Genomic DNA, 50366 nt, shown 5'->3' with positions numbered 1-50366 from the left:
GTATATCTTGATAAAACTTCATCTACATCTAAGTTTTGTAAGCTCAGCACGCTATAAAGCGTTACAAGGCAGCAAAAAGTCCAATACTTGACAGAGATAGTAAATAACTAGCTGTTCTGTGGTCTTTTGTCTTTTTTTATTTAGTAAATTTCTTAATATTTATAGTTGGTTGCAATTTGTGAACAGACATTTGTTTTTACAACAAGTGGTGTCATTTCAGTACTATAGGGTGTCATGCAAGTAGCCGACTGGGATCTGGTTCGTTTTTCAGTCCTGTACAGGCTTTTTAATTACTTTAGCTATATATATTAAGAAATTTACTAAATAAAAAAAGACAAAAAGACCCCATACTAGTGCGTAAAGTTTGCTGTCTAATGTTAAAAGCCATAGGCGCCTTTTGTTTTTTTTATGATGTATTGACGCTTAAGCCTATAAAAAGCTTAAGCTAACTGTAAGCGTAGTTTAGAATGCTGGAGATAATAGCCCTCCTGTAAAGAAAGATTCAGGAAAAGTGCAGAGATGTATGTGCACCTACACGCCCTTTGTTGAAATAGATAGACCTTTTACTGAATTTAGTTATTTAATGAAAAGTCTGCAGACAAAAGTAAATTTTTGAGCTCTAAAAATACCTTCAACTATAATTATAATCAAGTTTAAAAAAAATGGAAGTAATTTTTTCTATAAATTAGAAAAAAAGTTTGCCTATTTTTATTAGGGTCTAGTTTGAAAATTCTTTAACTTAGTATCTTATACCAATTCCCATTACATAGGACAATAACGAAAAAAAGGCCCATGCCCAAGCAAGTAGCATAGCGTGGTAAAGTGGCATCATTGTTTATTTGCTCCCCGTGTAATGGGAATTGGTATTAGCATTGAGTAGTTTGTGTATACCAAAAGAGTATCCATCATTCATTTTAGAAGTTACTATAGTAAAGACTATGTTCCAGTGGCAGCTACTTGGATAATATTAGCAAGTTCAGAATTTGCTATTGATTTTTCACTTAAGTAATTAAAATTTTACTTTAAGATAACTCTATATACATGCTAGTCAAAATAGGTACCAGAGGAAGCAACCTTGCAGTTGCTCAAGCTTTAGAAGCGAAACAAAAATTGCTAGACTCTTTTCCTCACTTGTCTGTTGAAATTGTAAAAATAAAAACTTCCGGTGATAAATATGCTAATGCAAACCTAGCCGAAATGGGAGGCAAAGGACTGTTCCTTAAAGAAATTGAAACTGAACTGCTCGAGAATAATATAGATATGGCAGTTCATTCGCTAAAGGATGTGCCTGCATTTTTCTCGAAAGGTTTAGCAATTCCTTGTGTGTTAGATAGGCTAAGTCCATACGATGCGTTTCTTTCTCATAAGTATGAAAGTCTTGAATCTTTACCACAGCGGGCTACAATCGCAACTTCTTCAATAAGAAGAAAAGTTCAGCTACTAAGTTTGAGGCCAGATCTGAATATAGTACCACTGCGTGGAAATGTAACAACTAGACTACAGAATCAAAACTTTGACGGAATAATTCTAGCTGAAGCAGGATTAATAAGGTTAAAAAAATGTCATTTAATTACAGAGGTATTGTCACCAAAAATCATGTTAAGCGCAGTAGGGCAGGGGACAATTTGCATTCAATGTAGAAAAAATGATGTGAAAATTATCGGTCTTTTAGAGAAAATTAATAATAATAAGTCTTTTATAAGGATAAAATCAGAACGCAGCTTTATGAAAACAGTAAATGGCTCGTGCTTTACACCGCTTGCAGCTTTAGCAGAATATGTGAGTGAAAACATGCTGCATCTTTGTTGTATGTTAGCAGATGAGAAAGATATATACTTTACTGAGCGCATTTCGTTTATAGAAGATGCGGAAAAAATGGGTATGGATGCGGGGTTAGAGTTGAGATCAAAATGCTTATAAGCTTACCTAAAGTACGTGGAATCTATCGCTGTGATGTTTTGATGTCAAAAGTAACATGGTTAAATGTTGGTGGACAAGCTGATGTATTATTTAAACCACGTGATATTGAAGATTTAATATGCTTGATTAAGAACACTGAGTTACCAATTAGTGTTATCGGTGCAACATCCAATATAATAGTGCGGGATAGTGGCATTCGAGGAATAACGGTAAAATTAGGTAAGGAATTTGCATATATTAAACGTAAGAATAACAACTCTATCGTTGCAGGTGGTGCTGCACTACTTAGCAATCTTGCTTATTTTGCCGGAGAACAACAGATTAGTGGACTTGAGTTTCTAGTCGGAATTCCAGGAACAGTTGGTGGTGGAGTAGAAATGAATGCAGGTGCATATGGCAGTGATATTGCAAGTGTCGTGCAGTCGATAAAAGCAGTGAATCTAGAAGATGGAAGTCTATGTGAATTGTCCAGCAAAGAAATGGGTTATGTTTACCGTAAGCATTGTTTGAACGGACGATGGATTTTTGTTGAGGCTGAGTTTCAAGGGATAAGTTCAGAGCATGAAATGATACTCAGCAGAATGAAGGAAATTATTGATAAAAAAAACAAAAGCCAACCAGTAAGAGGAAAAACTGCTGGGTGCATATTCAAAAATCCAAAGGACTACCAAGCGTGGAAATTGATTGATGAATCTGGCTGCCGAGGATTAAATAACGGTGGAGCTAAGATTTCTAAGAAACATTGTAATTTTCTGCTCAATTATAATAATGCAACTGCATCTGACTTGGAAAACCTTGGCAACAGGGTAAGAGATGCGGTAAAGGATAAATTTGATGTTGAACTCGAGTGGGAAATAAGGGTCTTAGGTAGCTATTAGGCGGTTTGCTGTATTTCCCAGTTGTTCAACACTATCTATCTTAATTTCTAAAGTATTCTTTATAAATTTATTAGCCTGGTCTTTGCTCATAAAAACTGTACATTTGTTGGGCATTGATTTTTTAGTAGCTATGTCTTTTTCATCATCTGTATATTGAAGAAGCACATCAACTGCTTTTTTATCTTGATGAGGTATGCAAATATAGCTATGCTTTTTAAGATCTAGAAGTTTAATAAATTTATCACAATCATCTTTATAGCGAAAAGCTATATTCACACCTACAGCTTCCTTTTGATTATATTGAATATCAATTTTTGGTTTATGGCCATAATTTGCACCAATAATCTTTCTTATTGAGTGTTCTACTGTCATTGTTTTTGTTTCTTGTAAAATGTCCTTTATTAATTTATTAACCCGACCTGTTTGTGAGGTATCCTTTATTAACTTGTCGGCTTGGTCTATGTTTATAGTAATTATGAATTTATCTTTTTTAACATGTGGTAAGTAACCACATCCATGTGATTCTAAGGTATTAAAAAAGGTAAGAAATCTACTGAGATTTTCGTGGTGAAAAATTATATCAAAGCTTACAGCTTCTCTTGTTTTTCTATTGCATTTAATATCGACTTTTGGCTTATGACCACAAATTTCTTCAACAAACCCTCTTATCGAGAATGCTATTGCCCTTATTTTTGCTGATTGAAGATCGTTGTCTGAAATAGGTACTGGTGACTTATAGCTTGCAAGAAGCAACTTTTGTTCATACTGCTCATTACATTCTTTTATCCTCTTAAAATGTCTTTCATATGTAGTCAATCCATCTTTTCCTTTCTGCTCTATCTTTTGCAAAAATTCCTTTATCGGTTCTTGCTTTGCTAAAACAATTTTGCGTATAAGAGGAATTTGTTTTTGCAAGCTGGCCCAATATGGTAGGCAAACAACTTTTGCATCTTTTGAAAAAAAACCTTCTAATTTTTTTACTGCATTGTACAAATTTGCTGATGTTGGTTTATAGTGTCCGCTGTTATTATCTATATAAGTTATCTTGCCATCTTTTACTTTCATTAGGCCTGAGCACAAAACTGGTTTACCACCTGCGAGAGTTGAATGACGATAAGCCCATTCACTTTTGTTAACATTAATGTGTTGATGAGTTATCAATTTTCCATCAAGTGTGACCACATAAGCTACACAATCTTTTTTTCCTTTACTAGTCTTACCAGTTGTATCATATGGTTTGCCCTTGAAGCCTTTCAACTTATTGCCTTCTATTTCTAGCATTAAATCTACATATAACTTTCCTTTGTAAGCAATTTTAGTATGCTCTACTTGCTCTTCTGGAGTTAAATACTTAACCTTTGTATTAGTTCCAGGGATTTTTCTCCCTTCAACTCCAACTTCTGGAAATAAATTATAACGTGGGAAAAGATGTGTAAACTTGTTTTCTATCCAATATAAAATTCTATTTATGATACCGAAAGTTTTTTTATTACCCAAATCAATGGAGAGCTGCTGCTCCTTTGGTACTGCTGAGTGATCAGATCTCGTGCCAGCTTTACCAAATTCTCTAGCAGCATGTTTAAGGTTTTCTATTAAGTACTTCTTTCGTTCCTCTGTTACTGATTTAGGTTTTCCTAATAAATGTCTCTTAAGTTTTTCAAATACTGACATTTTTACCTCGCCATCTACTATTTAATTCTATATAATAATGGCTAAGAAGTCAACTATTTTATTAACATGTTAATAAGAAGGAAAGCAGTAACAGAAAGCAAGAATTAGATAAGTCAGAAAGACATATATAAATATTTAAAAAATTTACTTGTGTTAATCAAATGTGAATCATTACAAAGTTAGTAAAGATTCTGGTTTACTTAAAGTTCGTTAGTTGTTATTTTTAAAAACACAATATTTACTCATAGTACCATATGCTTAAGATTTTTTCTGAAGTCTTATTTATACTAATGTTTTTAGTTTCTAGCTTCTTTATTGTGCATGATGTTGAGGCTAAGTCTAAAATAAAACTTAGTGAGAAATATAAGCCTCCAGGTAACCCCGGCGGTGCAAACTTTAATGAGGATGAGGATTTTGCTGAGTCATATAAGCTGTATGAAAAGCGTAGGGAACTTCTAAAGAAAAAAAAGTTGCAGGGTCGAGCTGATGCTAACATGAAAAAAGAGAGTCTAGCCAAAAAGTTAAAGGAAAAAAAGATTGCCATCCTTAATAATGAGCTAAACGATGTAGAAGCCTGTATAATTGACGATGAAGGGGATGCTATGATAAACCAACATGGCATTAATATTGCACGTTTGAGGGGAGCTGTGTTCATAGATCAAGGGTCTATCTCTCAATATGAAAGCGGACAACATGAAGATGAACGACCAGAGAGAAAAAAGATTACTGCAACACGAAGGAAGAAAATTTCTCCTATAAATATTATTATAAAAGACACTCAATCAAAAAAGACTTGTTCACATGATTCTATTGCTGGTCTTAATAATGTTACACAGTATAATACAAATGGCTCGGATTCATTTGGAAGTGTAGCTGATACGGCAGAATAGATTTAATGGCATGCTAAATAAAGATTTGGTGGATTATAGCTTGAGTAACAAGCTATATGAATTATCACCTATTTCTAGACGTAAAACTCATGTTGTAAGGATTGGGCAAGTGAAGATAGGTGGCAATAATCCTATAGTTGTGCAATCTATGGCACTTGGTGTGTATATAGATCCTGACAATATAAAAAGCAGTGCTAAGCAATATGCGAAAGAAATAGTAGAGCTAGCACATGCGGGTTCAGAGTTGGTACGCATTGCTTTGAATTCAGAGGAGGTAACGAAAGCAATACCTTATATAATAGAAGAGGTGAACAAAGAGGGCTTTGACGGTAAAATATTAGTAGGCTGCGGGCAATATGAGTTGGATAAATTAGTTCAAAATTATCCAGACAACATCAAAATGCTAGGTAAAATCAGGGTGAATCCAGGCAATATAGGCTTTGGCAACAAACGTGATGAGAAATTTGAAAGAGTTATAGAATATGCAGTAAAACATGATCTTCCTGTCAGAATAGGAGTAAATTGGGGCAGTCTTGACAAATATTTGCTGCAAAAGCTGATGGATGAGAATTCTTTATCTAGTAAGCCACAATCCTCTGACGTTATGTTGCGCAAGGCACTTGTAATGTCAGCCCTGAGTAGTGCAAAAAAGGCTGAAGAAATTGGTCTCGGCTTGGGTAAAATAATCGTTTCATGTAAGGTCAGTAGAGTGCAGGATTTAATCTCAGTTTACATGGCGCTTGCAAAATCTTCTAACTATGCTTTGCACTTAGGTTTAACAGAAGCTGGTATGGGCAATAAGGGCGTGATAAACACCACAGCAGGGCTTACTTACTTATTACAAAATGGTATTGGAGATACGATACGTGCTTCTTTAACTCAACGTCCTGGTGAGTCGCGAATTAATGAGGTCACAGTGTGTCAAGAGATATTGCAGTCCATAGGCTTGCGCCACTTCAATCCTCAAGTTAGCTCATGTCCAGGATGTGGACGCACAAGTAGCGATCGTTTTCGTATATTGACTGAAGAAGTCAATGATTATATAAAAACTCGCATACCGGTCTGGAAGAAGAGAAATCCAGGTGTAGAGCATATGAATATTGCTGTTATGGGTTGCATCGTAAATGGTCCTGGAGAAAGTAAACACGCAAATTTAGGGATCAGCTTGCCTGGGTATGGAGAAAAGTCTGTTTCAGCAGTCTATAAAGATGGCAAGTACTTCAAAACTTTACAAGGCAATAATATCTTTGAAGAGTTTAAGACAATCATTGATGATTATGTAAAGGAACATTTCGTCGGTAAATCCGAGTATCTTTAGCTATATCCCATATACTAGTCATTTATTTTCAAAGCTTGAATAAAAGCATTATGTGGAATATTTACGTTTCCTATAGAATGTAACCTTTTCTTACCTTTCTTTTGCTTTTCTAAAAGCTTCATTCTCCGCGTTACATCTCCACCGTAGAGTTTAGCTGTTACATCCTTTCTGTATGGATTAATTGTTTCTCTGGCAATAATTTTGCTACCTACTGCTGCTTGAATGGCAATTTTGTATTGCTGGCGTGGTATTAAATCTTTCAGACGCGAACATATTTCACGTCCCCTTTTTTCTGCCCTATTTTTGTGAACAATGCAGGCTAATGCGTCAACAGGTTCTCCATTGATTAAAAAACTCAGCTTATCTATTTGACTTGCCTGATAATCGGAAATTTCCCAATCCAAACTTGCGTATCCCTTAGAAATTGATTTCAGCCTATCATAAAAATCAAAAACAACTTCAGATAGTGGCAACTTATATTTCAGCAGTGCTGTTGTCGTATTACCAATATAGGATAAATCTTTCTGCTCTCCCCGCCTTTCTTCGCATAAAGATAGAATTTCTCCTAAATATTGGTCAGGCACCATTATAATTGCAGTGATCCATGGCTCTTCCACCATCTCAATTTTTGTTGGATCTGGCATATCACTTGGGTTGTGAATATTTAGGGTTTCGCCGTTTTGTGTAGTAACTTTATATATGACACTGGGTGCGGTTGCAGTTAGGTCCAAGTCAAATTCTCTTTCGAGCCTTTCTTGAATAACTTCAAGGTGTAACATTCCTAGAAAACCACAACGAAATCCATAGCCGAGTGCATTTGACGTTTCAGCTTCAAAGGTAAAACTTGCATCGTTTAAATGTAATTTCTCTAGCGCTTCTCTGAGATATTTAAAGTCATCTGTTTTATTGGGGAAGATACTACAAAATACCACAGGATGCACTTCTTTAAAGCCTGGAAATGCTACGCTGCAAGGTCTTTTCTCTTCAGTAATAGTGTCTCCCACTTTGCAGTCTGCCACTTCTTTCATTGAAGCGGTTATAAAGCCTACTTCACCTGCTGAGAGTTCACCTGTCATTACTTTTTTAGGAGTAAAAATACCAATATTATCCACCTGATATGTAGCATTATTAGACATCATAACAATTCTCATGCCTTTTTTTAGCACTCCATTTTTAATTCGTACTAAAATTACTACTCCTAGATAAGTATCATACCAACTATCAACTAAAATTGCTTGCAGCGGAGCATTTACATCACCTTGTGGAGCTGGAAGTTTTGTAACTATTGCTTCGAGTACATCCTTTATGCCAAGACCAGTTTTTGCTGATATTAAAATTGACTCGTCGGCATCAATGCCAATTACTTCTTCAATTTGAAGTTTTACTCTTTCTGGGTCTGCAGCAGGGAGATCGACTTTGTTAAGTACGACTATTATTTCATGATTATTGTCAATTGCCTTGTATACATTTGCAAGAGTCTGAGCCTCAACACCTTGACTGCTGTCTACCACTAACAGTGAGCCCTCACATGCGGCTAAGCTTCGACTAACTTCGTACGAAAAGTCAACATGACCTGGAGTGTCCATGAGATTGATGCAATACCGATTACCATCATTTGCAGTGTAGCTCAGCCTTACTGTTTGTGCTTTGATCGTGATTCCACGTTCACGTTCTATATCCATTGAATCGAGTACTTGGTTGGTCATTTCTCTTACCTCAAGGCCATTACATTCCTCTATTAAACGGTCAGCGAGAGTTGACTTACCATGATCTATATGTGCTATTATTGCAAAATTCCTTATATTATCCATTGATAGTTATTTTACTTTAGTAAAGCTATTTTACATTTTAAGTATCATGAGGGCAATTATTCCTTTAACATCGATAACACTTGCTTTGCGCAGGAAATTGCTTTACTAACCATATAGTTCTCATGATTATTATCTATTTTAGGCAACTCATATAGATAATTTACCATCATTCCAGCTGATTGACTAATGCCCTTTTCAGAAGTGTCTGCCATCCAGTTTAATTGTTTTATTGATGCGCCATTGCTTAAATGAAAATGTGCTACCGGATCATAGGCACTACCACTATTATTTTTGACCTTTAACAAGTAATATGTACAGAGCTTCAGCAGACATTGTTTAACTTCACTTTCGCATTTAATATTAGTTTTTAACTGATCTATATTTTCTAAAATTTCTGCACTAGATTGTTTTATGTCTAGCTTATTGAACAAAGTAATATCTTGGTTTAAATTTTCTTTTAGCCATTTCGTGAAGCCAGGTATCGGAGAAAGCGTTGCATATGTTTTTATACTTTTAAACTCCTGCGACAGCTTTTCCACAACTCTTTTGATTAAAAAATTACCCAAGCTAATTCCGGATAGCCCTGCTTGGGTATTTGATATGGAATAAAATATGGCAGTGCTTGCACTGCTTGGATCATTTACAGGCACTGATTCGTCTAAAAGGTGTTGAATGCTATTTTCAATCTTGTTTGCTAGTGCAACCTCTACAAAAATTAGAGGTTCATTTGGTATTTTGTAATGAAAAAAAGCAAAACAAAGACGATCAGAATCTAGTCTATTTTTTAAATCACCCCACGAAGAAATTTTATGAACAGCTTCATATTTTATAAGTTTTTCCAATAATGATGCCGGTGAATCCCAGGTGATTTGATGAAGATCTAGTAGGTCAACATCAACCCAAGGAAGAAGTATGTTTTTTAATTCACTTTCTAGTCGACTTAGCTCTTTATGTTGATTCCTTAACTTTAGCACATCAGAACGCATATCAACAATAAACTTGAGGCCTTCTGGTAAAGAAATAAATTGCTTCAATATTTTAGAACGTGGTGATTCAAGAATCTTTACCAGGTCCTGTTCGAATTTATAGTTCAACTCAGGATTCCGATTTCCCCTATACTCTTTTATTTTCTCGTCTATTTCCGCTTTATTCGGGTTAAATTTTTCTACCAGGGTTTGCAGAAACTTTATTTTACCTTTCTCTGATAAACTTAAGTACAGATTACCAAGAGATACGGTATTCTTACGTGCTGAGACCTCCCCTCCCTTTGGGTTTAAGCACTCATTCATCTTTGAAACTAAACTGTCAACATCGCGACTATTACTTAAATCTGGGCTAATATTACCAATCCATGATCTGACAGTATCTGCCACTTCACCTAATATCTTAAAAAAGCCTTTTACTGTTTTCTTATCTTCGACTTTCACTGCATCGATTTTAACTAATGATTCTTTCATCATAGGTTCTTTTTACTCCATGTCTATCTTAAATTAAAGAAAAATCTTAGTCTACATAGCACACGCTATTATCAAATTATTAGTAATCTTTATGGTATAATTAACTAAAATGCTGACAGGGACAAACATTATGACAGAAGCAAAAAAAGATCCAATAGCGACATTGAAAACTCAGGCAAAAGATTTTGATTTTAACAAATTGAGAGCTAGTGAAAGTAATGTTGGGGCAAACTCGGGTACAACTATGTATGAGGATTTCCCAAGGATGAATTTTGTTATCAATGAGAAAATTATAGACAAAACTTCAATTCACACGTTGATAGAAAGAGCTTGGAAGCAATATTCATGGAGAGAACTCAAGCACAGTCTAATTGATAAAGGAACTAATACATATGGGAAAAAGATTTACAGCAGCGAAGAGCAATTTTTTCTACTCAAAGAAGAAGTAAAGAAAAACAATAATTATCGCCCAATTGCAAAGGAGATTTTTAAGGAAATGTTTGAGTATGCCAAAGCTCGAGTTCCAAGTGACCCCATTTTAGAAGAGCTAGTTACTAATTGTAATCAGTCTTCTTACTATGGTGGAGGGCTAGTAACAAACGTCCTCGCTCCTGCACTTTTTCCCCATGAACTAATGCTTCAAAGTCAGGGTACTATCCACATCAACTGTACCAATAGAAACTGTGTTAGCATTAAATCCGATAACGAAATATCTATAACAGACACTAAATTGCTAACTGAATTACTAGCTAACGATTGTGACCCAAAAGAAGCAGTTATATGTCAGTTGAATAACTCACTAAAGTTTACACTTGAGTCTCAAGATGGCAAAAATGGTGTAACATATAAAAAAGGTAAATTATCACTTACTATTCCCAAGGAGCTAGAAAGCTATCAAGATGGTGGCAAGAGTCTGTTTGATGTTATAAAAGAATATTTTCAAAAATTCTGCGAAAAGTTAGGATTTAAATTCGAAGCAAAAATAAAACAAAATTTAAGAAAGCAATTGAAAGTAGATAGTCACCTGGAAAGTGTAAAGCCTCCTATTCCCAGTAATAAGCATGTTCATGACAGTTGAGGATTATAGCTAACCCTTCTAACCTTTGCTTCTTAACTTAAGATGCTCCTGCATCATCTACTACTTCTAAATATACCATTGCTAAACATATACCGCTATGTACTTCTATGGATACTTTATCGCTTAGACTTCGATTAAAGCAAGAATTCTTTCCTGGAAAGGTAAGCTTATCAAGATGCAGTTCCCATTTTAATCCTTTAGTTGATACTTGAGCTTTCAGTATACCAAGTAAAGATATTTTAGTGTTTTTAGGCAAAGAAAAATGGATAATACCTTTTTTTAAGACATATCCTACTATAGGAGGTGCGGGTGTATAAAAGATACTGCCCGTACTGAGAAAAATATTGATATTTTGTAATATGTGATCAATTGCTCCTCCAGTAATACCCGTTATTATTGATGGCAGTAACTTCATTGTCTGTAAGTGATCTATTGCTTTGGAAAAGTTGCAGTAATCTTGATCAGGCAAATGTACTGTACTTAGACCAGCGTGTAAATTCGGATTTACGCTATCCAAATCTCCTACTACAAGGTCAGGTTTTACGCCGATTGATAGAAGCCTGTTTGCTCCTCCATCTACAGCAATAATAGGTATGTCTAGTTTGAAAAACGATAGATCAGGTATTTTCCCATTTAGTACCACAATAGAGCGATATTGCTGTTGTATACTACAGTGTAGTATATGGTTATGAAATGCTTCATGCAGATTTTGCATCATAGTAACATTTTTGAACAATTGATATCACACTGATCGCAAATCCAGCAATATTACTAAACATCACAAAAGTTGAGCCTTGGTAGATACTATAGCCAATCCAAGATAATGAACAAACAAGATAGTTTACTAACATTAGCATTGATACATCGCGGGTAAGTTTAGTGGCATATGCTTTATATACCTGAGGCAATAACCCAATTAAAGACGTGATTAGTGCAATGAAACCGAAGAATTCTTCAATATTTATATTCATACATTTTCCTACGCTTGCTTTAACAATATCAGGTTCAAAGGGTTGTACTCATGTACTCTCAGCTTTTTAAAGCACCCCTAACGTACATGGTTTATTGTAATACTGCTTAGTCTACTAGTCAAGAAATATCACAAATTTGTTAGGCTTTTATGCTAATTATTATCCAAACTAATTGTTGGTTGTGCATCTTGTTCAGAGATCAGGGCAACCAGTAAATTGTTGATCAATTGAACTTTTTGCTTGCCGTCTAATTGTACGCTTTTATTCTTTTCAAAGTGAGCTATTACTTCCTCGATAATTCTTATGGCGTTCTGTACTATGTGTTTTCTTGCAGAGGTGATAGCATGTGCTTGTTGACGTCTCAACATTGCTTGCGCAATCTCAGATGAGTATGCTAGATGAGATATTCTGGCTTCCTTAATTTCAATCCCTGCAATATCTAGTCTTTGTTGTAGCATTGATCGCAATTCATCTGAAATTTTATCGGAATTTTTACGTAAAGATTCCTCGTCACTTTCGCTGTCATATGGATAATTGCTTGCTAGTTCTCTTATCACTGAATCGCTTTGTACAGAAACAAACTCATGATAGTTATTAACATTATAATGTGCCTTTGCTGGACTGCTCACTCTCCAAACAATCACTGCTGAGATTTCTATAGGACTTCCGTTTGCATCATTCACTTTAATTTTTTCTGTGCTGATGTTTTGAAATTTTAGAGAAATAACATGTTTGTTTGTAAACGGGATTGTAACAAATATCCCAGATTTAAAATAAGTTCCAATGTAATGACCAAAAAATTCTATTACTCTTGCTTCATTAGGATTATTGATGAAAAACCCTGTTGGTAAAATTATAAATAAGATCACGAATAGGATTAAAAATGGGATTATTAACACTAAGGCAGTGATACCATCCATTGAAAGCAGGTTGCTGTGTATTGAAACTGGAATATCATACATCACAAGCAGTGATAGCGGTACTGCTATTAATATTACCACTAGTATTAATGCGGGAAAAAGCTGGATTTGACTTAAGTTTCTATCTTCTATCGTATTCTTGTCTACGTTGTCTTTAAACTTCTTTTCCACCTGAACCCTCTTTGTTGATCATTTTATCTATCTTATTCACAAATAGTTTAAACTCCTTTAATTCACAATCAACCAATCTTATTTCATTTTTATGCGCTATTGTGAGTGGATCGATATACTTACCATTATATATAACTTCGTAATGTAAATGGGGTCCTGTTGCAACACCAGTGCTACCAACATAAGCGATGACTTGTCCTTGTTTCACTTTGGAACCTGACTTTATATTATTACTAAATCTACTTATATGTGCATAGCAGGTTGAATATCCATTTTTATGTTTTACTTTTATGTATTTACCGTATCCTCCATTATTTCCTATATATTCTATCACACCTTCTGCAACAGCATATATAGGAGCACCGAATTTAGCTGCATAGTCTACTCCTTTGTGAAAAACAATTTTGCCGCGAATGGGGTGCTTTCTATTGCCAAATTTTGAGGATATGCGAAAATCTCCATTTAAAGGACTTACAAAAGCTTTACCTCTTAGGCTGATTCCCTCTTTATTAAAATATTCTTCTTTGCCATTTTGTGATTTATAGTGGTATAAGCTGATGGCTTTTTTGTTTGTTATAAGTGAAGTATACAAAATCTTTTCTTCGGTCTTTTGATCGCTAGTCGACCTCTCAAAAAGAACCTCCAATTTACTTTCTGGCACAATATCTTTTTTAAAGTTTGTACCGAAGCTTTCATATATATCAATTAACTTCATTACTGTATTTGGAGCTAAACCTTGTTCAACTCCCGTAGCAAAAAAGGAAGATTTTATATTGCTGGATATGAATAGCAACTTTCTATTACATATTGAGCTTTCTGTTATCGAGGCAGCTTGACCCATGTCTTTTTTTTTCCTGATTCCGTGCTGGAATAACTCTGAGGGATCTGTTGACGCTCCAGTTGTATATAATGGTAAAGTAAAGAGTAGTATAAATATAATTAATTTCATGATTTAAGTGGTGCCAGCAAAAGCAAAGTTACCCTCAACATACTGGACATCATCATTATCTTCTAACTCTTCAACCAATTTAGATAATTTATCAATTAATTCTTCATCACTAATTTCAATTAGATCCTTTGGCTGCCATGAAAGACGAGCAAGTTCTGGCTCTCCAAATTTTGCATAAAAGGCATCACGCACTTTGCCGAAATCTTTCACTTCACAGGTTATAACATGTAATCCTTCTTTATTATTTTCCTCAACATTCAATACTTCTAATTCGATTCCATGATTGAATAGATCTTCAAAATTTACGCCCTCTGCTTTGTAGACGATTAAGCCTACATGATCGAAAAGGTAACTAACACTTCCTGTTTCTCCTAAATTTCCGCCTCTGCGAGAAAAAATATAACGCACTTCAGAAGCAGTTCGATTGCGGTTATTTGTCAGAGCATGGACAATGAGTGCAGTGCCAGAGGGTCCATAGCCTTCATATTGTATTTCTTCATAATTCTCTCCTGCAACACCACCAGTTGCATTTTTTATCGCTGTCTCTATTTTATCTTTGGGTAAATTTTCCTTGCGTGCAGCAAATATAGCAGAACGAAGGCGTGGATTGAGTTCAGGATCAGGCAGCCCTTGCTTTGCAGCAACTGTTATTTCTCTAATTAGCTTTGTGAATTTTTGAGAGCGTTTTGCATCCTGAGCACCTTTACGATGTTTTATATTTGAAAATTGTGAGTGACCAGCCATATTCAAATAGTTAAAAGCTTGATTATATACCAAGACATGGAGAAAGCTAAAGCAAATTTTCAGGTTTCGCCCAGAACTTCATCTTTCCTTTTGAGTTTCTCTGCTAATATACTTTCATACTGCTCAGCTTCGAAGTCAAGACCAAGAGCTGAATGGGCTGTGATTAAATAGTTCACAGACCCAGAAAAGTAGCTAGAATCTTGGTTGCTTATTATATTTCGAAAGCGCTTAATTGCTGCTAAATACTCACCGCGCCTTAAATAGAACCTACCAATGGAGTATTCTTTTGCTAATATATGCTCTGTGATTAGCTTCACTTTTTCCTTCATCTCCTCTGTATGTTCATTTTGTGGAAAGAGATTAATATACTCAGTGGCCAACTCTAAAGTTTTATATGCAGTTTGTTGTCCAAGCTGAACTTTATTGATTTGCATGTAATAAGATAGGACCCTTAAGTAATACACATACGGTAAATCTTCACCACTTGAATAAATGCGTATATAATCATCCATATCACTAGCAGCACCGCTGTAGTTACCCATGTTATAGTGGGAAACACCAGACAACAATTTTGCCTTCATTGCCCAATTAGAAAAAGGGTACAATTCCTCTATTCTTTGAGCAGCTCTGATGGCTTGTTTATATTTTTTTTGATCAAAAAGTTTGGCTGCTTCCTCATATAGTTCAGTTTCAGTCTTTTCAAGATCGCCTGCATAGGATTGTGTAAAGGAGCAAATCAGTAGAGTAAAGCACATGATTAGAGTCTTATACATAAGATTTTTTTTGATCAAAATAAAGTATAGACCAAATCTCATCTAAATAAACAAATTTCTGAGATTATCACAAAGTTATTGTAAACAAGACGACGGTCCTTCTTGGTTTAGGCTACCATTATTATTTACTACACTTGGGACAGTGTTAATATGTCTAGGACCTTTTTCTTCCACTTTTGGGTCTTTTAGCGTCTTGCTATGGGAATATATAGTCAGTACCTGTATAACCATAAAAAGCGCAATGCCTATCAAACCTAAAGTAGGTCCTACAGCAGGACTTAACGAAGATGCCAGTGCTATTAACAGTATCCTTCTTATTAGGAATACAGAAGCACCAGCAAGTGCTAATCCAGCCATAGACATATTGCTAGTTTTTGCTTGAGATTTCTCATCAAGATTAGGCTTTTCTGTTTCCTTTTTCTTGTCTTTTCTATGCTCATCAATATAAGAATAAAGAGTTGTAAGAAAAGCAATTGCATTGGCAAGGAATAAAATTGCATCTTCTGCCACTTCAAGAGAAGATACTTCACCTAGTGCCATACCTACAATAACGAGTGCAGTTGTTATGGCTTCGATATAGACCAAACACTCGCTTACACTAGGAAGATCATGCCCTTTTTTCTCTGCTTTTTCTCCATCTTCAAGATCTTTCAATTCTCGCTCTTTTTCGGCTATTTTCCTGTTATTATAGATTAAATATAGTGTACAGATAAGAGATAAGACTGTGAAAGGCAATATAGTGTGACTTAATGCACCACTTATAACACCAAGCAATACCTGATTGCTACATACTTTTTCCAGCTCAATAGCCATCAGCAATGCAAATGGAGCCATTGTGACCAATGATACACATTGTCTATATAGCTCTCTTTTTTTTAGCGTTAACAGTTCTTGTTCGAGCTTCTTCCTTTTTTCTGTTGCTTCTTTTTTGTTTAGTATTGATAACTCCTGTTCAAGTTCTTTCCTAGCTTTTTCTTCATGACCATTGACTTTTTCATAGCCATCTGCTGTAGGACTTGCTACGTAGAATGTGCTATTACCCACTTCATATGTCATATCAATCCTATTGACTTATAAACTAATATATTATACAGGATTTCAATTACTTAGTCAATTTTGTTAAAACCTTAACCATTTGTATATTAATTATTTTTCAAGAAATTCAGCCAATTTGTTTGACTCCAGCTAGGACGTAATTATAGCCTGACCACACAGTTATAATTGCTGCAATCCATAGGCAAATTGCACCTACATGTTGAGCTGTTTCATAATCACCCATTATTAGTGCTACGACAGCAACCATCTGCAAAAATGTTTTGATTTTTCCGGCTTTGCTTACAGGCAGGCTAACATTTGTAGCTATTAAAAACTCCCGTAAACCAGAAACTAATATCTCTCTACAGACGATTATGACTGATGGTACTATTGTGAAATCATTTATCTTGTGTTTATAAACTAACATGATTATTGTTGAGACCACTATTAATTTATCAGCAATTGGATCAAATAGCTTGCCAAATTTTGATTGTACTTTCCATGCGCGCGCTAGGTAACCATCGAAAAAATCTGTAATGCATGCAAATATAAAGATTGATATTGTAATCAAGTTTGCATACTTATTTTCTATATAAAAACTTAACATTATTGCTGGCATTGCAAGCGCACGAGAAATTGTCAGTAAATTAGGCAAGTTTTTCTTAAACATGCAGTGTAACTTTAATGCAGTATGGTAAACTTATACAGAAGTGAAGTGCAATTCACAAGTCAATAGTTTGCAATTGAACATTTATAAAAATTTAATATACTTAAAAATTATGAGCTCAAGACATAATGATATAATGATGAACGATGATTTAGATAGTACTACAAAACAAGAAGCACTTAAGTATCACAATAGGGGCAATAATCCTGGTAAAATATCTATCTTGCCAACAAAGCCCTTATCTACCCAGTATGATTTGTCACTTGCTTATTCCCCTGGAGTTGCAGCTCCATGCCTTGAGATAGCTAAAAATCCTGATTTAGTTTATGATTATACGGCGAAAAGTAACTGCGTTGCTGTAATTTCAAATGGTACTGCGGTGTTGGGGCTTGGCAACATCGGGCCTCTTGCCTCAAAACCTGTTATGGAAGGCAAAGCTGTTTTATTTAAGCGTTTTGCTGACATTGACGCGGTTGATATAGAAGTTGGTACAGAAGATATAGAAGGTTTCATTAATTCAGTAAGGTACCTTGGGCCAAGTTGGGGGGGAATAAATTTAGAGGATATAAGATCCCCAGACTGTTTCATAATAGAGAAACGTCTAAGTGAATTAATGGATATTCCAGTGTTTCACGATGACCAGCATGGAACTGCGGTAGTTGTTGCAGCCGGTATAGAAAATGCTCTTGATATTGCAAGAAAGAAATTAGAAGATGTTAAAATCATCATGAATGGAGCTGGAGCAGCCGGTATTGCTTGTTTAGAGATATTAAAGTCCATGGGTGCTAAAAACATAGTACTATGTGATAAAAAAGGAGTGATATACAAAGACAGAAAAGAGGATATGAACGAGTGGAAGGAAAAATATGCAATTGACACGAAAGAACGTTCTTTACTTGATGCAATAAAAGGTGCTGACGTATTTATCGGGCTATCTGCAAAGAATGTGCTAAATGAAGAGATGCTGAAGAGCATGGGTAAAGATCCTATTATTTTTGCTCTTGCTAATCCTGATCCAGAAGTAAGGCCTGAGTTTGCGAAATCTGTAAGGCCAGATGCAATAATCGCAACTGGTAGGTCAGATTACAATAACCAAGTCAATAACGTAATGGGGTTTCCTTACATATTCAGAGGAGCGCTTGATGTGCATGCAAAAACAATAAACAACGAAATGAAAATTGCAGCTGCAGGTGCAATAGCAAAGCTTGCACATGAGCCAGTGCCCGATGAAATGTCTGTAGCTTATGGCGGTCGTAAAATGAGCTATGGACGTGAATATATAATACCTACTCCATTTGATCCAAGATTAATTTCAATAGTCTCTCCTGCAGTGGCAAAAGCTGCAGTGCACTCAGGTGTTGCTAGAAGAACAATACAAGATTGGGATAAATATGAGAATCAATTAACGTCTCGTCTTGCGAGTGCTCTCAGCACAATGAATTTATTGTCTTCACGATAATCAATTGCATATAATTGTTTTAGATTTATAATAAAAATTTAAAGTAAGTTAATGGTTATCGCAATTCATGAATTAGAGAAAATTATCAAGCAATCATTTCCTGATGCTGACGTAGAGATTAACGATCTTGCTGGAGATGATGACCATTACCATTTAAAAATAACCTCCAAGCATTTTCTTGGAAAGACAAAATTAGAACAGCATAGAATGGTGTATAAGGCTTTGGAAGGTCAGTCCATACATGCTTTGCAGTTGGAAACTAATGCTTAAGATTAAGGTGAATTTATGAACAATTTTGAACAAATAAAAAAAGATATAGTGGAGAATGATGTGGTGTTATACATGAAGGGTACTTCTGATTTTCCTCAATGCGGATTTTCTGGGCTCGTTGTGTCGATTCTGAAAAAGTTAAACGTAAGGTTTAAGTGTGTTAACATACTAGAAGATGATGAGATACGTCAGTCCATAAAACAGTTTTCTGATTGGCCAACAATTCCACAATTATATGTAAAAGGAGAGTTCATCGGTGGCTGTGACATTACTCGTGAGATGTATGAAAAAGGTGAACTGCAAAGCCTGCTAAAAGAAAAAAATATTATTGCGGAGTAAAAAAAGATATTATTCACTGTGCAAAGCCAGTACCTGTATATAGACTTGACTTTTTGAAATTTTTCATTGTGCTCAAGCATAATTTACTATTAATAAGGAAATTTGTTTTATGCAACGGCATGTTGCAATATAAATTTTTTGCTTTGGTAGTTTTTTATATTATAATTATAATAGTAGTTAAGTTGGATAGGTATGAAGGCTTTCACAAAAAACCTTAAGAGTAAGGAAAAAAAGCTGGAGGAACTTAATGAAGAAATTGAAGATATAACAACTGCAGCTCAAGATAAATTTGCGCACGAACTTGAAAATGTTACATATGATAGTGTACAGAAGTTTCGCGGTTTGCTTGCCAAGGAGTTAAACACCATCTTCAACAATATTCATTCTCAAAATGTCAATTTGCTGAAATCCGGCCTAGTTGAGTACGCTGTAAGTTCAAACTTTATCAATCAAAAGGGAGAAACAGCTTTAATACGTTCTCTTCTTAATGTAGTAGAGCACACAATAAAGAACTTATAGCAAAACTAAGAATTTCAAGCGTTTAGAGTTGCTACTATACAGGTTTTAACTTAACATTGAACGCAAGAAATGGTATTCCTTTAGCATTGCTCTTCTCATCAGAGTTGTTGCTAGGAAAACCAGTCTTCTTTCTTGTCACCTAGGTACTAGAATTAGAAGTTTTTTTATAGGATGACAGGAAATGGAATTAGCTATATATAAATAAGGGGGGTTATTATGTCTACTTTGCCAAGAATACGTGTACAACGTAAATCCAAACTTAAATCTTTTCCGGTTACTTTAGAGGAAGTTAAGTCTTTCCTACGCATTGAGAGTGATCAGGATGATAAGTTAATTTCAAACCTGATTTTTATGGCAACCGATTATGCAGAGTGGTATATGGAAAAGTCGCTGGTTAAGCAAACATGGCAAGTTTCATGTGAAGGCCATATACCTAATAGAATCTATTTAAGTTATGGTCCCGTGAGAGTAATAATATCTGCTACTGCAACGATGTCTAAAAATCAAGAAAAGAGGACACTCAAGTATTACTTCAGCGACATAGGAGGCTACATTGAATTTTTTAATCACTTGAATGCAATAAGAGTTGAAATTGTGTATGAAGCTGGCTATGATAAAGTTCCTGAGCAGATAAAATTAGGCATTATGCAGCATGTTTCTGCTCTCTATAAAAATCGTGAATCAGAAGTGAATAGCTATTTATCCGAAGTAAAAGGAGTATACTCCCCATTCTGCGAGCTGAAAGTTGTGTTGTAGATAAGCATGAAATGAAGAGGCTATGCAAATAGCTGACACTGGAAAATTAGTCATAAACAATTACACTTGCGGTATTTTTGATCAGAAAACTGGATTGTATCTATAAATCAAAGCCGTAAGGCTATAAAAGGCTTGTATTCGGCGTACTATTGTTTAATTTTCCGAACTGTGTGCACTGCATGTCTTGCTAAAACTTCAGTTTTTACTTATATAGCTAAGGCAACTTAAGAGCACACAGCGTAGGAAAAATGCCAATATTAAAAATGGAGAGTAAATTGTTTTTTTCTGTTTGGGTTATACGAGAAGTCTATTGTATTGGACTTGTTGCAAGTAAAGCGTCTTTTCTCGACTAAAATTTTTATTAATATTATATTAATAAAAACTTAATAATAATCCTTAACAATATATGAATTGACATGTTCGCAATTCCATATGATAGAGGACATAGAAGGATACTTTCTTAGAATAGGCACAAAGAAAATAAAGCTAAGTTCAGCGGAGCTTAGAGATCCTTGTTGTATGTCAAATTTGTTGTCTAATATCATAGAAGGGAAAAACGAATGGGCAAAACTTGATAAAACTGCTCGATTAGAGGTAATTGAGGAATTAAGCAAGAATTTAGTTAATTTAAAAACAAATCTTGATACGCATAATGAAGGTGGGCGTACCCCTTTGTATGTTGCAATTTTGGAGGGTAGCGTTGAAACTGTAAAACTACTAGTAAAATATGGTGCAAACGTCAATGATAAATACGAACGCAATCATACACCACTACATGTTGCTGTTGGACGCAAACAATTAGAAATAGTGAAATTGCTGATAAAAAGTGGAGCACATGTTAATGCAAAAACTAAAAACCATGGTAAAGACGATTTAACACCAATGCACTTTGCAATTTTTGCAAATACACCAGAATTTATAGAACTCTTAACTGACCATGGTGCAATAATTAACGAAAGAGAAAGCACCGAAGGGTATACTCCTCTGCTTTTTGCTGCTTTGTATGGAAGTAAAAGTATAATACGAGCCTTGATCGATAAGGGGCAAAATATTGAAGATACAGATAATAGTGGACGGACGGCACTATTTTTGGCTGCTAGGCAATGTACTGAAGCAGAAAATGATAGTAGAGTAGAAGTTATCAAGTATTTGATAAATGAGCTCGAAGCAGACGTAACAAAAAAAGACAATAACAATAATACGGTACTTTTTCCTGCTGCAAATAATTGCTCTGGGAAAGTGGTAAAACTCATCATTGAACGGTATGTGAGAACCTTTGGTAAAGATCAGCTAGAAAACTTTATCAATCACAAAAATAAAGCTGGAATGGATGCTTTAGATATTGCACTGAATAGTGGAAATGAAAAAGCTATCAAGGTTCTTAAACTGTATGGAGCAGATATTGAAAATAAGATAGATACTACAGTAAAACCAAGCAGTATTCTTGATAAGGTAGAAAGTTACAAAGTAATACTTCCAAGGCAAAAAGTATAAGGTTTTATATAAAACAACTATCAATCCACAATAAATTATAGAGAGGTATGGTGTGCTCAAATTTTTTATTGCCATATTTTCACAACATTGTATGCTAATAATAATATAAGGTGTGTAATATGTTAGCAGGCGAAAATAATAATCAACAACAAGATAGGATAAATAGAGCACAGGCTCTAGTAGAAAGAGTGCAAAATGCTTATAGTAATACTAGTAAAATTAAAAGGTTTTTTAACATAATTTTACTGGTAAGCATGATTCCTCCTTTCTTTTTGCTTGTACAGTTCCTTTTGTATTCATGGTTAGTGGATTATTTTCTGAAACCTGGTGAAAATGAAACAAAATTATCAGCCTGGCCAAAAAATGTCATTAGGTTAATGTTAAAAACTGTTTTAGTTGTATGTATTATTACTTCTTGTATATTTTTAGCATTGCCTGCGCTATTCTTATGGTTATTAAACCGAGCACTCATTGAAGAGATACGGCAATTTTTTAACTTAATGCAAGAAGTTCCAGAGGAAGAAATGCAACTTTTCATGCATGATTTAGTTAATGTTCTGCCTTTTGTTGCACAAACTACTCATGATCCAAACGCGGTTTCTAGTGTAAACTTAAGTGTTGATAAACTTGTAAAAAAATACAAAGAGAACTTAAGCCGGGAGGAGTTTTATATACAACTAAATAGAGGAAATACAACTGATATTGAGGAGTATATTAGACAGTCAAATGAGTTTAAAGCAGATGAAAAGTCTCAAGCTCTTGAGTGTTTGCAGTTTGTCAACATAATGACAGAAGATAGTTTTAAAGACAATTATAGTCAGTTAACACTAAAGCAAGCAGCTATTTTGTGTTGGAAAGCTTGCAGTGACAGAAATACAGGGATGGAGGGCCAAGCAGTTCCTTTAAGCGATAGAGATATAAAAAATAGAAAGGATATGTTTGTAAGAGGTCTTATAGATGCAGCGACAACTTATGGCAACCAAGGTCAAAGTTGTGCTGGTGGAACATACAATAAGCTATTTGAATCTTTAGCTGGTTTGCATCCATTAGTGGTTATTACTCTAGATGAAAAGGAAGCCAGTAGAATGGTGGAGGAAACAATCACTCAAGGATTTCCAGAAATGGCTAGGGAAAATCTCAAAAATTTCTCTGGGAAAGAGCAAGAAAAAATTCGTAATGAGTTACCAGAATTATCACCTGAAACGGTAAGATATATTATAACTACACATTCAGCGCTTGAGAAAAAGTTCAAGGAATTCAGCAGCAAGCTGGATAATAATAAACAGAAAGAAATATCAGAAACTTGTATGAATAATTTATCCTACGTTGAGTTGGGAAATCCTTCAACCGAAAGGGCAAAGTAAATTATACTGCGTTTTAGTCACTCACCTTGAAGCGTAAAACAGAGTTTGTATAATTATTTTCAATTTGGTCTGTCTGTTCAAATCACTTTGTATAGACAGTTTAGTATGCATTATTTATGTATTATGGCCAAGGATCCTTCTTTCGACTTAAAAATGTTGCTAATCAGCACATACAAATGTAATATTAGTTAATATTTATAAATGACACGATTCCATGGAAAGTAATTACAACGCTGATGCAATAAAAATCTTAAGAGGTCTGGATGCTGTAAGAAAACGTCCAGGTATGTACATTGGTGATACTGATGATGGATCTGGTCTGCATCATATGGTATATGAGGTTGTTGACAACGCGATAGATGAGTCTTTAGCCGGGTATTGTGATAAGATCGAAATTAGCATAAATGAAGATGGCTCAGTATCTGTAACTGACAACGGTCGTGGCATTCCAACTGATATTCATGAGGAGGAAGGAATATCAGCAGCAGAAGTAATAATGACCCAACTGCATGCAGGTGGTAAGTTTGACAACAATACCTACAAGGTTTCTGGCGGGTTACATGGTGTTGGGATCTCAGTTGTAAATGCATTATCGAGTTGGCTAGAATTAACCATTTGGCGTAACAAGAAAGAGCACTTTATGCGCTTTGAAGATGGTGAGTCCATTGAACCCTTGAAGGTAGTAAATGAAAACACAAGCAAAAGAGGGACGAGAGTAACGTTCATGCCGTCAACAGAAACTTTTAGTGGCATTGATTTTAGCTATTCTACCCTTGAGAATCGTATCAGAGAATTAGCATTTTTAAATTCAAATATCAAGATCTCTTTGCGTGATCTACGCAACGAACCACATGTAGAGTCTCACTTTAACGATGGCAAACAGTCTGAGGATAATTTCGGCACAGCAAATTTTGTACGGTACTTAGACAAAAACAAGACACACGTTACCAAAATTACCAGCATGAGAGGTGAAGCAAGAGATCTTGGCATTAGCATAGAAATCTCGATGGAGTGGAATGATTCTTACTATGAGAACATGTTATGCTTCACTAATAATATAAGGCAACGGGATGGTGGTACGCATTTGGCGGGGTTCAGGTCCGCACTAACTAGATGTATCAATAACTATGCAACCAATGAAGGGTTTTTGAAAAAGGCAAAAGTGAATTTGACTGGAGAAGATGTAAGAGAAGGGTTAACCTGTGTTTTATCTCTCAAGATGCCTGATCCTAAGTTTTCTTCACAAACAAAAGACAAGTTAGTCAGTTCTGAAGCACGCACAGTCGTGGAAAGCATTGTTTTTGACAAATTGAGTACAATACTTGAAACTGATCCAAAGTTAGCAGCAAGCATAGTAGAAAGAGCCATCAGATCAGCTAAGGGCAGAGAAGCTGCAAGAAAGGCACGAGAATTAGTTAAAAACAAAAACAGTATTGATATTTCTACTCTACCTGGAAAGCTTGCTGATTGTCAGGAAAAAATTCCTGAATTATCAGAGTTATTTATAGTAGAAGGTAATTCCGCAGGTGGTACTGCAAAGCAGGGGCGTAATCGTAAAACACAAGCGGTGCTTGCTTTAAGGGGGAAGATTCTAAACGTAGAACGTGTAAGTTTAGATCGTATTTTTTCATCTGCGGAAATTGGTTCTTTAATTACTGCAATTGGAGCTGGCATAGGAAGTGAGCATTTTGATATTGAGAAAGCTAGGTATCATAAAATTATCATTATGACAGATGCAGACGTTGATGGTTCACATATAAGAACTTTAATTCTAACTTTCTTTTTTCGGTATATGCGTGAAATAATTGAAAAAGGGTATTTATATATAGCGCAACCACCTCTTTATAAAGTCACAAAAAATGCTAAAGATACTTATATTAAAGATGATGAAACTTTTGAAGAGTATATAGTAAACTCAGCAGTTAAAAGATTAACATTAAACGGCGGCACAGATAAAGATTTACGCTTTGTTTTGAATAAATGCCTTTATATTTCAAACATTAGCAAAAATTACGACAGGGAAATACCACAAAACCTATTGGAGTCATTACTAATTTTAAGCAAAAAAAATGCTTTATCATCTGCCGATGAGATATTGAAATATTTGGAGTTGACTCATGGCGAATATGATTGGGAAGTAGAAGTAAAAGATGAAGAAAGAGAAGTTCACATCTCTAAATTATTTCAAGGATTAGCAGACAAATATGTATTTCCGCTTAGCATGCTTGAAAGCAAAGAGGTACGTAACATATTGAGCGCACTTGATGATATAATTGACTTATTCAATGGTGATTCATTGTTAAAATCACAAGAAACTGAAATAAAGGTCAGATCTCCGAGTGCACTTGCAAAAATAATAATGGACTATGGTAAAAAAGGTTTAACTCTACAGAGATTCAAAGGTCTTGGTGAAATGAATGCCGACCAACTTTGGGAAACTACACTTAATCCAGAAACCAGAACTTTGCTAAAAGTTGAAATCAAAGATTGTGAAGAGGCAGACAGCATGTTCTCGGTGCTAATGGGTGATATAGTTGAGCCGCGCCGTGATTTTATCAATAGCAACGCACTTAATGTACATGATGTTGATATTTAAACTTTTTTGATTAACATATCTAGATAAAAAGGCTAAATATTTATATCTATCTATGTATCTGTTCAAGGGCGTGGCTAATATGCAAATATTGAAGCAAAAGTGGTGTTATGCAAGTAGCTGACACTGGGATCTAGTTTCACTTTATGGTTGTGTCATTCCAGTGCTTGACACTGGAATCCAGCTTTTAATGCAACCCCTCACCAAAAATATTGTGTTTTAACATAAGGTTAGCTACTTTTATACTCAGTATCCAATCGAAATCCCTGGATCCCAGTGTCACGTGCTGGAATAACACCCTTTGTTGTAAATTCACTTTTACTCTATGGTTATCTTTTTATACTACCTTGTCTACCTTATTTTGCCACTCTGCTGAACAGATACTCCATCTATTATTTCTTAAGCCACTCCGCTGAACGTACAATGATGTCGACTTAAGAGCCTCAATTAGCAACCTTTCCTAAAGACATGATAGCATTTGGGCTTATCTACTTTATTACAGCTATAGGAAAAACACAATCACTGACATTTTTCCTTAAGTTGACACCATTGTCTGAACAGATACGAAGTGTTTGCTCAAGAGAGGGCTCCTAAGTTACCGCTGGTATCCTTTCAGGGGTGAAAGGCATGATATGAAACTTTAGAAGCACATTTTTCCTACCAAATTTTATAAACTGTTAAAAGCAACACATTTTTCTGTGTCTAGTTTATCTCAACAATTGTGCTTGAAGAGTTTTCTCTACTACACCCCCGAATAGAGATACATTTTTTTGAAAGGCAATTTGTTTAGCACCTAAAAAGGTCTGCATAGGTGTTTTTCCATCGCAATATCCCTCCAAGCAAGATCGTGTCTCATTATAGAAGCATAGCCATTGGTCAACATCCGCTTGCAAATCCTCTAAAGAACTGTAAACCTTCTTTCTAAAAAGAATGTGATAACACTCATCTTGCATAATTTTATGGAATCTCTCACATATACCATTTGTTCGTGGAGAACTGGTTTTAGTGCTAAAATGGTCAATGTTTTCAACTCCCAAATACAGTTGATAAACATGGTTTTCAGGCGGCCTACCACAATACTCTTTGCCTCTGTCTGTTAAAATGCGTGATAATCTAACTTTATGCTCATCAAAAAAAGGAATAACTCTATCATTGAGAAGATCCGCAGCTGCAATAGCCGTTTTCTCCATATACAATTTGACAAATGCAACTCGAGAGTATGTATCGATAAAAGTCTGTTGGTATATCGACCCAATATTCTTGAAATCACCTACATGATAGGTATCCTGACTACCTAAATATCCTGGATATTGAGTCTCAATTTCACCGCGAGCTTCCTTTTGTGCTTTAATTTTCTCTAGAGTAATATGTTATTCTCTTGTTAAAACTATATCACCTTGAGCTACTTTTGCTTCAAGTGTTTTCAATCTCTTTTCAAAAGTTTCAAGACCATTCTTTTTCCATACTGATCTTACCCCGTCAGAAGAGATTGATATGCCTCTTTTTTTTAGTTCTCTAGCTGCACCTACTTGTCCGCGTGCCGGAGATTCTAACGCTACTTCTATTATTATCTTTTCCATATCTTCAGACACTCTATTTGCAAACGACACTTTTCTCTTGCTTATTTCATGTAACACTGTTTCCTCCCCATTTTCACATAATTCCTTGAACCAATTAAATGTGTCCCTTGAGTACCCTTTAGCTTTACATGCTTTAGATGCGTTGTCTAACTGCCTTGCAAGTTCCAATAAACCCAACTTTGGTTTTATTATCCTTTTATCATTCATAACTATCAATTACCTTACTATATTTACTGTCCTTAATCTTACCTCTTTAATTCATCAAATCAAGCATGAATTACCATAATTTTTTAGTAATTTGCACCATCAAAACTTAAAAAGCTTAGAAACCCGCTGTACAACTAGCATTTCAGTAACTATCAACTACTTATACGTATCTGTTCAGCAGAGTGGCAAAATAAGGTAGACAAGGTAGTATAAAAAGATAACCATAGAGTAAAAATGAATTTACAACAAAGGGTGTTATTCCAGCGCATGACGCTGGAATCCAGTGAAAAAAAGAATGGATCCCAGTGCCAGCTACTAAGCCTTATTTTCATTTTTACGCAAAATCGAAAATAAGAGGTCTCTTATGTTCATCCACGCAAATAAGGTAAGCCTTATTTTCATTTTTATATAGAATCGAAAATAAGAGGTTTCTTATTTTCATCAAAGGGTATCATTCTAGCTCGTGACGCTGGAATCCAGTAAAAAAAAGAGTGGATCCCAGTGTCGGGGCACTGGGATGACATTATTAAGTAGCACTGGAATAGCAGAAAAAGGGGTTACAGGGATGACATCCACAACCTTGTCATTCCAGCTCGTGACGCTGGAATCCAGTAGAAAAAAGAATGGATCCCAGTGTCGAGCACTGGGATGACATCATTAGACTACTTGGATGCATCGTAGAGGCTACAGGGATGACATCAACAACCTTGTCATTCCAGCGCGTGACGCTGGAATCCAGCCTTATTTTCATTTTTACGCAAAATCGAAAATAAGAGGTCTCTTATGTTCATCCACGCAAATAGATAAGCCTTATTTTCATTTTTATACAGAATCGAAAATAAGAGGTTTCTTATTTTCATCAAAGGGTATCATTCTAGCTCGTGACGCTGGAATCCAGCCTTATTTTCATTTTTACGCAAAATCGAAAATAAGAGGTCTCTATATGTTCATCCACGCAAATAGATAAGCCTTATTTTCATTTTTATATAGAATCGAAAATAAGAAATTTCTTGTGTTCATCGAAGGGTGTCATTAAAGTAGCTGACACTGGAATCCAGTGAAAAGAGAATGAATGCCGGTGTCATCTACTCGGATGACATCGTTGGGCCATTCGGATAACATCCACAACCCTGTCATTCCAGCCTTTCTGCAGTCTCATTGAAAACGTTGTGTTTTAGTATAAGATTAGCTGCCTTCTATGATCACCAAATCAGTTTAGCAAGCAAACTTTCCTGGATCCCAGTGTCCGCTACTTTGATGACATCGTAGAAGCTACGGGGATGACACCACTTTTGCTTCAATATTTGCACATTAGCCACGTTCCTGAACAGATACCTTTATACGATGTTAGTAAGCCACAAAAGTTTAACAGCTTTTTATGCTTCACAAATTAGCTCATTTCTTAGTTTGAAAACATACTCTTAACATGCAAATTATTGAAAATATTTTTGATAATTATCTGTGTATGGTTTATTTTTTAATAAAATTATTTGCTAAATTTAATTTATTGTGCTAATATTTAGTAAAGTTAACTTTAGGAGTAATAAAATGTTTAGCAATCTTTTTACTAGAATAAGTCAGATATGGAATGAATTTCTCTATGGTCCTTTTTGTACAGGGTTGAGAGATCTGTTTTTTACCGATGATTGTTATATAACAATAGAGTCAAAGCAGGCTGAGCAGAATCAAAGTACAAATGTTACAACTTCTTCATCAGAAATCATTACAGCTTCTGAAAAACAGGACTTGGAATGGTTAGCTCAAATAGACTATTCGTTAGAGAAGTTTAATAAAAGTGGAATTTGTGCCTCTGCGAAAGAGAGAATAATTGCAGCCTGTGAAAAAGTGTCAAGTAAGTTTAATGGAGCTGAAGTAGAAAAAATTAAAAAATTCACTAACGATTACCAAGATAGTGAATGGGAATTTATTGACAAAAATGATTGTAGGTTATCAGAGCAAGAAGATGATACTTGTATCAGTGGTTGGGAAATAATTGAAAAGGCACCAAGTACAGAGATACGTCTATTAGGTATTACAGCAAAGAATAAAGACGGAAAAACATTGTTTGATTTATCAGGGTGTTTCATGAGCTAGGACAGACAACTTTATTGGATGTGTGAGATAAATAAGGGCTTAGCTGAATTTCATGCACAATTACCTTGAGAAGAGAGAACTTTTCAAGAAAAAGCTAAAAAACCCGTTTTGAAGCTAGGTAAGATTTTTAGGAAAGCAACCCATACCTCTAAGGTCAAAGAAGACATAATAAATGCGAGACAACCAAATAACTTAAGACTAGCTGATTTGAGAGAGATCCTAACATTATGGGGTGAGCAGCTAGAAAAGTTTTAGCATCGTAATTGCAGAATTAATAAATTATCAATACAGCTAATTTATATAAAGTAAATGTTATAGAAGAGTAAGCGAGTTATGGTAAACCTAAAAAGTGCTATTAAAGAAAATATAAGTTATGACCTAAAAGGTAATGAGTTAACAGCTCAAGATAAGGCAAGAACCCTTAAGCTGGCGAAGATAATAGAAGAGGGAGAGAGTATTGCTGCAAGTTTCAGACCTAGAATATTTTCATTGAACTATGATACAAATAAAATTCTGAAAACAAAAATTACTTATGAAGGTGAGGAGTTTACACTACTGCATCATGCCATATACCATAAAAATAATGGGGCTGTAAAAGATCTTTTAAAAAAAGCTAAAGACAAAGGGCTTTTAAAAGCAGTATTAAACGAGGAAGTGATAATAAAATGTTCAGACGGAAAAGTAGAAAAGCACGACCCATTTTCTTATGCGGAATCATGCGAAAATGGTGAAGCAAAAGATGCGATTTTAAGGGCGGCACAAGATGGAAAAATCTTGGGAGATATTTTAAAGCCCAATAAAGAACCTATACTCTCAAATACTACAACTGCTACAGAGGAACCAAAAGATACTTATACACTAGAGGATATAGAGGAAGCTCTTGGTGAATGTAAAGAAGTTCTTGATGTCGAAAACCCAAGTAATAATGCAGTAGATCAAGATGCAGACGCAGATGCAGAAATAGAATCATGTAAAAATGTCAGTCAAGATAGTGAAAGTCCTCAATCAGAACATAAAAATAGTAAAGATAATCAAAATACTTTAAAGAAGCAAAAATCAAGTATTCCTAAAAGCCTCTCCTCTGAGCTATATAGTGAATCTTACACAGAAAATTCACAAGGTGAAAAATCACCAAAAAACTTACCTCAATCAATTGCGGCTGGTGTTGTTGGTGCAGGGTTATTGGCTAGTTGTATTACGTTATATATCATGAAGATGCCTGTAGTAGCAGTAGCACTGGGAATAGTTGGGTTAACTTGTGCAGGTTTTGCATTGTATAATTTACTCAAGCCAAAGACTAAATTCGAAGAAATGAAAGATGTCAAACAACATACCGCGCAGCCTCTTCGTAGTTTTTTATGTTGTTAAACTCATGAATTTATTTCCCGGGCTTTTAGGTGGTGTATAGCAGCGATTGCTAAAAGATGTAGAAAAGGGCGCCTAAAGTCTTAAGTGCAATTCTAAGGTCATCTATACGAGACATTTTTTTAGTTACATTCATAAAGTTAAAAAAATAAGATTTATTAGCATATTTTCCAAGTAAAAAATAATTGGATAGAAATCAACATACACGCATATTTCATCGTTTAATCTGCACAGATTGAAGATAGCTCCAGCCATATAATTAGGTGGGCTTACGTGGGTTATCAAGTAAATTATTTTTATAGCTACACTAACTCACACTCAGCAAAAAAGAAAGCGATTTCTCTACGAGCATTTTCCAAGCTATCTGAGCCGTGAACTCTATTTTCGCTAATGTCATCAGCAAAATCACCTCTGATTGTGCCTTTATCTGCCTGCTTTGGATTTGTAGCTCCCATGATTTGCCTGTATTTACTCACTGCATTTTCACCAACTAAAACTTGCACTATCACAGAACCAGAAGTCATAAACTCTACTAACTCCCCAAAAAAGGGTCTATCTTTATGGATTTCATAAAACAGTTCTGCCTGTCTTCTTGTCAGTAACATCATTTTTTGTGCTATAATTTTTAGCCCAGATTTTTCAATGTAGGAATTTATATTACCTGTAATATTATTTCTTACTGCGTCAGGTTTTAATATCGAAAGTGTTCTCTCAATTGCCATATTATTTCCTTATATAAGATCGTATATTTATAGATTTATTCTATTATGAATTTTTATTTCATCAAAATGATTTTTTGTTTATAGTTAAGAATAAACCATCAAGGAAGTATTGTATGGGGTGTTCTAAATGTCCTAAAACTAATAACACTGCTAAACAAGCTGAGTCTACTACTAAACAACCAGTTAAAACTGAACCTGCTGCTAAAACATTCGTTAATAATTTAAAATCATCAATTTTTTGTGGCACAAAGGGGTTTTTAACTTTCAGCTTGGCTTTTTTGAGTTATTTGGAATATAGCTCGCGTCACAATACAAAATTGAAAGAAGGTGCTGCTTTTGCAATGAAAAGGAACACTATTCCATTTTTTGAAATGGCTATCATAACACCATTTGTTTGTTTTGCACTGCCAGCTATGATAGGCATCATGAGTCTTATGCAATGTGCACTTGTATGCGCTGCGTTGATGATTACCACATGTTTTGTTGTGAGAACTTTTCACTTGCGTGAGAAGTTGATGGAAAAAACTACTGACTACAGTAGAGAAACAATAGACAGGGAATTTAAGAAGGATACTATAAAATTCCCTATTTTTGATAAAAATAGAGAACACATTGGGTATAATTCCCCTAACCAAGAACAATCACCAAATGAAGCAAGTAGCTTTTCTTTTCTCAGAGTTTTACTTTTTCCCCTTAAAGTTCTTTTGAAGGTTCTTCAAAGCTGCATCATGCTAGCTTTAGCTGCTATTGAACTTCTTGAAGCAGTGCCAAGCTTTTGCGCTGATCTGATCTTTGATAGAAGCTTTGTATCTACCCAGAGTAGTCTGCAGAGATCTGGCCACCTATTGTATGCCAGTGTGAGAAATTTAGTACCCATATCTGTACTTGATGAGTGTGTAGCTAATTTTATAGGTACCCCTGAAGCAACGTGTTGTAAGTGAAAAAAGCAATCGTCTTACTTAACCTTGGCGGACCTGATTCACCAAATGCAGTCCGTCCTTTTTTATTCAACCTCTTTTATGATAAGAGAATAATTAATTTACCAAATCCTTTTCGTTTTCTTTTAGCAAAGTTTATATCTGCAAAACGAGAAGATACTGCACGAAAAATATATGAGCAGATTGGAGGTAAATCACCAATTTTAGAGAATACAAAAATGCAAGCTGAAGCGCTTGAGCAAGAGCTTAATAAATCTGTGTTTTGTCATCCAAGTAGCATGGAACTGGGATCTAGAAAGAAGAACTGGATTCCAGCGTCACGTGCTGGAATGACACAAGAGCTGGCCAGAGTATTCGTTTGTATGCGCTATTGGCATCCATTTGCCAATGAAGTGGTTGAAAGTGTAAAGCAGTTTGATCCTGATGAAGTAATTCTTCTGCCACTATATCCTCAATATTCCACTACCACAACTTTATCATCCATTGAAAATTGGCAAAAAAGTGCCAAAAAATATGGTCTAAAATGCAACACAAAAATAATCAACCATTATCATAATAACCAAGACTTTATTGAAGCTCACGTTAACCTAACAGCTCAGTATTATAAATTAGCAAGTAGAATTGGTAACCCAAGAATCCTATTTTCAGCCCATAGCTTGCCCTTGAGTGTTATTGAGAAGGGTGACCCTTATGCCTTGCAGATAGAAGAGACAGTAAAATTAATAGTAGAAAGGTTAAATATCAAAGACCTTGATTGGTCAATATGCTATCAGAGCAAGATTGGTCCCGTAAAATGGCTAGAGCCGAGCACTGAGAAAGAGTTATTACGTGCGAAAGCTGAAGATATACCTGTGGTTTTATCACCTATATCTTTTGTTTCTGAGCATTCAGAAACACTTGTTGAACTTGATATGGAATATAAAGCAATTATCAAGGACGGATACTACTTTCGTGTACCAACTCTCAGTACCAATTCTTTGTTTATAAAATGCTTGGCTGATTTATGTAGGAACTGCCCTTAAAGTCCTGATTTATAGTACTTTTCTTTTAAGATTTTATATGATAGAATAATAAAAAATTATTATTTTATTAGCTATTTATGCTAAATGAGCTAAAAAAGAAACCAAGCACATTTGCACAAAAGGTACACGATGCTTACAATCATGATACCAGAAGGATAATTTGTATCACAACAGGTTTAACAGCCTTGTTGTGCAAGATTTCACTCCAATTTTGTTGCGAATTTATTGACAATAATAGCTCCAACATCTACCTTATACGTGAAATTGCCCGATGGGTAAAGTTTCCGACTTCTATTCTATATATTACTCATTCTGCGTTTGCTTTACATGACTTAATCAAGGATTACAGAAATCCTAATGGTAAGAAAGAATTAGTAAAAATTGTGGGCAAATCGGCTAGTCTTGCAAGTAGCTCGATAGAAGCACTAATGATGTTGAAAGTCTTCCATTTCTTGACTGGAAGTAATGCAAGCGCAATAAGTCATATTCACTTAACATCAACAATCCTATTCCTATTCATTGCGGAGCCTATAAGCTATTATTATACATACAAAAAATATCAAGAGGCACATAAAGAATATCAAGATGCATGTAGAAAAGGCGTAAAAGATGCTGGTGAACTTACAAAATGTGAAGCTGAACTTGCTAAACGCAAGAAGAGCCTTGTTATCAGCACACTAACTTTATCATTAGGTTTGTTAAACTTCATATTAAGAAGGATAGAAATTGTAACCACACCGATAAACCTAGGTAATGGTATAATCTATGACTTCAATTTAAGCGTGACAGTTGGCATAATATATAGCGCAGTATTTTTGGCAATCCAGCTTGACAAACTAGTTAACCAACCTATCAATGATGATCCTTCTACTGAACTTGACAATGCTAACCATGCTCAGCATGTTGATTGTGGTAATAATCTATATAATGGCCCTGCTATGTAGAGGTAAGAAATTAGATATGAAAAGACCTCATTTCTACCGCCAATGCTAGCACTGCTAACTTGCTAACCACATTCCAGAGTGACAGGGTTTTATTTTCTATGACTTGGCTAATATCATGAAATTCACAGTCAGTGGCATTCAAGCTGGAATATATGGTTTTTCTACTATTACAGCGATATAAATAGCATGTCGGTGTATTTCCGATATAGTATATTAGCGGCTCTGCAGGACTGCGTTCAAATACATCGATAGTTGGTATACCTTCTTGTACAATGACACTATTGATTTTTATTCCTTCCTTTACTTTTTTCATCTTATGGCGCTTTTTTTTATTGAGGTTTAATATTTCATCTCCGCTTGTTGCTGTTATAATACCCATTCCATATGTTCCATTACTTGCTTTGATAAAAACATAAGGTTGTGTTTTGATTTCATATTCTTCGTATTTTTTGTGTATGAGGGACAACACTTGGTTAACCTTAGTTGCCACTGTTTCCCGCGATGAGTGGTCACTAAAATTAACCTCGTTACAGCTTTTTGTAAATACAGAAATAAGCCATGGGTCTATTTCAAATTCGCTACAAAATTCGGACGCTAGCTCTTGATAGATTTCAAAATGTTTAAACTTCTGCCTACTGTGCCAACCATATAGTGGACTTGGTACTATCTCTTGTTTTACATTTTCTAGCACACTTGGAATGTGGCTTGTCATATCCCGGTTCAGCACAATAACATCGGGTACGAATCCTGAAGTTGTCTTCAGCAGAGAGTTTTCTTTCACAACAGTTTCATATGGCTCTATTGAATTGTATGCTTCGTTATGAAATAGGCCGGTTTTAGTTTCAAAACCCGCTAATTGCAATATTTTTTCTATGGCAAATACGTTTTCTATGTATATTTTATTTCGTGTATAGTTCTCCGGTATTACAAGAATTTTTTTATATCGTTTTTTTTCAAAGTAGCTTCGTACCAGTTTTGCTGCTGTTGTTTTTGATAACTCACTTAAATTATTGAACCCTGCAGGAAACAAATTGGCGTCTATTGGGGCAATTTTATAACCAGAATTTCTGAGATCTACAGAGCTATAAAACGGCAACGTAAAACCGTTAAATTTTGTCTCAAACCAATCATTTATATTTTTTTCCAAATTTGGATGAATTATATTTTGCATCTACACTTTAAATGTTATAAGGAATGTACTATATTATAAGCTGTAACTAAACATATTTAACTACAGTTATAGTATAATGAATTAAAATGACAGAAAAATGATTCGACATGATAACGATAAGATATATGGAACTACCATACTGTCAATCAGAAGAGGTAAAAATGTAGTAGTAGTAGGTGATGGACAGGTTTCACTGGGCCACACTGTTATAAAATCCGGGGCAAAGAAAGTCAGGCGTCTTTCTGGTGACTCTGTAATTGCTGGCTTCGCTGGAGCAACAGCTGATGCATTTACTCTCTTTGAGAGACTGGAATCAAAGCTTGACAAACATCCTGGACAATTAATGAGGGCATGTGTTGAACTTGCAAAAGATTGGAGAATGGATAAATATTTAAGAAAGCTGGAAGCTATGATGATAGTTGCAGATAAATCTATCTCATTGGTTATTACAGGGACAGGGGACGTTCTTGAACCTGAGGATGGGATTGCAGCTATTGGTTCTGGTGGAAATTTTGCTCTATCTGCAGCAAGAGCTCTGATTGATGTTGAGGGAATATCAATAGAGGAAGTTGCAAGAAGAGCTATGAAAATAGCAGCTGATATATGTGTTTATACAAATCATAATGTAGTTATTGAAAAGATAGAGGGATAATATGTCTTCTGAACGAAAAATTTTATTCACTAATTTCTCTGATCAATCTATGACTCTTTCAGAAGGGCAGTCTTGTGATAGTAACACTCACAATAAGAAAAATGATCTCTGCAAAGATACTAAGAGCAGTTGTGATTCAAATAACAAAAATGCTCGGGCTAATAACAGTACACAAGTTTTATTAGATGATCTGCCGCCACAAAAGATAGTTAAGGAGCTAGATAGGTTCATAATTGGACAGAATGATGCAAAGCGTGCTGTTGCTATTGCACTCAGAAACCGTTGGCGCCGTAACAAAGTTCCCCTTCCTTTACGTGACGAAATTATACCTAAAAATATACTGATGATTGGTCATACAGGGGTTGGTAAAACTGAAATAGCTCGTCGCTTAGCAAAGCTTGCAGGTGCACCATTCATCAAAGTTGAGGCAACAAAATTCACTGAAATAGGATATGTTGGACGTGATGTTGACTCGATAATACGCGATTTAGTTGATGCAGCAATGGTTTTGGTTAAAGAGAAAGCACGTAAAGCCTTAGCTAAAAAAGCCTTAGATTTAGCCGAAAAGACAATAGTCGATTCTATGGTTGGTGAGAGTGCAAGCGAAGAGAGTAAAAAGATTTTCAGAGAAAGATTGAGAAATAAAGAATTTGAAAACGGGGAAGTTTCCATTAATGTCAGAGAAAGCAAGGGCGTGTTACCAGCTTTTGATATACCAGGTATGCCAGGCGGGCAAGTTGGTATAGTAAATGTAACAGAACTAATGGGCAAAATGTTCAATGGAGGTAAAAAAACAAAAACTATTACGGTTAAGGTAAAAGAAGCTCGAGAAATATTGATTAATGAGGAAAGTGAAAGATTAATGGATGAGAATAAGATAATCAAAAAAGCCATTGATCTTGTCACTAATGAAGGCATAGTGTTTTTGGATGAAATAGATAAAATAGCAGCACGTACAGAGGTAAAAGGTGAAGTAAATAGAGAAGGGGTACAACGTGATTTATTACCACTACTTGAAGGAACAACTGTTTCAACTAAGTACGGCCATGTCAAAACAGATCATATATTATTTATTGCATCTGGTGCTTTTCACCTATCTAAACCGTCTGACCTTTTGCCGGAATTACAGGGTAGATTACCGATCAGAGTAGAACTTAAGGCACTTACTCAAGAGGACTTAATAAGAATATTAAAAGAACCTGAGTCTAGCTTGTTAAAGCAATACATAGCTTTAATGAAAACAGAAAATGTGATACTTGAGTTTACCAACGATGGTATCGAAACCATAGCTGAAATCGCATTTACAGTTAATAGAGAAGTAGAAAATATAGGCGCAAGAAGGCTTCATACTGTAATGGAGAAGCTTTTAGATGAAATAAGTTTTATAGCTTCCGAGAACAGTGGTGAAAAATTTGTTATAGATGGCAAATATGTGAAAGATAAGCTTCAATCGATCTCAAAGCAGCTAGATTTATCTAAGTTTATACTTTAATTAGGTGTGTTGACATTTTTTACCTAGAGTGTTGCAACTGTTGTGATGTTTGTACAGATTTCATAATTGAATCCGGTGACGTTCCCCGACCTTTTCTTAATTTACAGATATATTGGTCATTTTTCGCATCAAAGCTTTTTCTACTTTTACTCATTTCATTCTTTAAGTCTTTGTATATCTCTTTGAGCGCTTTTTTGTCTTCCTTGTCTGTTATATCACCACTTTGCAGTAGAGTTTTAACCTGATATGCATCATACCTGAGCAAGATCTGTTTATCTTCATATGTAGGATTAGCTCTCTCCAGGATTTCCTGGAGGGATTTATATACAAAGGACCTTGAATTTAAAAAATCATTAGGGTCCTTACATGTGTAATGTACATACAGACTAGGATGCTTTTTTATTACTTTATTTATTCCCTCTAGATATTTATTGTTAGAGTTACTTGCGTCACAAGATCTATCTGCAAAATCTGAAATTTCTAAGTCTTTGTCACTTTCAAACTTTCTATCAAGCTCAACTTTCCATTTAGCTTTCGTTACTTCTGCTAATTGGGAATTTAGCTCCCTTTCTTTAGTCCTATGTTCTTTTGATTTTATAAATATAAATAATCTACTCTGCTGATTGAGCTTAGTAAGCTTCTGTTGCAGGTTATTTTGCCTATTCTGTAGAGCTTTAATCTGATCATCAAGACTAACAATCTGCTCAACTGCTTTTTGAGGTTGCTGAGGTTTACTCTTCATCTGAGGAGATTTTTTCTTTGATAAGACAAAATCTTTTGGCACTTCAGGAATGCTAACCTTTTTCAATTTTCCTAGAACAGGAGGTTTTCTACCATTTGCTGATTTTGATTGAGGGATGTCTTCTGCTACCGAGGCAGTTGGTGTTATCCGACCAGACGGTGTTCCACTATCACTTGATATTGAATTTGTATCAAATACTTCGCTGTCGCTTGTTGTGCTGAAGCTTGACGATATTCCACTATCACTTGATATTGATACTGCATCAGAGTCAGTGCTGAAGGTTGACAAAGAGTGAGCTCTGCCTTTTTCAGAGATTAGGTTGTTTGTTTTAGCCTCTCGTCTAACTTTTATTGGCCTTACTTCGCTGGTTATTGGAGCAGGATTGGGAATAATCGGACTGCTAATATCTGATTTACTGAGCTTATGCCTTGCTTTTTCTGTTTTTTTACTCATTTTAAACTCTCAACCTATTAGCAACATAATCTAATTTTAAATGGTAACTATTAACTATACATGAATGCCATTTTAGGTAAAGTCTCTTGCAATACTTAAAAGTAGAAAACAAAGGCTTGATTTTTGTAGTTAAATCATAGACTATCAAGGGCACATGTGAATATCTACAATGAAAGAAAAAACTTTCACAATCATTGATGGTTACGGCTTTCTTTTTAGAGCTTATTATGTTTTGCATCACTTAACTACCACAACTGGTATACCAATAGGTGGTGTGTATGGCTTTCTAAAAATGGTTCTTAAGTACATTGTCCATTCAGATTACTTGACCATAGCATTTGACTCCGGTAAAAAAAATTTCAGACACACTTTGTATTCTGAATACAAAGCAAACAGAGTAACACCCCCTGAGGATTTAATTCCACAGTTTGCAATACTGAGAGAAGCGGTGGAAGCTTTTAGTCTGAGCTATGAAGAAATTGAAGGCTATGAAGCAGATGACATAATTGCAACACTAGCCGCAAAATACGCCAACCAGCAAGACTTTAAAGTGGTAATAGCTTCGTCAGATAAAGATTTGTTTCAACTCTTAAATTACAACGTTTTAATATTTGATCCTATTAAAGATATGTATATAGATGAGAAACAAGTAGTGGAAAAATTTGGTGTAAATTCAGACAAACTTCTTGATTTGTTTTCCCTAACTGGTGATACATCTGACAATATTCCAGGTGTTCCAGGAATAGGCCCAAAAACTGCAGCTAAGTTGCTAGATGAATTTGGTTCGTTGAATAATATTCTGGAAAACATTAATAATATCGAGCAAACAAGGGTACGTAACATTCTCACCGAACATAAAGAAAAAGCGTTAATTTCAAGAAAACTTTTATCACTATGCGAAAAAGTAGACCTTCAGCACGATATTGAAAAATATGAAGTCCATCCTCCAAATATGGAGAAGTTGTTAGGTTTTTTAAAGAAATATGAGTTTAATTCCTTGATAGGCAAAGTAGAACAGCTTTTTTCTTATAGTAAATCTAGCAAAAAAAAAAAGACAGAATATAATAGTGAAGAATTAGAAAAATTTTTAGAGCACTGTAGATACGAAGGCAAAATTGCAATCTATTGCCATTTTGAAGACGACGTAATCAGCAAAATATCCTTGTCTTACAGTAAAGATAGTATTTTCTATATAAGTCAAGACTACCTACAAAATGCAGTTATTGCGATTAACTCAACTCTTCTTTCAAATGGAGTGCTTAAAGTAATACATGATGTTAGAAAGGTAAGAGAAATATTTCCTGCAATAGAAAAAGTATTGGGCTCAGTTGATGATTTGATGACAATGTCATATAGCCTTGATACAGGAAAGCATGACCATAGCATTTCAAACATAATTGCACATAATTTGAGCGGAGATGTGGGAACCTTCTCAGCAAAAACCTTGATAGCGGTCCATGAAAAACTAACACAAAGATTGTTTCAAGAAAAGCTTTTTACAATTTACGAGCGTTTTGATAAGCCGCTTACGGAGGTAATACTCAACATGGAAAAAAATGGAATATTGCTAAATATTCAAAAACTGCAGGAATTGTCTGGTAAGTTTCAACAGTTACTCGCTGTGCTTGAGGATGATATACATAATTTAGCGGGGGAGAGATTTAATATTGCTTCGCCAAAACAATTAAGTGATGTTTTATTTAATAAAATGGGGCTTAATAAGAAGAAAAAGTTAAAATCTGGATCTTATAGCACAAACTCTGAAGTACTAGAGGAGCTTGGAATGGAGGGGGTTGAAATTGCTAGTAAGATTTTAGATTGGCGACACTTAAGCAAGCTGAAAGGTACCTACACTGACGCACTAGTAAAGCGGGTTGACCCTATTGATGGTAGAGTGCATACAAACTTCTCAACAACTGCAACGGGTAGGCTCAGCTCCAGTAATCCTAATCTGCAGAATATTCCTATCAGGAGTGAGGAAGGAAACTTTATCAGACAAGCATTTATTGCACCAAAAGGATATAAGATAATTTCTGCCGATTATTCACAAATAGAATTGAGACTTTTGGCACATATTGCAAATGTTGCAGCATTCAAAGAAGCCTTTGCAAATGGGCAAGATGTTCATAATATCACTGCAAGACAGGTTTTCGGGGTGCAAGAAGGTATAGAGGTAGATAGACAGCTAAGACAAAAAGCAAAATCTATTAATTTTGGAATTATATATGGCATTAGTCCGTTTGGCCTTGCAAGGAGGTTTAAAATTACCATTGAGGAGGCTGCTGAATACATTAATTATTATTTCTCCTGTTACCCGGAAATAAAGATCTATATGGAAAAAGCAATGTCTATTGCGAGACAGCATGGTTATGTAGAAACTCTGTTTGGTCGAAGATGCTTTGTCAAAGACATACACAATACAATCACTTACCTAAGACAATTTGCAGAAAGAGCAGCAATAAACGCACCCGTGCAAGGAACTGCCGCTGATATAATAAAACGTGCAATGATCCAACTTTATGATCAGTTAAAGGGAGGTAAAATAATCCTTCAAGTTCATGATGAACTACTGGTTGAGGTAGAGGATGATAAGGTACAAGAAACAGCAAAACTTGTGAAGGATATAATGGAAAATGCAGTGAAGATTTCTATACCGTTTGAAGTTGAGGTAAAAATTAGTGACAACTGGGGCACAACCGTATGAACATTATGATTTGTAGGTGGTAGTTTGTATGGCAAGTGGTGTTATCCCAGTAGCCTCTACGATGTCATCAAAGTAGCTGGCACTGGGATCCATTCTTTTTTTTACTGGATTCCAGCGTCACGCGCTGGAATAACACCCTTTGATGAAAATAAGAAACCTCTTATTTTCGATTCTGTATAAAAATGAAAATAAGGCTTACCTTATTTGCGTGGATGAACATAAGAGACCTCTTATTTTCGATTTTGCGTAAAAATGAAAATAAGGCTTATCTTAATGGTGATAGACTTCTTGCATTATGGTCAAAGCTGTACGAATGTTGCAATCAGCAGGTAGTTTGCGTGACAGATGGTGTTATCCCAGTTTTCTTATGATGTCATCTAGGTGTGCCTTTCTCTGTCATACAAGCAGGTGACACTGGTTCACTTTCTGACGGTGTCAGCTTGTATCTACTCACATAACACCACTTTTGCCTCAACATTGACTGCGTACAATACTGTTTGTATAGCCGCGCAACTTACTCAAGGGATTTACTGAGGGGTAAAACTTGTCCTGATATGTCACAGTCTTCAGAAGTCAGTTCTACAAATTTATCTGTTAGTTTATCAGGCAGTACTAGTTCAGGTGTATCCTTTCCAGGAAAGGCTTGCTTATACATTTCGCTGTCAACAGGTCCTTCTGGATACACAGCATTTACACACAGTTTCGTATGTTTTGTCTCAGATGCATATATCTTGACTATGATTTCTAGTGCGGCTTTACTGGCAGCATAGGGTGCCCAATAAGGATAAGAAGATGGAGAAAGTGTCACTTCTGAAGTCATAAATACCACCCTTCCAGAATTAGATTTTTTTAGTACTGGGTCTAAGTTTTTTAGCAAGTACCAATTGGCAGTAAAATTTGTATTCATTATATTCTGCAGCTCTTCAAGCTCGCACTCGTGAACAGGACTTAACTTACCTAAAATTCCAGTACAAGCAACTAATATATCAAGTGCTCCAGATTCTGATAATTTCAGACTCTCTATCATATTTGCTAGTATCTGCACATTTTCAAAGTCTAAAAGATCAAGCTGAATTAGCTTTACAGAGCCTTCTTTGAATTCTTCAAGCTCTTCAATTTCATTATACAGTGGTTTGAGATGATCGATAGACCTCGAAATTAAAATTACATATGCACCTTCCCTGACAAACCTTTTTGCAACTGCAGATCCTATTCCACCTGAAGCTCCGTTAATTAAAGCTATCTTGCCTTCTAATTTGCCCATTTATTTCTCATCAGCAAAACCCATTAGAATATTTTAGCTGAAAATTAAACTTTGCTCCATATATAAAAATTAAACTTACCACATAAAAAAATAATAACGACACTACTATACCACCCAAACTTCCGTATATCAAATCTAGTTGGCCAAAGGAGGCTCGCAAGTATTGCTTGAAAACTGAAGCTGAAAGTGTCCACAGCATAACAGCTACGCAGGATCCAGGAAATACATCCGATAAATTTTGTTTGATATTGGGCAACATAAAATATAGCCAAGAAACTACTAAAAATAGCACAAATTCAACAAGGAGATATTTTGTATAACTCAGCCCATGATAGGAAAACCCTATTAGCATTGGTACTAATGTGGAGAATATTATAGTTAGAGTTATAATGAACGTAATCACTAAAAATTGCAATATGCTTAGTATTCTTCTTAATACATAAGGTGGTGAAACTGGAACCTTGTAGGCTTTATTCAATATCGTCCTCAGCCCTTCAACAGTCGATGAGGCAGTCCAAATAGCTCCTAAAATTGCTAAAGTTAATAAACTGTGCGGCGGGCCTGATATTATTTCCTTAATGCGTGGCATTAAAGATGCCAAAATGTCTTGTGGCATGTTATCGATTATAGATGTCCAGCCAATGTTATATTGATCTAAGAAACTTGCAAACGTTGATGCCAAAGCCATTAAAACAATGAGAAAAGGGAATATTGATAATAGGATCAAAAATGACAAGTATCCCGCATGCTCCATCCCGTCATTGTAAATTGTGTCAATCAAAGCACGATAAAGACAATAAATTATACTGTAGAACTTCTGCAGTAACTTATTCATTACAATATAAATAAACCAAAGTAAGATATTCTAAATAAAATAAAATATATTTTTAAGCAAAAAAATCCTAATGGTACAGAATGTTGTACATCACTGTTCCTTTGTCATTCTAACCTTTTCATTCCAGTGCCAACCAAAAACAGTCGGAGGTTCTCGCATAGATGCAAGAAGTTCAATAATGCATGTGGAGGCACCAGAGATTAAGCTTTACCGTGATTTTTCTGGATCATTAGGAGTTAAATTTGGATCTGATAATTCTGTTCTGACGTATCTGCCTTCTTTATCATATAAATCATGGAAATTACTAACTTGCACGTCAGTTTGCACTTCCATTTCTTTAGTCTCTTCTTGATCTGTTGAAGATGATGCATCAACTCCTGTACCTTTAGTCACTTTCTGTTTTAGCTGCTTATTTTCTTCTTGAGATTTTTTTAATCTTTCCTTCAACTCTTCTATTTCTCTAACTTTTTGTTTTAATTGCTCAGATATAGTTTGCTTATCTCTAGTCAAATTCTTATTTTCTTGTCTTAACCCACTTACTATCTTGTTTGAGCTTTTATCCACAGCTTGTGTATCTTGGTCTCGCGTTTCAGGCATTGTGGTTTCAGTCTCAACATGATGCTGTTGTATACTTGCCTGAATTCCTCTACTCTCATACCCAACTTCAGTTTGAGTTGATACAACTACTGTTTGACCTTCTCCCTGCTTTAATACGTTCTGTAATTCCTCTAAACGCTCTTTGACAGACTCCAACTCTTTCTGCGTATTTATCAACATTTCTTCCTTTTTCTTAAGCTGTTGTGTAAGCCTATCTATTTCCGATTGTTGTTTTCTGAATGATGCCGAATCTGTACTTTTCGTTCTTAACTGTTCAAGCAAATTTTCCTTTTCTTCCTTTAATTTTTCTATTTGGTCGGTTAGTTTACCCTGATTATTGATAAGTTCACTTTCAGCTTGATTTAGTTTGTAAGTTAAACTTTTAATATACTCCTCATCTTTGTTCTTTACTTCTGAATACTTTTTATCTAGAACTTGAAGTTTTCCTTCTAACTTCTGGTTTTCCTTGATTATTTGCTGTATCTTTTCACCCTTTTGTTTAACTTCTTCTCTCAAACTTCCTATTTTCTTGTCTTTATTCTCATCTACTTCTTTCATCTCATCCGCAAGTGACTTCCCACTTACATTAGATTGTTGAATCTCTCTTTCTAAAGCTTCCTTTTCTTTTTGTAGTTGGCTTAACTCCTTAGCTAACTCTTGATTCTTTAATTGCTCCTTGCTTAATTGATCTGTGACATCAGTTAATTCCTTATCTTTTTCCAGTAAAAACTCTGCTAGCTGCTTGTTATGATCATCATCTGAACCCTCTGATATTTTCTTCATATCGTCTCTCAGCTTTGTGTTTTCCGCTTTTGATTTGTTCAGTTCAGCTTCACTTATCTCCAATTTCTCACGTAGTTCTTCATTGATTTTATTTGTTGATTGGGACTTGTTTCTTTCATCTCTTAGTTGAGATTTCAAGCCTAATAATTCAGATTTTAAGTCTGCTATTTCAGTATCTTTGTTTTCTTGACTCTGCTCTAATGCGTTTATCTGTTGTTTTAAGTTCCTATCCTTTCCAACTAATTCTTTTACCTTGCCTTCCAATTCGGCTTGAAGTCTTTTAACTTCCTCTTTCAGTCCTTCAACCTCCTGTTTCAAAGTTTGTTCTTCCTTAATTAATTTACTTATTTGTACATCACCTTCTTCTGTTATTTTTGTATTACGATCTTTCAATTCTGCATTTTGCTGCTTGAGATATGTATTTTCTTTTAGTACTTCATTTGCATCTTTATTTTGATCAGTAAGCGACTTAATTAAGGCATCTTGCTCCTTTATTTTTTGATCTTTCTCAGATATAGCTAGTTGTAAGTCTTCAAGCCGCTTTGCCTGCTTTGCAAAGTTTTGAGCGAGTATTTCTTTTTCTTTTTTTAATTCTTCAATTTCATTTATAATTTCATCTGCACTTGAAGATATCCTCTGAGAAAAAGATCTTTCATCTTTTAATTCATCTTGTTCACATTCTTCTTCACTACTAAACGTGTCATCCTCAAGTTCACTGTTAGTAGATATAGAACTTCTACGTGAAGAAGGTGTGCCAAGAGAAGAATATCCACTGCTATCTTGCATAGGCGACTGCGGCGATATATATGGATCTTGTGTAATCCTCTCTTCAGTTTTTTGTTGAACGTTTACATTCTTGTATATATCAGCGAAAACTTGATACAAAGTTTTTTCATTGATGAAAACTTCTTTATTCTGCTCAACTAATTTCAATATTTCATTTTTTGTTTCTTCTGGTAGTGGATCCATAAACTTTAAATCACCAAACCTTGGCTCACCGATTATCCTTTGTATACCACCAGATCCCACTGCTACAGCAATGCTACAACTTATATCGTTACCTCTAGAATCCTTAGCCTGCCAGTAAATTGCCATTTCACATGAACTGGCACCAGTAAAATTATAGTGCCTCTCATTACTGTTTTTCTTGCACGCAATGATCTGACTATCTCCCCCAAGAAACAGGTTATAAACCTCATCTTCATTGCTAACCCTTAAAATATCACTGATTTTTATTGGCTTTTCCTCATCTTCAAACCTGATGTTAAAGTTATTATCTTTTGTTGAATACGCTGAGAAACTTTGACCTGATAAAATTTTTTCAAACTTGTTACGTATTCCATTCTGCGTTTTAATTATTGACTGTTCAAATTCTTGGAAGTCTGTTCCCCATTTTGAGATCACTTGTCTCCTAATATCTTTATCTTGCAGTAGAGGGCCGATAAAGTACCAGACTAATTTTTCCTTCTCCAACTCTCTTACAGTATCCTTAAGACTGTTGCAAGATTCAATGATACTTAGAATATCATTCTTCTTCTGTTCATCTGCACCTAAACTTTGATTCTTAATTACAAATAAATCTTCCTGCTTCATAGCTTTACATAAAAAAAATATACTATAATATTAACATACTTTTCTAAAAAGTCAACTAATCATCAGGTAAATAAGCTTGAGCATTTGTCTTTAATATTATATAGTAGTTACTCTGAGAAGTGCAATATGGACAATACCATTATAAGAAAATATGATATTAGAGGTGTAGTAGGCAAAGACCTGCAGATCGATGATGGGTATGAGATAGGCAGAAAAGTTGGCCAAACCGTATCCAGTGTTTGCATAGGCTACGACAGCAGAATAGACTCGCCAAGTATAGAAAAAGAATTAATCAGAGGTTTAACCCTATCTGGAGCAAATGTTATACGCGTTGGACTATGCTCTTCACCTATGCTCTACACTGCGACGCAAATTACACAAGCAGACCTTGGTATTATGATCACCGCTTCGCATAACCCCAGCAAGTACAATGGCTTTAAATTTTTCAGCAGTAAAAAAGTCTACTCAGATCAAGAAATAAAGGAGGTTATAAGCAATCCAATCAAAAGCAGTATGAAAATTGGCAGCTTAATTAACATCAATATATACAGTGAGTACATTCTCATATTAAAAAGTGCGCTGAAGAATAATACTACACAAAAGCTAAAAATAGCCTGGGACCTTGGCAATAGCCCAGTAAGTGGAATTGCAAGGTATATTGAAAAGATTTTACCAGGTCATACGCATATCGTAACCAATAACTCTATAGATGGAACATTTCCATTGCACGATCCAGACCCTATAGAAGAAAAAAACCTTGCTCAACTAATTGATATTGTAAAGAAAAATGAATGTGATCTTGGCATTGCACTTGATGGCGATAGTGATAGGGTACGTTTGATTGACAATCAAGGCAATGTTGTTTCCAACGACCACCTATTTATGATTTTTGCACGTGAAGTATTGGAGGAATACCCACAAAGCAAAGTTATTGCTAACATAAAAATGAGCATGAAAGCACATGATTTTGTCAGTAAATTAGGAGGACAAGTAATTACCTGTGCTACTGGACATTCGCTAGTTAAGAAGAAGATGTTAGAGGAGGAAGCAGAATTTGCAGGTGAACTGAGTGGGCATTTTTTCTTCTCTGAACTAGGTTTTGACGACGGACTATATTCTGCTGTTAAAGCCATTGATATTTTACTCAAGACAAATCAAAGCTTATATCAGATCATTGAGGATTTACCGAAGCTATACATTACTCATGAAGTAAAGATTGTGGTTCAAGACGAAAAAAAATTTCAAATAATCGAATCAATAAAGAAAACGCTGGAGCAACAAAGCATTGCGTTTTCAGAGCTTGATGGTATCAAAGTGACCAATAACGATAATAAAGGTTGGTGGCTTCTTAGAGTGTCAAATACACAAAACTGTATTACAGCAAGATGTGAAGGAAATACCTTAGAGGATTTTGAACTTACTAAAAAGGTTTTATTTTATTATATTGATAAAGCAAGGTCGTTAAATTAGACCTATTGGCTATAACACACACAATTAAAGCTGTTACAACTTGAGCACTTATAATCCCATTGTTTCAGCTTTTGACTACAATTCGTACATTTCCAGCATGGTTCAGGTAAAGCTTCTGAGTCCATCTTGTTAAGCCAATAAATTACTTGGTCATACTCTTGTAATACAACCTTGAGCTGTACCATAATAAGATAGATCGACACGTAATTAGCTTTTTTCATAGCATTATCTAAGTGTTGACTTGCAAGATCATATCTACCCAAGCTAATTGAAGATGAAGCAAGTAAACAATAACTAAAATAATAATCAGGACGCAAGTTGCATAGTCTTTCGGCCCCTTTACTGTTTAAACTGATATAAATTTTAGCTAACTGAGAAGTAGGGTTTACTGTATACTCCGTCTCTAGTACTGCAGAAGCTTTTCTGATTTTTCCCAGTCTAATATACAACTCTGCTTTTAAATAATTGATGGGCTGAAAAGTTGCACAATAACTTTGAGCTCTAAATAAAGACTTTATAGCCTCCTTGTAATTCTCTTTACTTTCATATTGCTTTGCTAAAGCGCAATAAAGGACCGCTAACATTTTTTTGCAATCAAAGGGAAGAAAAATATTGAACTTCACGGCTTCCTTTAACTTCAAAATTGCGCAAGCCCAATCTTCTTGCAATATGCAATGCTCTATTTGAAAGGGAATAGACAAAATTTTATTATCAATTGAACTAGAGCAATACTCTATAAATTTTTGAAAGATTGCCTTTTCTTGTTTAAGATCAATGATCAGTTTATTGGCAAGAAGTAGAGCTAGATTGAGGTTTTTATTTGCAATATTTATTAAACCGTGGCTGAAAAAGCTGTAATTTCCTGTCTTAGCTGCATTAAAGAGTTTTATTAAAGATAACTTATCGCTTTCCTCATTTAGATTTTTAACTAGCTTGTGAGCATTCTCCATATTGCCCAAATCCATGCTAAAAAAAGCTTCAAAGAGAAGCAATTCTTTCTTATCCCTTCTTCTGTTTCTTATATTGGTAAATGTTGATGAAATGGAAGAATAAAAGCGTGTTAGTATAATTAGTAAAAATAATAAAAATACACAAGTAAAAATAATGAAATATAGATCAATATTTACGGTGTAACTACCCAATTCTAATCTTACTACTTCGCCACTCACTTTGATCCATATACCAAATAAAAAGGAGAGAATAAAAATTATGAGATAAATCATGAGATATATTGTAATAAGTAGTAATATATTGTTGAAATATTCTTAGAAGCTGCAGTAAAACAATTCAATTTATTTAGCCATGGCTTAAATTCCTGGTGTGTTAAATCACCTGCTATAGTAGCTATGCTCTGCCAATCATTATCATTTATTGACTCCTCGATTTCTGCTAACTTTATCCTTAATGGATCGTTTTTGTCCTTTATCTTTACCCAATTTGAAATGACTTTTTGAAATAGTGTACTTTTGTTGTAATTGATAGTATCAATGGTTTTTTCAAAAGACAATTTCAACTCAGGTAAAGTATCTATCTCTTTCAAATTTTCCAATTCATTTAATGCATTCTCTACCTCTGGATCATCAAGCTCTGATATTAGAGGCTTTATTGCGTTTATATGATTATCAAACTTTGCTTCTTGTAATAATGAATTCTTCATTTTAACCACAAGTAACAGCAATTTTGCGAGGTTC

46 protein-coding genes, 1 pseudogene and 1 riboswitch (1 of these 48 cut by a window edge) are annotated in these 50366 nt (G+C 35.1%); of the genes and pseudogenes, 26 read left to right on the top strand and 21 right to left on the bottom strand.

The window, feature by feature from the left end; all coding sequences use genetic code 11:
* The first annotated feature begins 1041 nt into the window (after positions 1-1041).
* Together hemC and murB are read left to right on the top strand one after the other, a co-directional pair.
* Positions 1042-1920 (top strand): hydroxymethylbilane synthase, encoded by an 879-nt coding sequence (gene hemC, locus HF196_RS05785; protein ID WP_168456219.1) that lies wholly within the window; start codon positions 1042-1044, stop codon positions 1918-1920.
* Positions 1911-2798, top strand: coding sequence for a UDP-N-acetylmuramate dehydrogenase (murB, locus tag HF196_RS05780; RefSeq protein ID WP_168456218.1), 888 nt, complete (start codon positions 1911-1913; stop codon positions 2796-2798). Before hemC ends, murB begins: the two co-directional genes overlap by 10 nt.
* On the opposite strand, the gene HF196_RS05965 is transcribed toward murB, so the two are convergent.
* Positions 2784-4469, bottom strand: coding sequence for a hypothetical protein (locus HF196_RS05965; protein WP_246198559.1), 1686 nt, complete (start codon positions 4467-4469; stop codon positions 2784-2786). The genes murB and HF196_RS05965 overlap by 15 nt on opposite strands.
* 254 nt (positions 4470-4723) lie before the next feature.
* On the opposite strand from HF196_RS05965, the gene HF196_RS05770 reads away from it, so the two are divergent.
* Both HF196_RS05770 and ispG read left to right on the top strand, forming a co-directional pair.
* Entirely contained in the window at positions 4724-5359 is a 636-nt protein-coding gene (locus tag HF196_RS05770) for a TRP75-related protein (RefSeq protein WP_168456217.1), read from the top strand.
* A gap of 10 nt (positions 5360-5369) precedes the next feature.
* Positions 5370-6677 (top strand): flavodoxin-dependent (E)-4-hydroxy-3-methylbut-2-enyl-diphosphate synthase, encoded by a 1308-nt coding sequence (gene ispG, locus HF196_RS05765; RefSeq protein ID WP_168456216.1) that lies wholly within the window; start codon positions 5370-5372, stop codon positions 6675-6677.
* A gap of 14 nt (positions 6678-6691) precedes the next feature.
* Here ispG and lepA read toward each other — a convergent pair whose 3' ends face one another.
* Positions 6692-8488 carry a translation elongation factor 4 gene (gene lepA / locus HF196_RS05760; protein WP_168456215.1) on the bottom strand — a complete coding sequence of 599 codons (1797 nt, stop codon included), beginning with the start codon at positions 8486-8488 and terminating at the stop codon, positions 6692-6694.
* Positions 8489-8544: 56 nt separating this feature from the next.
* On the bottom strand, positions 8545-9948 hold the full coding sequence (locus HF196_RS05755) for a malonyl-CoA decarboxylase (protein ID WP_168456214.1): 1404 nt from the start codon (positions 9946-9948) through the stop codon (positions 8545-8547).
* A gap of 127 nt (positions 9949-10075) precedes the next feature.
* Between HF196_RS05755 and HF196_RS05750 the strand changes: the two genes are divergently transcribed.
* Positions 10076-11023, top strand: coding sequence for a hypothetical protein (locus tag HF196_RS05750; protein WP_168456213.1), 948 nt, complete (start codon positions 10076-10078; stop codon positions 11021-11023).
* 37 nt (positions 11024-11060) lie between these two features.
* Here HF196_RS05750 and HF196_RS05745 read toward each other — a convergent pair whose 3' ends face one another.
* From HF196_RS05745 to pgsA, 8 genes are all read right to left on the bottom strand, one after another.
* Entirely contained in the window at positions 11061-11738 is a 678-nt protein-coding gene (locus HF196_RS05745; protein ID WP_168456316.1) for a thiamine diphosphokinase, read from the bottom strand.
* On the bottom strand, positions 11722-11994 hold the full coding sequence (locus HF196_RS05740; RefSeq protein WP_168456212.1) for a SemiSWEET family sugar transporter: 273 nt from the start codon (positions 11992-11994) through the stop codon (positions 11722-11724). The genes HF196_RS05745 and HF196_RS05740 overlap by 17 nt, the downstream gene beginning before the upstream one ends.
* Positions 11983-12083: riboswitch (TPP riboswitch) on the bottom strand. Its footprint overlaps the gene before it by 12 nt.
* Positions 12084-12146: 63 nt before the next feature.
* On the bottom strand, positions 12147-13085 hold the full coding sequence (locus tag HF196_RS05735) for an SPFH domain-containing protein (RefSeq protein WP_168456211.1): 939 nt from the start codon (positions 13083-13085) through the stop codon (positions 12147-12149).
* Complete coding sequence (locus tag HF196_RS05730; protein ID WP_168456210.1) at positions 13069-14034, bottom strand: M23 family metallopeptidase; 966 nt, start codon at positions 14032-14034, stop codon at positions 13069-13071. Before HF196_RS05730 ends, HF196_RS05735 begins: the two co-directional genes overlap by 17 nt.
* Before the next feature lie 3 nt (positions 14035-14037).
* Positions 14038-14778, bottom strand: coding sequence for a YebC/PmpR family DNA-binding transcriptional regulator (locus HF196_RS05725; protein WP_168456209.1), 741 nt, complete (start codon positions 14776-14778; stop codon positions 14038-14040).
* A gap of 59 nt (positions 14779-14837) precedes the next feature.
* Entirely contained in the window at positions 14838-15551 is a 714-nt protein-coding gene (locus HF196_RS05720) for an outer membrane protein assembly factor BamD (RefSeq protein ID WP_168456208.1), read from the bottom strand.
* A gap of 75 nt (positions 15552-15626) precedes the next feature.
* Positions 15627-16607, bottom strand: coding sequence for a hypothetical protein (locus HF196_RS05715; protein ID WP_246198555.1), 981 nt, complete (start codon positions 16605-16607; stop codon positions 15627-15629).
* A gap of 106 nt (positions 16608-16713) precedes the next feature.
* The gene (gene pgsA / locus HF196_RS05710; protein ID WP_168456207.1) at positions 16714-17256 is read right to left on the bottom strand and encodes a CDP-diacylglycerol--glycerol-3-phosphate 3-phosphatidyltransferase; all 543 of its coding nucleotides are present in this window, start codon (positions 17254-17256) and stop codon (positions 16714-16716) included.
* A gap of 136 nt (positions 17257-17392) precedes the next feature.
* Here pgsA and HF196_RS05705 point away from each other — a divergent pair, with 136 nt between their 5' ends.
* From HF196_RS05705 to gyrB, 8 genes are all read left to right on the top strand, one after another.
* The gene (locus HF196_RS05705) at positions 17393-18712 is read left to right on the top strand and encodes a malic enzyme-like NAD(P)-binding protein (protein WP_168456315.1); all 1320 of its coding nucleotides are present in this window, start codon (positions 17393-17395) and stop codon (positions 18710-18712) included.
* Positions 18713-18763: 51 nt separating this feature from the next.
* A complete protein-coding gene (locus HF196_RS05700; RefSeq protein WP_168456206.1) occupies positions 18764-18982 on the top strand; it encodes a BolA/IbaG family iron-sulfur metabolism protein in 219 nt (72 codons plus the stop codon).
* A 15-nt stretch (positions 18983-18997) separates the two neighbouring features.
* Positions 18998-19321, top strand: coding sequence for a Grx4 family monothiol glutaredoxin (grxD, locus tag HF196_RS05695; RefSeq protein WP_168456205.1), 324 nt, complete (start codon positions 18998-19000; stop codon positions 19319-19321).
* Positions 19322-19513: 192 nt separating this feature from the next.
* Positions 19514-19840, top strand: coding sequence for an ECH_0659 family protein (locus HF196_RS05690; RefSeq protein WP_168456204.1), 327 nt, complete (start codon positions 19514-19516; stop codon positions 19838-19840).
* A gap of 216 nt (positions 19841-20056) precedes the next feature.
* Entirely contained in the window at positions 20057-20596 is a 540-nt protein-coding gene (locus HF196_RS05685; protein WP_168456203.1) for a head-tail connector protein, read from the top strand.
* 432 nt (positions 20597-21028) lie between these two features.
* On the top strand, positions 21029-22090 hold the full coding sequence (locus tag HF196_RS05680; protein ID WP_246198553.1) for an ankyrin repeat domain-containing protein: 1062 nt from the start codon (positions 21029-21031) through the stop codon (positions 22088-22090).
* 119 nt (positions 22091-22209) lie between these two features.
* Positions 22210-23454, top strand: a complete 1245-nt coding sequence (locus HF196_RS05675; RefSeq protein ID WP_168456202.1) for a hypothetical protein — start codon at positions 22210-22212, stop codon at positions 23452-23454.
* Positions 23455-23668: 214 nt separating this feature from the next.
* Complete coding sequence (gene gyrB / locus HF196_RS05670; RefSeq protein WP_168456201.1) at positions 23669-26050, top strand: DNA topoisomerase (ATP-hydrolyzing) subunit B; 2382 nt, start codon at positions 23669-23671, stop codon at positions 26048-26050.
* A gap of 184 nt (positions 26051-26234) precedes the next feature.
* On the opposite strand, the gene HF196_RS06045 is transcribed toward gyrB, so the two are convergent.
* Together HF196_RS06045 and HF196_RS05665 are read right to left on the bottom strand one after the other, a co-directional pair.
* A complete protein-coding gene (locus HF196_RS06045) occupies positions 26235-26363 on the bottom strand; it encodes a hypothetical protein (protein ID WP_256359376.1) in 129 nt (42 codons plus the stop codon).
* Positions 26364-26754: 391 nt separating this feature from the next.
* Positions 26755-27834 (bottom strand): annotated as a pseudogene (locus HF196_RS05665) (IS481 family transposase).
* Positions 27835-28297: 463 nt separating this feature from the next.
* Between HF196_RS05665 and HF196_RS05660 the strand changes: the two are divergent.
* The 4 genes from HF196_RS05660 to HF196_RS05640 all read left to right on the top strand — a co-directional run bounded on the left by HF196_RS05660 (position 28298) and on the right by HF196_RS05640 (position 31296).
* Entirely contained in the window at positions 28298-28486 is a 189-nt protein-coding gene (locus tag HF196_RS05660) for a hypothetical protein (RefSeq protein WP_168456200.1), read from the top strand.
* Positions 28487-28504: 18 nt separating this feature from the next.
* Positions 28505-28801, top strand: coding sequence for a hypothetical protein (locus tag HF196_RS05655; RefSeq protein WP_168456199.1), 297 nt, complete (start codon positions 28505-28507; stop codon positions 28799-28801).
* 581 nt (positions 28802-29382) lie between these two features.
* Positions 29383-29928 carry a hypothetical protein gene (locus tag HF196_RS05650; RefSeq protein WP_168456198.1) on the top strand — a complete coding sequence of 182 codons (546 nt, stop codon included), beginning with the start codon at positions 29383-29385 and terminating at the stop codon, positions 29926-29928.
* 333 nt (positions 29929-30261) lie between these two features.
* On the top strand, positions 30262-31296 hold the full coding sequence (locus HF196_RS05640; protein WP_168456197.1) for a WD_0033/WD_0034 family tandem repeat-containing protein: 1035 nt from the start codon (positions 30262-30264) through the stop codon (positions 31294-31296).
* Between the two features lie 299 nt (positions 31297-31595).
* Here the strand turns inward: HF196_RS05640 and ndk are convergent, their stop codons facing one another.
* Complete coding sequence (gene ndk / locus HF196_RS05635; RefSeq protein ID WP_168456196.1) at positions 31596-32015, bottom strand: nucleoside-diphosphate kinase; 420 nt, start codon at positions 32013-32015, stop codon at positions 31596-31598.
* 113 nt (positions 32016-32128) lie between these two features.
* Between ndk and HF196_RS05630 the strand changes: the two genes are divergently transcribed.
* The 3 genes from HF196_RS05630 to HF196_RS05620 all read left to right on the top strand — a co-directional run bounded on the left by HF196_RS05630 (position 32129) and on the right by HF196_RS05620 (position 34919).
* The gene (locus HF196_RS05630; protein WP_246198551.1) at positions 32129-32956 is read left to right on the top strand and encodes a hypothetical protein; all 828 of its coding nucleotides are present in this window, start codon (positions 32129-32131) and stop codon (positions 32954-32956) included.
* Positions 32953-33975, top strand: coding sequence for a ferrochelatase (gene hemH, locus HF196_RS05625; protein WP_168456195.1), 1023 nt, complete (start codon positions 32953-32955; stop codon positions 33973-33975). Before HF196_RS05630 ends, hemH begins: the two co-directional genes overlap by 4 nt.
* Positions 33976-34052: 77 nt before the next feature.
* Positions 34053-34919, top strand: a complete 867-nt coding sequence (locus HF196_RS05620) for a hypothetical protein (protein ID WP_168456194.1) — start codon at positions 34053-34055, stop codon at positions 34917-34919.
* Between the two features lie 10 nt (positions 34920-34929).
* Here the strand turns inward: HF196_RS05620 and gshA are convergent, their stop codons facing one another.
* The gene (gene gshA, locus HF196_RS05615; protein WP_168456193.1) at positions 34930-36090 is read right to left on the bottom strand and encodes a glutamate--cysteine ligase; all 1161 of its coding nucleotides are present in this window, start codon (positions 36088-36090) and stop codon (positions 34930-34932) included.
* A gap of 97 nt (positions 36091-36187) precedes the next feature.
* On the opposite strand from gshA, the gene hslV reads away from it, so the two are divergent.
* Positions 36188-36742 (top strand): ATP-dependent protease subunit HslV, encoded by a 555-nt coding sequence (gene hslV / locus HF196_RS05610; protein ID WP_168456192.1) that lies wholly within the window; start codon positions 36188-36190, stop codon positions 36740-36742.
* 49 nt (positions 36743-36791) lie between these two features.
* The gene (gene hslU, locus HF196_RS05605; protein WP_369799954.1) at positions 36792-38234 is read left to right on the top strand and encodes an ATP-dependent protease ATPase subunit HslU; all 1443 of its coding nucleotides are present in this window, start codon (positions 36792-36794) and stop codon (positions 38232-38234) included.
* Between the two features lie 19 nt (positions 38235-38253).
* Here hslU and HF196_RS05600 read toward each other — a convergent pair whose 3' ends face one another.
* Positions 38254-39429 carry a hypothetical protein gene (locus tag HF196_RS05600; RefSeq protein WP_168456190.1) on the bottom strand — a complete coding sequence of 392 codons (1176 nt, stop codon included), beginning with the start codon at positions 39427-39429 and terminating at the stop codon, positions 38254-38256.
* A gap of 169 nt (positions 39430-39598) precedes the next feature.
* On the opposite strand from HF196_RS05600, the gene polA reads away from it, so the two are divergent.
* From polA to HF196_RS05585, 3 genes are read left to right on the top strand one after another with little or no spacing between them, the layout of a single operon-like run.
* Entirely contained in the window at positions 39599-42133 is a 2535-nt protein-coding gene (polA, locus tag HF196_RS05595) for a DNA polymerase I (RefSeq protein WP_168456189.1), read from the top strand.
* Positions 42134-42157: 24 nt separating this feature from the next.
* Positions 42158-42313: a hypothetical protein gene (locus tag HF196_RS05590; protein ID WP_168456188.1), complete on the top strand. Its 156-nt coding sequence runs from the start codon at positions 42158-42160 to the stop codon at positions 42311-42313.
* A 2-nt stretch (positions 42314-42315) separates the two neighbouring features.
* Positions 42316-42504: a hypothetical protein gene (locus HF196_RS05585; RefSeq protein WP_168456187.1), complete on the top strand. Its 189-nt coding sequence runs from the start codon at positions 42316-42318 to the stop codon at positions 42502-42504.
* 143 nt (positions 42505-42647) lie between these two features.
* On the opposite strand, the gene HF196_RS05580 is transcribed toward HF196_RS05585, so the two are convergent.
* The 3 genes from HF196_RS05580 to HF196_RS05955 all read right to left on the bottom strand — a co-directional run bounded on the left by HF196_RS05580 (position 42648) and on the right by HF196_RS05955 (position 47205).
* Positions 42648-43397, bottom strand: coding sequence for an SDR family oxidoreductase (locus HF196_RS05580; RefSeq protein ID WP_168456186.1), 750 nt, complete (start codon positions 43395-43397; stop codon positions 42648-42650).
* 10 nt (positions 43398-43407) lie between these two features.
* Complete coding sequence (locus HF196_RS05575) at positions 43408-44232, bottom strand: YihY/virulence factor BrkB family protein (RefSeq protein WP_168456185.1); 825 nt, start codon at positions 44230-44232, stop codon at positions 43408-43410.
* A 207-nt stretch (positions 44233-44439) separates the two neighbouring features.
* Entirely contained in the window at positions 44440-47205 is a 2766-nt protein-coding gene (locus tag HF196_RS05955) for a hypothetical protein (protein WP_246198549.1), read from the bottom strand.
* Between the two features lie 126 nt (positions 47206-47331).
* On the opposite strand from HF196_RS05955, the gene HF196_RS05565 reads away from it, so the two are divergent.
* Positions 47332-48675 carry a phosphomannomutase/phosphoglucomutase gene (locus HF196_RS05565; RefSeq protein ID WP_168456184.1) on the top strand — a complete coding sequence of 448 codons (1344 nt, stop codon included), beginning with the start codon at positions 47332-47334 and terminating at the stop codon, positions 48673-48675.
* Positions 48676-48677: 2 nt separating this feature from the next.
* Here HF196_RS05565 and HF196_RS05560 read toward each other — a convergent pair whose 3' ends face one another.
* Both HF196_RS05560 and HF196_RS05555 read right to left on the bottom strand, forming a co-directional pair.
* Complete coding sequence (locus tag HF196_RS05560) at positions 48678-49898, bottom strand: heme biosynthesis protein HemY (protein ID WP_168456183.1); 1221 nt, start codon at positions 49896-49898, stop codon at positions 48678-48680.
* On the bottom strand, positions 49895-50366 hold the 3' portion of the coding sequence (locus HF196_RS05555; protein ID WP_168456182.1) for a hypothetical protein. Its footprint extends 260 nt past the window's final position; only the last 472 of its 732 coding nucleotides appear in the window; its start codon lies beyond the right edge, outside the window — the gene reads right to left on this strand; it ends in the stop codon at positions 49895-49897. Before HF196_RS05555 ends, HF196_RS05560 begins: the two co-directional genes overlap by 4 nt.

The organism is Wolbachia endosymbiont of Ctenocephalides felis wCfeJ (assembly GCF_012277315.1).
Lineage (GTDB): Bacteria > Pseudomonadota > Alphaproteobacteria > Rickettsiales > Anaplasmataceae > Wolbachia.
The sequence above is the reverse complement of the archived record's forward strand: the minus strand, read 5'-3'. Positions and strand labels throughout refer to the sequence as shown.

What these genes read in the sequence shown, in the direction of transcription:
- hemC (WP_168456219.1), top strand. Translation starts at nt 1,042, where the DNA reads ATGCTAGTCAAAATAGGTACCAGAGGAAGCAACCTTGCAGTTGCTCAA.
- murB (WP_168456218.1), top strand. Translation starts at nt 1,911, where the DNA reads ATGCTTATAAGCTTACCTAAAGTACGTGGAATCTATCGCTGTGATGTT.
- HF196_RS05965 (WP_246198559.1), bottom strand. Translation starts at nt 4,469, where the DNA reads ATGTCAGTATTTGAAAAACTTAAGAGACATTTATTAGGAAAACCTAAA.
- HF196_RS05770 (WP_168456217.1), top strand. Translation starts at nt 4,724, where the DNA reads ATGCTTAAGATTTTTTCTGAAGTCTTATTTATACTAATGTTTTTAGTT.
- ispG (WP_168456216.1), top strand. Translation starts at nt 5,370, where the DNA reads ATGCTAAATAAAGATTTGGTGGATTATAGCTTGAGTAACAAGCTATAT.
- lepA (WP_168456215.1), bottom strand. Translation starts at nt 8,488, where the DNA reads ATGGATAATATAAGGAATTTTGCAATAATAGCACATATAGATCATGGT.
- HF196_RS05755 (WP_168456214.1), bottom strand. Translation starts at nt 9,948, where the DNA reads ATGATGAAAGAATCATTAGTTAAAATCGATGCAGTGAAAGTCGAAGAT.
- HF196_RS05750 (WP_168456213.1), top strand. Translation starts at nt 10,076, where the DNA reads ATGACAGAAGCAAAAAAAGATCCAATAGCGACATTGAAAACTCAGGCA.
- HF196_RS05745 (WP_168456316.1), bottom strand. Translation starts at nt 11,738, where the DNA reads ATGCAAAATCTGCATGAAGCATTTCATAACCATATACTACACTGTAGT.
- HF196_RS05740 (WP_168456212.1), bottom strand. Translation starts at nt 11,994, where the DNA reads ATGAATATAAATATTGAAGAATTCTTCGGTTTCATTGCACTAATCACG.
- HF196_RS05730 (WP_168456210.1), bottom strand. Translation starts at nt 14,034, where the DNA reads ATGAAATTAATTATATTTATACTACTCTTTACTTTACCATTATATACA.
- HF196_RS05725 (WP_168456209.1), bottom strand. Translation starts at nt 14,778, where the DNA reads ATGGCTGGTCACTCACAATTTTCAAATATAAAACATCGTAAAGGTGCT.
- HF196_RS05720 (WP_168456208.1), bottom strand. Translation starts at nt 15,551, where the DNA reads ATGTATAAGACTCTAATCATGTGCTTTACTCTACTGATTTGCTCCTTT.
- HF196_RS05715 (WP_246198555.1), bottom strand. Translation starts at nt 16,607, where the DNA reads ATGACATATGAAGTGGGTAATAGCACATTCTACGTAGCAAGTCCTACA.
- pgsA (WP_168456207.1), bottom strand. Translation starts at nt 17,256, where the DNA reads ATGTTTAAGAAAAACTTGCCTAATTTACTGACAATTTCTCGTGCGCTT.
- HF196_RS05705 (WP_168456315.1), top strand. Translation starts at nt 17,393, where the DNA reads ATGAACGATGATTTAGATAGTACTACAAAACAAGAAGCACTTAAGTAT.
- HF196_RS05700 (WP_168456206.1), top strand. Translation starts at nt 18,764, where the DNA reads ATGGTTATCGCAATTCATGAATTAGAGAAAATTATCAAGCAATCATTT.
- grxD (WP_168456205.1), top strand. Translation starts at nt 18,998, where the DNA reads ATGAACAATTTTGAACAAATAAAAAAAGATATAGTGGAGAATGATGTG.
- HF196_RS05690 (WP_168456204.1), top strand. Translation starts at nt 19,514, where the DNA reads ATGAAGGCTTTCACAAAAAACCTTAAGAGTAAGGAAAAAAAGCTGGAG.
- HF196_RS05685 (WP_168456203.1), top strand. Translation starts at nt 20,057, where the DNA reads ATGTCTACTTTGCCAAGAATACGTGTACAACGTAAATCCAAACTTAAA.
- HF196_RS05680 (WP_246198553.1), top strand. Translation starts at nt 21,029, where the DNA reads ATGATAGAGGACATAGAAGGATACTTTCTTAGAATAGGCACAAAGAAA.
- HF196_RS05675 (WP_168456202.1), top strand. Translation starts at nt 22,210, where the DNA reads ATGTTAGCAGGCGAAAATAATAATCAACAACAAGATAGGATAAATAGA.
- gyrB (WP_168456201.1), top strand. Translation starts at nt 23,669, where the DNA reads ATGGAAAGTAATTACAACGCTGATGCAATAAAAATCTTAAGAGGTCTG.
- HF196_RS05655 (WP_168456199.1), top strand. Translation starts at nt 28,505, where the DNA reads ATGCATCGTAGAGGCTACAGGGATGACATCAACAACCTTGTCATTCCA.
- HF196_RS05650 (WP_168456198.1), top strand. Translation starts at nt 29,383, where the DNA reads ATGTTTAGCAATCTTTTTACTAGAATAAGTCAGATATGGAATGAATTT.
- HF196_RS05640 (WP_168456197.1), top strand. Translation starts at nt 30,262, where the DNA reads ATGGTAAACCTAAAAAGTGCTATTAAAGAAAATATAAGTTATGACCTA.
- ndk (WP_168456196.1), bottom strand. Translation starts at nt 32,015, where the DNA reads ATGGCAATTGAGAGAACACTTTCGATATTAAAACCTGACGCAGTAAGA.
- HF196_RS05630 (WP_246198551.1), top strand. Translation starts at nt 32,129, where the DNA reads ATGGGGTGTTCTAAATGTCCTAAAACTAATAACACTGCTAAACAAGCT.
- HF196_RS05620 (WP_168456194.1), top strand. Translation starts at nt 34,053, where the DNA reads ATGCTAAATGAGCTAAAAAAGAAACCAAGCACATTTGCACAAAAGGTA.
- gshA (WP_168456193.1), bottom strand. Translation starts at nt 36,090, where the DNA reads ATGCAAAATATAATTCATCCAAATTTGGAAAAAAATATAAATGATTGG.
- hslV (WP_168456192.1), top strand. Translation starts at nt 36,188, where the DNA reads ATGATTCGACATGATAACGATAAGATATATGGAACTACCATACTGTCA.
- hslU (WP_369799954.1), top strand. Translation starts at nt 36,792, where the DNA reads ATGACTCTTTCAGAAGGGCAGTCTTGTGATAGTAACACTCACAATAAG.
- HF196_RS05600 (WP_168456190.1), bottom strand. Translation starts at nt 39,429, where the DNA reads ATGAGTAAAAAAACAGAAAAAGCAAGGCATAAGCTCAGTAAATCAGAT.
- polA (WP_168456189.1), top strand. Translation starts at nt 39,599, where the DNA reads ATGAAAGAAAAAACTTTCACAATCATTGATGGTTACGGCTTTCTTTTT.
- HF196_RS05585 (WP_168456187.1), top strand. Translation starts at nt 42,316, where the DNA reads ATGAAAATAAGGCTTACCTTATTTGCGTGGATGAACATAAGAGACCTC.
- HF196_RS05580 (WP_168456186.1), bottom strand. Translation starts at nt 43,397, where the DNA reads ATGGGCAAATTAGAAGGCAAGATAGCTTTAATTAACGGAGCTTCAGGT.
- HF196_RS05575 (WP_168456185.1), bottom strand. Translation starts at nt 44,232, where the DNA reads ATGAATAAGTTACTGCAGAAGTTCTACAGTATAATTTATTGTCTTTAT.
- HF196_RS05955 (WP_246198549.1), bottom strand. Translation starts at nt 47,205, where the DNA reads ATGAAGCAGGAAGATTTATTTGTAATTAAGAATCAAAGTTTAGGTGCA.
- HF196_RS05565 (WP_168456184.1), top strand. Translation starts at nt 47,332, where the DNA reads ATGGACAATACCATTATAAGAAAATATGATATTAGAGGTGTAGTAGGC.
- HF196_RS05560 (WP_168456183.1), bottom strand. Translation starts at nt 49,898, where the DNA reads ATGATTTATCTCATAATTTTTATTCTCTCCTTTTTATTTGGTATATGG.